At 65.3% G+C, this 53,551-nt stretch carries 67 protein-coding genes (2 of these 67 cut by a window edge); 11 read left to right on the top strand and 56 right to left on the bottom strand.

Annotated elements, in window-relative coordinates; translation table 11 throughout:
• From ACEN8G_RS04140 to bfr, 3 genes are all read left to right on the top strand, one after another.
• Nucleotides 1-879, top strand: the 3' portion of a protein-coding gene (locus tag ACEN8G_RS04140) for a DUF418 domain-containing protein (protein ID WP_413417583.1). It extends 375 nt beyond the left edge of the window; the window shows 879 of its 1,254 coding nt (coding positions 376-1,254); its start codon lies beyond the left edge, outside the window; it ends in the stop codon at nt 877-879.
• 56 nt (nt 880-935) lie between these two features.
• Entirely contained in the window at nt 936-1,106 is a 171-nt protein-coding gene (locus tag ACEN8G_RS04135) for a bacterioferritin-associated ferredoxin (RefSeq protein WP_183993866.1), read from the top strand.
• A gap of 110 nt (nt 1,107-1,216) precedes the next feature.
• On the top strand, nt 1,217-1,699 hold the full coding sequence (bfr, locus tag ACEN8G_RS04130; protein ID WP_413417585.1) for a bacterioferritin: 483 nt from the start codon (nt 1,217-1,219) through the stop codon (nt 1,697-1,699).
• Between the two features lie 115 nt (nt 1,700-1,814).
• On the opposite strand, the gene ACEN8G_RS04125 is transcribed toward bfr, so the two are convergent.
• The 5 genes from ACEN8G_RS04125 to panB form a co-directional block, all read right to left on the bottom strand.
• The gene (locus ACEN8G_RS04125) at nt 1,815-2,225 is read right to left on the bottom strand and encodes an Hpt domain-containing protein (protein ID WP_413417587.1); all 411 of its coding nucleotides are present in this window, start codon (nt 2,223-2,225) and stop codon (nt 1,815-1,817) included.
• Between the two features lie 142 nt (nt 2,226-2,367).
• Nucleotides 2,368-3,741: a ribosome biogenesis GTPase Der gene (gene der / locus ACEN8G_RS04120; protein WP_413417589.1), complete on the bottom strand. Its 1,374-nt coding sequence runs from the start codon at nt 3,739-3,741 to the stop codon at nt 2,368-2,370.
• 105 nt (nt 3,742-3,846) lie between these two features.
• Nucleotides 3,847-5,169 (bottom strand): PQQ-binding-like beta-propeller repeat protein, encoded by a 1,323-nt coding sequence (locus tag ACEN8G_RS04115; RefSeq protein WP_413417591.1) that lies wholly within the window; start codon nt 5,167-5,169, stop codon nt 3,847-3,849.
• The gene (locus ACEN8G_RS04110; protein WP_413417593.1) at nt 5,166-5,876 is read right to left on the bottom strand and encodes a tetratricopeptide repeat protein; all 711 of its coding nucleotides are present in this window, start codon (nt 5,874-5,876) and stop codon (nt 5,166-5,168) included. Before ACEN8G_RS04110 ends, ACEN8G_RS04115 begins: the two co-directional genes overlap by 4 nt.
• A gap of 77 nt (nt 5,877-5,953) precedes the next feature.
• Nucleotides 5,954-6,811: a 3-methyl-2-oxobutanoate hydroxymethyltransferase gene (gene panB / locus ACEN8G_RS04105; protein WP_413417595.1), complete on the bottom strand. Its 858-nt coding sequence runs from the start codon at nt 6,809-6,811 to the stop codon at nt 5,954-5,956.
• A 409-nt stretch (nt 6,812-7,220) separates the two neighbouring features.
• On the opposite strand from panB, the gene ACEN8G_RS04100 reads away from it, so the two are divergent.
• The 4 genes from ACEN8G_RS04100 to ACEN8G_RS04085 all read left to right on the top strand — a co-directional run bounded on the left by ACEN8G_RS04100 (nt 7,221) and on the right by ACEN8G_RS04085 (nt 8,791).
• Nucleotides 7,221-7,643 (top strand): hypothetical protein, encoded by a 423-nt coding sequence (locus tag ACEN8G_RS04100; protein ID WP_307118167.1) that lies wholly within the window; start codon nt 7,221-7,223, stop codon nt 7,641-7,643.
• Between the two features lie 2 nt (nt 7,644-7,645).
• On the top strand, nt 7,646-8,065 hold the full coding sequence (locus tag ACEN8G_RS04095; RefSeq protein WP_413419371.1) for a hypothetical protein: 420 nt from the start codon (nt 7,646-7,648) through the stop codon (nt 8,063-8,065).
• Nucleotides 8,058-8,270 (top strand): helix-turn-helix transcriptional regulator, encoded by a 213-nt coding sequence (locus ACEN8G_RS04090; protein WP_413419373.1) that lies wholly within the window; start codon nt 8,058-8,060, stop codon nt 8,268-8,270. Before ACEN8G_RS04095 ends, ACEN8G_RS04090 begins: the two co-directional genes overlap by 8 nt.
• Nucleotides 8,271-8,344: 74 nt before the next feature.
• Nucleotides 8,345-8,791 (top strand): surface-adhesin E family protein, encoded by a 447-nt coding sequence (locus tag ACEN8G_RS04085; protein ID WP_413419377.1) that lies wholly within the window; start codon nt 8,345-8,347, stop codon nt 8,789-8,791.
• A 200-nt stretch (nt 8,792-8,991) separates the two neighbouring features.
• Here the strand turns inward: ACEN8G_RS04085 and ACEN8G_RS04080 are convergent, their stop codons facing one another.
• Nucleotides 8,992-9,708 carry a hypothetical protein gene (locus ACEN8G_RS04080; RefSeq protein ID WP_413416051.1) on the bottom strand — a complete coding sequence of 239 codons (717 nt, stop codon included), beginning with the start codon at nt 9,706-9,708 and terminating at the stop codon, nt 8,992-8,994.
• Between the two features lie 132 nt (nt 9,709-9,840).
• A complete protein-coding gene (locus tag ACEN8G_RS04075) occupies nt 9,841-10,188 on the bottom strand; it encodes an ArsC family reductase (RefSeq protein ID WP_413416052.1) in 348 nt (115 codons plus the stop codon).
• 97 nt (nt 10,189-10,285) lie between these two features.
• Here ACEN8G_RS04075 and ACEN8G_RS04070 point away from each other — a divergent pair, with 97 nt between their 5' ends.
• Together ACEN8G_RS04070 and ACEN8G_RS04065 are read left to right on the top strand one after the other, a co-directional pair.
• On the top strand, nt 10,286-10,741 hold the full coding sequence (locus ACEN8G_RS04070; protein ID WP_413416053.1) for a hypothetical protein: 456 nt from the start codon (nt 10,286-10,288) through the stop codon (nt 10,739-10,741).
• Entirely contained in the window at nt 10,738-11,148 is a 411-nt protein-coding gene (locus tag ACEN8G_RS04065) for a DUF1801 domain-containing protein (protein ID WP_413416054.1), read from the top strand. The genes ACEN8G_RS04070 and ACEN8G_RS04065 overlap by 4 nt, the downstream gene beginning before the upstream one ends.
• A gap of 232 nt (nt 11,149-11,380) precedes the next feature.
• Here ACEN8G_RS04065 and ACEN8G_RS04060 read toward each other — a convergent pair whose 3' ends face one another.
• The 15 genes from ACEN8G_RS04060 to rplQ all read right to left on the bottom strand — a co-directional run bounded on the left by ACEN8G_RS04060 (nt 11,381) and on the right by rplQ (nt 27,709).
• Complete coding sequence (locus tag ACEN8G_RS04060) at nt 11,381-11,797, bottom strand: GNAT family acetyltransferase (protein WP_413416055.1); 417 nt, start codon at nt 11,795-11,797, stop codon at nt 11,381-11,383.
• Nucleotides 11,794-12,075: a CBU_0592 family membrane protein gene (locus ACEN8G_RS04055; protein WP_413416056.1), complete on the bottom strand. Its 282-nt coding sequence runs from the start codon at nt 12,073-12,075 to the stop codon at nt 11,794-11,796. The genes ACEN8G_RS04060 and ACEN8G_RS04055 overlap by 4 nt, the downstream gene beginning before the upstream one ends.
• Nucleotides 12,045-12,674, bottom strand: a complete 630-nt coding sequence (locus tag ACEN8G_RS04050) for a hypothetical protein (RefSeq protein ID WP_413416057.1) — start codon at nt 12,672-12,674, stop codon at nt 12,045-12,047. Before ACEN8G_RS04050 ends, ACEN8G_RS04055 begins: the two co-directional genes overlap by 31 nt.
• Nucleotides 12,675-12,739: 65 nt before the next feature.
• The gene (locus tag ACEN8G_RS04045; protein ID WP_413416058.1) at nt 12,740-13,312 is read right to left on the bottom strand and encodes a DNA-3-methyladenine glycosylase I; all 573 of its coding nucleotides are present in this window, start codon (nt 13,310-13,312) and stop codon (nt 12,740-12,742) included.
• Complete coding sequence (locus ACEN8G_RS04040) at nt 13,309-14,487, bottom strand: winged helix-turn-helix domain-containing protein (protein ID WP_413416060.1); 1,179 nt, start codon at nt 14,485-14,487, stop codon at nt 13,309-13,311. Before ACEN8G_RS04040 ends, ACEN8G_RS04045 begins: the two co-directional genes overlap by 4 nt.
• Before the next feature lie 66 nt (nt 14,488-14,553).
• Entirely contained in the window at nt 14,554-15,042 is a 489-nt protein-coding gene (locus tag ACEN8G_RS04035) for a hypothetical protein (RefSeq protein ID WP_413416061.1), read from the bottom strand.
• 8 nt (nt 15,043-15,050) lie between these two features.
• Nucleotides 15,051-19,298 carry an RHS repeat domain-containing protein gene (locus ACEN8G_RS04030; RefSeq protein ID WP_413416062.1) on the bottom strand — a complete coding sequence of 1,416 codons (4,248 nt, stop codon included), beginning with the start codon at nt 19,296-19,298 and terminating at the stop codon, nt 15,051-15,053.
• A gap of 50 nt (nt 19,299-19,348) precedes the next feature.
• Entirely contained in the window at nt 19,349-19,531 is a 183-nt protein-coding gene (locus tag ACEN8G_RS04025; protein WP_413416063.1) for a hypothetical protein, read from the bottom strand.
• 398 nt (nt 19,532-19,929) lie between these two features.
• Nucleotides 19,930-21,486 (bottom strand): glutamine-hydrolyzing GMP synthase, encoded by a 1,557-nt coding sequence (guaA, locus tag ACEN8G_RS04020; protein WP_413416064.1) that lies wholly within the window; start codon nt 21,484-21,486, stop codon nt 19,930-19,932.
• A gap of 51 nt (nt 21,487-21,537) precedes the next feature.
• Nucleotides 21,538-22,584 (bottom strand): serine hydrolase domain-containing protein, encoded by a 1,047-nt coding sequence (locus ACEN8G_RS04015; protein ID WP_413416065.1) that lies wholly within the window; start codon nt 22,582-22,584, stop codon nt 21,538-21,540.
• A 12-nt stretch (nt 22,585-22,596) separates the two neighbouring features.
• Nucleotides 22,597-23,184 carry a hypothetical protein gene (locus ACEN8G_RS04010; RefSeq protein WP_413416066.1) on the bottom strand — a complete coding sequence of 196 codons (588 nt, stop codon included), beginning with the start codon at nt 23,182-23,184 and terminating at the stop codon, nt 22,597-22,599.
• 11 nt (nt 23,185-23,195) lie between these two features.
• On the bottom strand, nt 23,196-23,999 hold the full coding sequence (locus ACEN8G_RS04005) for a hypothetical protein (RefSeq protein WP_413416067.1): 804 nt from the start codon (nt 23,997-23,999) through the stop codon (nt 23,196-23,198).
• 69 nt (nt 24,000-24,068) lie between these two features.
• Entirely contained in the window at nt 24,069-26,207 is a 2,139-nt protein-coding gene (locus ACEN8G_RS04000; protein ID WP_413416068.1) for a prolyl oligopeptidase family serine peptidase, read from the bottom strand.
• A gap of 241 nt (nt 26,208-26,448) precedes the next feature.
• Nucleotides 26,449-27,165 carry a hypothetical protein gene (locus ACEN8G_RS03995; RefSeq protein ID WP_413416070.1) on the bottom strand — a complete coding sequence of 239 codons (717 nt, stop codon included), beginning with the start codon at nt 27,163-27,165 and terminating at the stop codon, nt 26,449-26,451.
• Nucleotides 27,166-27,286: 121 nt separating this feature from the next.
• A complete protein-coding gene (rplQ, locus tag ACEN8G_RS03990; RefSeq protein WP_413416072.1) occupies nt 27,287-27,709 on the bottom strand; it encodes a 50S ribosomal protein L17 in 423 nt (140 codons plus the stop codon).
• 288 nt (nt 27,710-27,997) lie between these two features.
• On the opposite strand from rplQ, the gene ACEN8G_RS03985 reads away from it, so the two are divergent.
• Nucleotides 27,998-28,630 (top strand): hypothetical protein, encoded by a 633-nt coding sequence (locus tag ACEN8G_RS03985; RefSeq protein WP_413416073.1) that lies wholly within the window; start codon nt 27,998-28,000, stop codon nt 28,628-28,630.
• A gap of 64 nt (nt 28,631-28,694) precedes the next feature.
• Here the strand turns inward: ACEN8G_RS03985 and ACEN8G_RS03980 are convergent, their stop codons facing one another.
• The 9 genes from ACEN8G_RS03980 to rplO form a co-directional block, all read right to left on the bottom strand.
• A complete protein-coding gene (locus ACEN8G_RS03980; protein ID WP_307118137.1) occupies nt 28,695-29,762 on the bottom strand; it encodes a DNA-directed RNA polymerase subunit alpha in 1,068 nt (355 codons plus the stop codon).
• Between the two features lie 101 nt (nt 29,763-29,863).
• Nucleotides 29,864-30,253, bottom strand: coding sequence for a 30S ribosomal protein S11 (rpsK, locus tag ACEN8G_RS03975; RefSeq protein ID WP_010545745.1), 390 nt, complete (start codon nt 30,251-30,253; stop codon nt 29,864-29,866).
• A 15-nt stretch (nt 30,254-30,268) separates the two neighbouring features.
• A complete protein-coding gene (gene rpsM, locus ACEN8G_RS03970; protein ID WP_413416074.1) occupies nt 30,269-30,637 on the bottom strand; it encodes a 30S ribosomal protein S13 in 369 nt (122 codons plus the stop codon).
• Between the two features lie 510 nt (nt 30,638-31,147).
• Nucleotides 31,148-31,834, bottom strand: a complete 687-nt coding sequence (locus ACEN8G_RS03965; protein WP_413416075.1) for a response regulator transcription factor — start codon at nt 31,832-31,834, stop codon at nt 31,148-31,150.
• Between the two features lie 389 nt (nt 31,835-32,223).
• Complete coding sequence (locus ACEN8G_RS03960) at nt 32,224-32,739, bottom strand: SRPBCC family protein (protein ID WP_413416076.1); 516 nt, start codon at nt 32,737-32,739, stop codon at nt 32,224-32,226.
• A gap of 28 nt (nt 32,740-32,767) precedes the next feature.
• Entirely contained in the window at nt 32,768-33,787 is a 1,020-nt protein-coding gene (locus ACEN8G_RS03955) for a polysaccharide deacetylase family protein (RefSeq protein ID WP_413416077.1), read from the bottom strand.
• Nucleotides 33,788-34,083: 296 nt separating this feature from the next.
• Nucleotides 34,084-34,737: an adenylate kinase gene (locus ACEN8G_RS03950; RefSeq protein ID WP_307118132.1), complete on the bottom strand. Its 654-nt coding sequence runs from the start codon at nt 34,735-34,737 to the stop codon at nt 34,084-34,086.
• A 33-nt stretch (nt 34,738-34,770) separates the two neighbouring features.
• On the bottom strand, nt 34,771-36,132 hold the full coding sequence (secY, locus tag ACEN8G_RS03945; RefSeq protein WP_413417274.1) for a preprotein translocase subunit SecY: 1,362 nt from the start codon (nt 36,130-36,132) through the stop codon (nt 34,771-34,773).
• Between the two features lie 165 nt (nt 36,133-36,297).
• Nucleotides 36,298-36,849, bottom strand: a complete 552-nt coding sequence (rplO, locus tag ACEN8G_RS03940) for a 50S ribosomal protein L15 (RefSeq protein ID WP_413417276.1) — start codon at nt 36,847-36,849, stop codon at nt 36,298-36,300.
• A gap of 187 nt (nt 36,850-37,036) precedes the next feature.
• Between rplO and ACEN8G_RS03935 the strand changes: the two genes are divergently transcribed.
• Nucleotides 37,037-38,734 (top strand): ATP-binding protein, encoded by a 1,698-nt coding sequence (locus ACEN8G_RS03935; protein ID WP_413417278.1) that lies wholly within the window; start codon nt 37,037-37,039, stop codon nt 38,732-38,734.
• A gap of 260 nt (nt 38,735-38,994) precedes the next feature.
• Here the strand turns inward: ACEN8G_RS03935 and rpmD are convergent, their stop codons facing one another.
• From rpmD to rpsL, 25 genes are all read right to left on the bottom strand, one after another.
• Nucleotides 38,995-39,174, bottom strand: coding sequence for a 50S ribosomal protein L30 (gene rpmD, locus ACEN8G_RS03930; protein WP_044333362.1), 180 nt, complete (start codon nt 39,172-39,174; stop codon nt 38,995-38,997).
• Nucleotides 39,175-39,180: 6 nt separating this feature from the next.
• The gene (gene rpsE, locus ACEN8G_RS03925; protein ID WP_413417280.1) at nt 39,181-39,912 is read right to left on the bottom strand and encodes a 30S ribosomal protein S5; all 732 of its coding nucleotides are present in this window, start codon (nt 39,910-39,912) and stop codon (nt 39,181-39,183) included.
• A gap of 2 nt (nt 39,913-39,914) precedes the next feature.
• Nucleotides 39,915-40,274 (bottom strand): 50S ribosomal protein L18, encoded by a 360-nt coding sequence (gene rplR, locus ACEN8G_RS03920; protein ID WP_184170695.1) that lies wholly within the window; start codon nt 40,272-40,274, stop codon nt 39,915-39,917.
• Entirely contained in the window at nt 40,274-40,807 is a 534-nt protein-coding gene (gene rplF / locus ACEN8G_RS03915) for a 50S ribosomal protein L6 (RefSeq protein WP_307118127.1), read from the bottom strand. The genes rplR and rplF overlap by 1 nt, the downstream gene beginning before the upstream one ends.
• On the bottom strand, nt 40,807-41,202 hold the full coding sequence (rpsH, locus tag ACEN8G_RS03910) for a 30S ribosomal protein S8 (protein WP_086128654.1): 396 nt from the start codon (nt 41,200-41,202) through the stop codon (nt 40,807-40,809). Before rpsH ends, rplF begins: the two co-directional genes overlap by 1 nt.
• Before the next feature lie 11 nt (nt 41,203-41,213).
• Nucleotides 41,214-41,519, bottom strand: a complete 306-nt coding sequence (gene rpsN, locus ACEN8G_RS03905) for a 30S ribosomal protein S14 (RefSeq protein ID WP_137861460.1) — start codon at nt 41,517-41,519, stop codon at nt 41,214-41,216.
• 19 nt (nt 41,520-41,538) lie between these two features.
• Nucleotides 41,539-42,120, bottom strand: a complete 582-nt coding sequence (gene rplE, locus ACEN8G_RS03900; protein ID WP_277768561.1) for a 50S ribosomal protein L5 — start codon at nt 42,118-42,120, stop codon at nt 41,539-41,541.
• Nucleotides 42,113-42,430 carry a 50S ribosomal protein L24 gene (rplX, locus tag ACEN8G_RS03895; RefSeq protein ID WP_307118126.1) on the bottom strand — a complete coding sequence of 106 codons (318 nt, stop codon included), beginning with the start codon at nt 42,428-42,430 and terminating at the stop codon, nt 42,113-42,115. Before rplX ends, rplE begins: the two co-directional genes overlap by 8 nt.
• The gene (gene rplN, locus ACEN8G_RS03890; RefSeq protein ID WP_086128650.1) at nt 42,430-42,798 is read right to left on the bottom strand and encodes a 50S ribosomal protein L14; all 369 of its coding nucleotides are present in this window, start codon (nt 42,796-42,798) and stop codon (nt 42,430-42,432) included. Before rplN ends, rplX begins: the two co-directional genes overlap by 1 nt.
• A gap of 60 nt (nt 42,799-42,858) precedes the next feature.
• Nucleotides 42,859-43,131 carry a 30S ribosomal protein S17 gene (gene rpsQ, locus ACEN8G_RS03885; RefSeq protein WP_307118125.1) on the bottom strand — a complete coding sequence of 91 codons (273 nt, stop codon included), beginning with the start codon at nt 43,129-43,131 and terminating at the stop codon, nt 42,859-42,861.
• Between the two features lie 11 nt (nt 43,132-43,142).
• Complete coding sequence (rpmC, locus tag ACEN8G_RS03880; protein ID WP_307118124.1) at nt 43,143-43,346, bottom strand: 50S ribosomal protein L29; 204 nt, start codon at nt 43,344-43,346, stop codon at nt 43,143-43,145.
• Between the two features lie 4 nt (nt 43,347-43,350).
• On the bottom strand, nt 43,351-43,782 hold the full coding sequence (rplP, locus tag ACEN8G_RS03875; RefSeq protein WP_086128647.1) for a 50S ribosomal protein L16: 432 nt from the start codon (nt 43,780-43,782) through the stop codon (nt 43,351-43,353).
• A gap of 16 nt (nt 43,783-43,798) precedes the next feature.
• Nucleotides 43,799-44,509 (bottom strand): 30S ribosomal protein S3, encoded by a 711-nt coding sequence (gene rpsC, locus ACEN8G_RS03870; protein ID WP_413417285.1) that lies wholly within the window; start codon nt 44,507-44,509, stop codon nt 43,799-43,801.
• Nucleotides 44,509-44,886, bottom strand: coding sequence for a 50S ribosomal protein L22 (rplV, locus tag ACEN8G_RS03865; RefSeq protein WP_116838638.1), 378 nt, complete (start codon nt 44,884-44,886; stop codon nt 44,509-44,511). The genes rpsC and rplV overlap by 1 nt, the downstream gene beginning before the upstream one ends.
• Complete coding sequence (gene rpsS, locus ACEN8G_RS03860) at nt 44,886-45,164, bottom strand: 30S ribosomal protein S19 (protein ID WP_086128644.1); 279 nt, start codon at nt 45,162-45,164, stop codon at nt 44,886-44,888. The genes rplV and rpsS overlap by 1 nt, the downstream gene beginning before the upstream one ends.
• A 3-nt stretch (nt 45,165-45,167) precedes the next feature.
• Nucleotides 45,168-46,019, bottom strand: a complete 852-nt coding sequence (rplB, locus tag ACEN8G_RS03855) for a 50S ribosomal protein L2 (RefSeq protein WP_269574424.1) — start codon at nt 46,017-46,019, stop codon at nt 45,168-45,170.
• A complete protein-coding gene (locus ACEN8G_RS03850; protein ID WP_307118122.1) occupies nt 46,019-46,339 on the bottom strand; it encodes a 50S ribosomal protein L23 in 321 nt (106 codons plus the stop codon). The genes rplB and ACEN8G_RS03850 overlap by 1 nt, the downstream gene beginning before the upstream one ends.
• Nucleotides 46,332-46,946, bottom strand: a complete 615-nt coding sequence (gene rplD / locus ACEN8G_RS03845) for a 50S ribosomal protein L4 (RefSeq protein WP_413417288.1) — start codon at nt 46,944-46,946, stop codon at nt 46,332-46,334. The genes ACEN8G_RS03850 and rplD overlap by 8 nt, the downstream gene beginning before the upstream one ends.
• Entirely contained in the window at nt 46,947-47,705 is a 759-nt protein-coding gene (gene rplC / locus ACEN8G_RS03840) for a 50S ribosomal protein L3 (protein ID WP_086128640.1), read from the bottom strand.
• Nucleotides 47,706-48,092: 387 nt separating this feature from the next.
• On the bottom strand, nt 48,093-48,404 hold the full coding sequence (gene rpsJ, locus ACEN8G_RS03835; RefSeq protein WP_029936463.1) for a 30S ribosomal protein S10: 312 nt from the start codon (nt 48,402-48,404) through the stop codon (nt 48,093-48,095).
• 173 nt (nt 48,405-48,577) lie between these two features.
• A complete protein-coding gene (locus ACEN8G_RS03830) occupies nt 48,578-48,868 on the bottom strand; it encodes a GIY-YIG nuclease family protein (protein WP_413418822.1) in 291 nt (96 codons plus the stop codon).
• A gap of 483 nt (nt 48,869-49,351) precedes the next feature.
• A complete protein-coding gene (tuf, locus tag ACEN8G_RS03825) occupies nt 49,352-50,548 on the bottom strand; it encodes an elongation factor Tu (RefSeq protein ID WP_413418824.1) in 1,197 nt (398 codons plus the stop codon).
• A gap of 106 nt (nt 50,549-50,654) precedes the next feature.
• Nucleotides 50,655-52,748, bottom strand: a complete 2,094-nt coding sequence (gene fusA / locus ACEN8G_RS03820) for an elongation factor G (protein WP_413418826.1) — start codon at nt 52,746-52,748, stop codon at nt 50,655-50,657.
• A gap of 101 nt (nt 52,749-52,849) precedes the next feature.
• Nucleotides 52,850-53,320 (bottom strand): 30S ribosomal protein S7, encoded by a 471-nt coding sequence (gene rpsG, locus ACEN8G_RS03815; protein ID WP_116838647.1) that lies wholly within the window; start codon nt 53,318-53,320, stop codon nt 52,850-52,852.
• A gap of 63 nt (nt 53,321-53,383) precedes the next feature.
• Nucleotides 53,384-53,551, bottom strand: partial view of a 30S ribosomal protein S12 gene (gene rpsL, locus ACEN8G_RS03810; protein ID WP_029936467.1) — the 3' portion only. 204 nt of this gene lie beyond the right edge of the window; 168 of the gene's 372 nt are visible here — the last part of the coding sequence; its start codon lies off the right edge, out of view — the gene reads right to left on this strand; its stop codon occupies nt 53,384-53,386.

The raw sequence follows: 53,551 nt of genomic DNA, 5'->3' as shown, positions 1-53,551 counted from the left end.
TATGCGCTGGTCGGCATGATCGCCTATGCGATGCGCGAGATGCCGGTCCCGCGGCTGCTGGTGCTCGGCACGATGCTGGCGCTGGCCAGCGCGCTGCTGTGCGCCGCCATTCCGCTGAACATCATCCAGCTCCAGGCCGAAAACCCCGGCTCCGCAGCGCTGCAGGGCTATGCCCAGTCGTTCGGCGTCCCCCTGCCCGGCGACCTCGTCAAGGACCTCGCTTTGCACCGCGGCGGTTATGGCCCGCTCCTCGCCGACCGCTCGCGCGATGCCGGCGGCACGCTGTTCGGCCTTTCGCTGTTCTTCGGCCCCGAGACGCTCGGCTATATGCTGTTCGGCATGGCGGCGCTGCGCAGCGGCATGCTGCGGGGCGAATGGGCGCCTGCCCGCTATCGCCGCTGGCTGCTCGTCTGCTGGAGCGTCGCCCTGCCCGCCTATGCCGTCCTGGCCTGGTGGCAATGGTCCTCGGGCTTCGACATCCGGGTGATCGCCGCGATGATGCCGCTGACCGCGCTTTGCCGCCCGCCGATGATCGCCGGGTGGATCTGCCTGATCCTGCTCCTCGCCCGCCCCGGCGGCGCGCTGACCACCCTGCTGGCCGCCGCGGGCCGCATGGCCTTCACCAACTATCTCGCCACCAGCCTGATCTGCACCACGCTCTTCTACGGCTATGGGCTGGGCTGGTACGGCCATCTGAGCCGCTGGCAGCTCTACCCCGTGGTTTTCGCGATCTGGGCAGCGATCCTGATCTGGTCCAGGCTGTGGCTGGCCCATTTCCGATTTGGCCCGTTCGAATGGCTGTGGCGCAGCCTGGCGCGCGGCAGCTTCCAGCCGATCCGCGGCAGCGTACTAGGTAATAATGCGAGTGCCTCGCAATAGTCTTGCGAATCAGTGTCAATAGCCCTAACTCTGCTTCTGCGAGTTGCGAGGGTTCGATGGTCGTTTGCGTTTGCAATGCTCTACGGGAACGGGATGTGCGCGAAGCCGCGCGTGGCGGGGCGACCAGCGCCTGCCAGGCCTATCGCGCGCTCGGCTGCCAGGCGAAGTGCGGACAATGCGTGCCGTTCGCCCGTGAGATCATCGCCGAGGAACGTGCTGCTGCGTAACAGTCGCAACAGCCAGAAACCGCAGAAATCCGCCATTTTTTGACTGTCCAACGCGGCGTTCCGCGCCTATTCTGCTGCCCGAAATCCAATCATAAGAACAGGTGGCGGCAATGAAGGGCGATCCCAAGGTCCTCGACTATCTCAACGAGGCGCTCAAGAACGAGCTCACCGCGATCAACCAGTATTGGCTGCATTACCGGCTGCTCGACAATTGGGGCATCACCAAGCTCGCCGAGCTCGAACGCCACGAATCGATCGACGAGATGAAGCACGCCGACAAGCTGGCGGAGCGCATCCTGTTCCTCGACGGCCTGCCCAATTTCCAGCTGCTCGGGCGCCTGCGCATCGGTGAGACGGTGGAGGAGATCCTCAAGGCCGATCTCGCGGTGGAGATGGAGGCGATCCCCCTTCTCCGCGACGCGATCCAGCATTGCGAGAGCGTCCGCGACTATGTCTCGCGCGACCTGTTCGCCGACATCCTCGAGAGCGAGGAAGAGCATGTCGACACGCTGGAGAAGCAGTTCGACATGATCGCCCGCATGGGCCTGGAGAACTACATCCAGCTCAACAGCGAGGCCGTGGAGGCGAGCTAGGTTTTACCGCCAGCCCGTCAATTCATGTGCTCCTGCGAAAGCAGGAGCCCAGGGCCGCAAAGTACATGATTACCCTGGGCTCCTGCTTTCGCAGGAGCACGGGATTTCTGGTCGCTCACCCAGCCAGCGAACGCCGCCCGAACACCGGCCGCCGCTCCACCAGCGGGTTCGATTCGCGCTCCAGCAGCGCCAGCGTCTCCTCGAACAGCGGGCGCAGCGCCACGACATATTCGAGGACGTCGGTCGGGGTATCCTGACGCTCCATGCAGGCGCGGGCGGCCATCTCGATCGTCTCGGCCAGGTCGGCCAGCGGATCTGCGCCGAACTGGCGCGATTCGCCCTTCAGCGTGTGCGCGGGGATGACCATCGAGGCGGCATTGTTCGCGCGCATGGCTTCCTCGATCCGCGCGACCGACTTGACGCCGTCCTCGCGGAAATAGCCGAGAATACGCACGAAATTGGCGCCGAGCTCGGCCCGCGCCCGCGAGAAGCTGTCCCAGTTCACCAGCGGCACATTGCCGGTCATCGCATCATTCCCCTACTCCGCACCCCCAGAGCATGGGCGAATCCTAGAGCCCGTGTGTAAACACAGGGTTGATATCTGATCAGGGTCGTTACGGAAGCGTCTGGATTCTCGTCCCTTATCGCGCCTCAGTCCTTCTCGCGCCTCAATCCTTCTCGCGGTCGAACGGGTTCTTCGGCGCGCGCAGATTGAGGCGCACCGGCACCGCGCCGAAATCGAATTCCTTGCGCAAGCCGTTGATCAGATAGCGCTGGTAGCTGGTCGGCAGCAGGTCGACGCGGGTGCCGAACAGCACGAACGTCGGCGGGCGCGTCTTGTTCTGGGTGACGTAGCGCGGCTTGATCCGCTTGCCGCCCGGCGCGGGCGGCGGGTTCGCCTCGATCGCGCGCTCGAACCAGCGGTTGAGCTGGCCGGTCGAGACGCGGCGCGACCAGGCGTCGCGCGTCTTGAAGGCGACGTCGATCATCGTGTCGAGCCCCTTGCCGGTCACCGCCGAGACGGTGAGCAGCGGCACGCCCTTCACCTGCGCCAGCCCCTCGTCGAGCGCGCGCTTCACCCCGTTGAACAGGCTGGAGGCATTCTCGGCCACGTCCCACTTGTTGAGCACGATGATCAGCGCGCGGCCTTCCTGGAGCACGCGGTCGGCGATCTTGAGGTCCTGCACCTCCAGCCCGCGCGTCGCATCCAGCAGCAGCACCACCACCTCGGCGAAGTCGATCGCGCGCAGCGTGTCCATCACCGAGAGCTTCTCGAGCTTCTCCTCGACCTTCGCCTTCTTGCGCATGCCGGCGGTGTCGATCAGGCGGACCGGGCGCTTGTTGCCGTCGAAATCCTCCCATTCCCAGTCGACCGAGATCGAATCGCGGGTGATCCCCGCCTCGGGCCCGGTGATCATCCGGTCCTCGCCGAGCAGCCGGTTGACCAGGGTCGACTTGCCCGCGTTCGGGCGGCCGACGATCGCCAGCTTGAGCGGGGCGTTGGGGTTGTCGGGATCCTCTTCCTCGACATCCTCCTCGTCCTCGCGCTCGACATGGGGCAGCAGCGCGCCGAACAGGTCGGCCATGCCCTCGCCATGCTCCGCGGAGAGCTGGATCGGCTCGCCGAAGCCGAGTGCCATCGCCTCGATTACCCCGGTCTCGCCCGCACGACCCTCGGCCTTGTTGGCGACCAGTACGATTGGCCGGTCGGTCGAGCGCAGCCAGCGGGCGATCTCCTCGTCGAGCGGCGTCACGCCGGCACGCGCATCGACCAGGAACAGCGCGACATCGGCGTCGTGCACCGCCGCCTCGGTCTGCTGGCGCATCCGGCCGGGCAGGGTCGCGGCGTCCTCGTCCTCGTAACCAGCGGTGTCGAAGATGCGGAATTCGAGCCCGAGTAGGTTCGCCTCGCCCTCGCGGCGGTCGCGGGTCACGCCCGGCTGGTCGTCGACCAGCGCGAGCCGCTTGCCGACGAGCCGGTTGAACAGCGTCGATTTGCCGACATTGGGTCGGCCGATGATCGCGACGGTGGGCAGTGGCATAAATGAAACTCTTCTCGGGGGAATGCCCGGCAGAACGGCATGTAACACAAAAAGCAACGGGCGAGGCCTTTCGGCCCCGCCCGCCTGCCATGGCCGGGAACTAGGTTATTTGAACGCGGTCAGGCGTCCCTTGTCGTCCAGAATGTAGAGGATGTTGTTCGCCACCACCGGCTGGAGCGAGATCGGGTCCTTCAGCTCGATCGTCGAGCTGATGCTGCCGTCCGCCGGCGAGACGAAGACCAGTTCGCCGCGCGTATTGCCGAGGATCAGCTTGCCGCCCGCCAGGACGGGGCCGACCCAGCCATAGGGGTTCTTCGGCTTCTTGTCGTTCTTGTAGCGCTTGAGCTGCGCGATCCAGCGCACCTTGCCGCTGGTGCGCGACAGGCACAGCAGCCGGGCGTCGTCGGTCACCACGAAGATCCACTCGCCGGCCACCCAGGGGGTGGAGATGCCGGCGATGTTCTGCTCCCACATGCGGTTGCCGGTGGCGATGTCCATCGCGACCATGCGGCCGCCCTGGCCCACGGCATAGACACGGCCCTGGTCGATCACCGGCTCGGCATCGATGTCCGACAGCGACGAGACCGAGGTGCTCATGCTGCTGCGCGACAGCACGTCGCTCCACAGCTGGCGGCCATTCTCGTAGCGATAGGCGTTGAGCTCGCCCGACGAGAAGCCGGCGATCACCGTGCCCTGCGCCGAAGCCGGCGCCGCGACGCCGAACACGCCCTGCGATTCGAGGCTTGCCGAAGCGGTCCAGCTGACCTCGCCGGTCTCCTGGCTCATGACGAAGAGCTGGTTGTCCTGGGTGACGACATAGGCATTGCCATTGGCCAGCGTCGGGGCACCGCGCAGCGGGCCGCCCGGGCGCTTGCGCCACACTTCGCTGCCGTCCGCCACCTTGAGCGCGACCACGTCGCCCAGGCCGTTGGCGGCATAGAGATGCTCGCCCGAGACGCTGACGCCGCCGCCGAAGCGCGCGGTCTTGTTGCCGTCCGCCTTCACGGTCGGCGCGGTCCACAGCGTGCTGCCGGTCGCGGCGTCCATCGCATGGACCTGACCGTCGGTGTCCATCACGTACAGCTTGCCGCCCGCGACCACCGGCGAAGCGCCGAGGCGCTCCTTCTTCGAGGTCTTGGTGACCTGCTTGTCCCACAGGCGCGACGGCGTGGCCGACAGCGCGAGCGAACCCATCGACTTGGCGGCATTGCCGCCCGGCTGGGTCCAGTCCTCGTTCACTGCCGCCTCGGGCACGATCACGTCGACATTCGCCAGCGACTTCTCGCTGGTGATGTCGTTTTCGGACATCAGGATGGGAACGCGCTCGCCGAGCACGGGCGTCTTCTTGCCCTGCCCCTTGAATACTCCGCAGCCGCTAACCAGCGCGAGTGCCGCAAGGGCCCCAGCCACCCTCAGCTTGTTGTTCATTTAACCTGCTTTTCCTTCGACTGATCGAGGACGTCGATCCCCAATACGCTCGCCAGCTGAACCGCGCGTTGCCGCGTCGTATCCGGCACATTCTCGCCGCCCTGGGCGATCTGCTGGAGAAGCTTGCCTGCCTCGGCGCGCTTGCCGAGCTTGATCTGCGCGGTCGCCACCAGCTCGCCGGCGCTACCGAACCAGGCCGAATCCGGCTTGGCGAGGCCCTGGAGGCGCGACACCACCACTTCGGGCTTCAGCGTGTCATATTCCACCGAGGTCTGGCGGAGCAGCGCATAGTCGCGCAGCGGCTTGGCAAAGCTGCTGTTGCCCGCGACCGCGGCGTACTTGGCGGCGGCGCCCTTCAGGTCCTTCTTCTGGACCAGCAGGTTGCCCTCGATGATCGACGACATCGCCGCATAGCCGTTGTTGCCGCTGGCGGCGAGCTTGGCGAGCTCCGGCGAGGCCTTGTCGCCCTGGTTCTGCTCGATCTCGCGCAGCGCGGCATCATATTGCTCGCCCTTGGCGCCCGCGGCGGAGTCTGTCTGGTGCTGCCAGAACAGGAAACCGGCGAGCGCGACGAACGCGAGCACCACGGCGCCGATGATCAGCCGCCCATATTTCTGCCAGACGCCCAGCATCTGCGAGCGGCGATATTCCTCGTCGACTTCGCGCAGGAAGGCTTCGTCTGTCGTGCCGGAGGGGGGAAGCGCCAAAATCTACTCCATGCGTCTCTTGCGGGCGCGAACCTTAGTCGCACCTTGCGGGAATCAACAGAGCGCTCGGTAGCCCGTCAATCCCGCGGCGCATAGACCTGATCGGGTCCCGGAAAGGCCCGGGCCCGGACATCGGCGGCATAGGTTTCAACCGCGGCGGAAATACGGCCAGCCAGATCGTCATATTTCTTCACGAACCGCGCGGTCCGCTCGAACATGCCGAGCATGTCGTCGATCACCAGCACCTGGCCGTCACACTCGGCCGAGGCGCCGATGCCGATCACCGGGCAGGAAACCGCGGCGGTGATCTCCTTGGCCAGCGTCTCGACCACGCCCTCGACCACCAGCCCGAACGCGCCGGCGGCGGCGATCGCCCGGGCATCGTCGAGGATCTGGGCATGCTCGACATTGCTGCGCCCGCGCGCGCCATAGCCGCCCAGCGCGTTCACCGCCTGGGGGGTCAGGCCGACATGGCCGACCACCGGAATGCCGCGCTTCGTCAGGAACTCCACCGTCGGGGCCAGCGTCTCGCCGCCCTCCATCTTGACGCCCGCCGCGCCCGTCTCGGCAAGCACCCGCGCCGCCGAGGCGAATGCCTGTTCGGGGCTCTGCTCATAGCTGCCGAACGGCATGTCGACCACGACCAGCGAATGCCAGCTGCCCCGCACCACCGCGGCGCCGTGCGCGATCATCATGTCGAGCGTCACCGGCAGCGTCGAGGGCAGCCCGTAGATCACCTGGGCCAAGCTGTCCCCGACCAGCAGCACGTCGCAATGCGGATCGAGCAGCTGTGCCATCCGCGTCGTGTAGGCGGTGAGCATCACGATCGGATCCTTGCCCTTGCGGTCGCGGATCGCGGGAACGGTGAGCCGCTTCATCGGAGCGGGAGTCGGGTTAGCGCGGCTCGTGGCCGTATCCATGGTGACGTGCGACATGGCCGCGGGTCTAGCGGGTTGCGGCGACGCTCGCCAGTGCGCCGGCAAAGCCACCCCACGACGCACCGCCGTTCAGCGAGCGCCATCCCCCAGCTGTACCCCGGCGAAAGCCGGGGCCCAGGGTCACAAGCGAGACGGCAGAGAAACCCTGCGCCCCGGCTTTCGCCGGGGTACGGGAACTGGAAGCCCAAAGCTCTCCCGCCTCCTCTTCCATCGTCCCCTCCCACTCCCCGTCATCCCCGCGAAGGCGGGGATCCAGAGTCACGAAGGACCATGCCCTGCCACCCTGGATCCCCGCCTTCGCGGGGATGACGGATGATAGGTACATTTACCACCACGTTCGAATCACTTGACGCAATGTTAGAAATACATAACATGGCGTCATCAATTGCACACACAGGGAGGCCAAATGTCCTTTCGAGAGAAAATCGCCTGGGCTGCGTTCATCACGACGCTGCTGGCCTGGGGCAGCTATTTCGCCGTCGTGATCACCCGTGCGGCCGCCGGCGACACGCACGACCCGATGCTCTTCTACCTGTTCCTCGCCGCGACGATCGGCCAGGCGGTGATGATGACCGCGGTCACCGCGCTGATGGCGATCCTGACGCCCAGCGAGGCCAATGCCCCGCGCGACGAGCGCGACCGCTCGATCGGCCGCCGGGCCAATGGCGCAGCCTATCTCTCGGTGCTGCTCGCCATCGTTGCGGTCATCTTCGCGATGCATGTCGGGCTGCACGGCACCGACGTGATCTTCGCCCTGATCGGCGTGTTCATCCTTGGCGAGGCGGTGCGGTTCGGCACCCAGGCCATCGGCTACCGGGTCGGAGGCTGACCATGTCCTATCGCGAAAAGACCGCCTGGCTCACTCTGGCCTGCATGGCCGTGGCCTATGGCATCTACTTCCCGCTGATGGCGCTGCGGCAGACCCCGCCCACCCTGTTCGACATATTGTGGAACTTCGGCATCATCGCCGGAACCCAGGCGGTGGCGGTGATCATCGGCTATGTCGTCCTCGCCCTCCAGGCCGGACCCGAGGGACGCCGCGCGGACGAGCGCGACCGGGCAATCGCCCGGCGCGGCGCCTCGGCGGGCTATTACACGCTGATGGCGGGCACCATCCTGGTCGGCGTGGCGATGCCCTTCACCGAGCCCGCGCCCAAGATCGTCAACAGCGCGCTGCTCGCCATCGTGATCGCCGAGACGGTGAACCAGGTCCTGGTCCTGCTCAGCTATCGGAGGGGCTGGCATGGCTAAGGGGCGCGTCGTCAACGACATCCGCACGCTGCGCTTCCTGGCCAGCGAGATGACCCAGGCCGAGCTGGGCGACCGGATCGGCCTCACCCGCCAGACGGTGGCGGCGATCGAACAGGGCAAATATTCGCCGTCGCTCGAAGCCGCCTTCCGCATCGCCATGGTGTTCGGCAAGCCACTCGAGGAAGTATTCCGCTGGGAGGAATGAGCCTTCTTGCTTCAGCTACTTGCACGGAAATGGATCGACGTTAGCGTGGTTGGCGCCAGATTGGGGGAATCAGGATGCGTCTCACCTTGCTCGCGCTTGCCGCGCTCGTCGTTCCGCACACGGCCTCGGCCCAGAACTGGCGCCTCGCCGCCTATTCGAACCAGGCGCCGCAAATGGCCTATTTCGTCGATGTGGATTCGGTCCGCCGCAACGGCAACGTGGTGACGTTCAAGCAGCAGACCATCTACGAGACGACCAGCCCGACCCGCGACTTCGACCGCTCGATGCTCACCCGCCAGGCCGATTGCGCGGCGATGACTTCGTTCATGCGCGACAGCAGCTTCTATGTCCGCGGCACCTATCTCGATACCGAGGCAGGCCCCAGCGACCCGACCCTGGCCAAGCCCGGCACGGTGCTGCTGACCATGCTGGAGACGGTATGCGGCCGCGGAAACTATTTCTCGCCGGTCGTCACCAATCCGGAGATCTGGGTCCTGGAGAAGTTCCGCAAGGGGTTCTGAGGGACGCGTCGCCCCACCCGCCCCGTCACCCCGGCCTCGTGCCGGGGTCCACCGGGAGGCAGGTGCCGGACAGGAGGCTCCTGCGTCAGACCGAGAAGCTTGGCGGTCCCCGGCACAAGCCTGCCCTGAGCTACGCCGAAGGGGCCGGGGTGACGACCAGGCCTTAGCCTCATAAAGCCGGTCTGTCGGCAAACGCCCCATTAGCGGTCGTTCGCGTCACGCCCTCTAATTGCTTCAACCACGGTTTTGCTGACCAGAATGCGGCTCCCGATAGGCACATCGTCCGTCTGGAGATCGGGGAACGTCGGAACAATACGCCAGCGGTTTTCCAACGGCGCTGACGGATCGGGGATATTGAAGTGAGCTGTGTAGAGGTTGAGGCGAGACACCAACGAGCTGCCATCAGGCCGCTGGATCGTGGCCATCTCACCTCCGCCGTGCCACTCGGAAGCTGTTGACGAGAAATCAGGAACGACCACGAGCCCTTGGCCGGAAATCTGGAAACTGTCGCTCACAACGAGCAGTTCTGCCTGATCCATCCATCCCTCGCTCGCGCCGCCGCTAGCAAGCCCGTAGCAGATATTATCTGCCCTGCGTCGCGGCTGCCTTCTCGATGATTTTTCGGGTGAGATATTCGTAAATTCCGCGCTGACGGGTATCGTTTTCGACAATAGCAGCGGCTTCAACGATATAGTCCGCGTTGAGCGCAGTATTGGCATCAACGAGCCCGCTTCAATTGCTAAGGCGATCTCTTCCACGGACAGACCACCATTATGATGACACGCGCCGATGGGCGGGAGAACTGAGACGACAAACGAGCGCAATGTGCCCCGGCCAATCTTCAAACGGAGCATGTTGTGCGTAGGGCCAGTCACATGCTGGGCGGTGAAGGTATCGCCATTCTGTGAAATATGCATCGCCCTCCCCCGAACATCCTGGCACGCAGATGACCGCAATCCACCCATGGTCGGTCATTCGAACCCCACTTCTGAAAGTGGCCATTATGGGTTCACGGCCCAGGCTCAATGCGCCCGCCCGCAGCGACAGGCCTACAACAACGCCCGCGCATAGATATCCGGCTTGAACCCCACCAGCACGCCGCCGGGATACTCCAGCACCGGCCGCTTGATCATCGAAGGCTGGGCCAGCATCAGCGCCGTCGCCTTGGCCGCGTCGATCCCTTCGCGATCCGCCTCGGGCAGCTTGCGGAAGGTGGTGCCGGCCCGGTTGAGCAGCACTTCCCACCCGGTGATCCCGCTCCACCGCGCCAGCCGCGCGGCATCGATGCCCTGCGTCTTGTAGTCGTGGAACGCATAGGCGACGCCATGCTCGTCCAGCCAGGTCCGCGCCTTCTTGATCGTGTCGCAATTCTTGATGCCGTACATGGTGATGGTCACGCTGCGTCCTCGCCTGCTCGCGGTTTCCACCCGCGATAGCGCGCTTCGCAGCGGAATACAGGCGGCTTTCGATCTGGCGGCACATGGTCTAGCCTGAATGGAGCATCCCTGGTCGAAGGGCATCGCGATGAACCGGTTCGACAAAGTCGCCCTGTGCGCGGTGATCGGCGTCACCCTGTTCCCCGGGGTCCACGCCCTCATGATCAGCAATCTCTACCTGCGGGACGCCTCGGCGACCCAGGCGGTGCTCTGGTTCACGGGCCAGATCCTGCTCACCTATGGCCCGATCGCCGCGGGGGTGCTGTGCTGGCGCTGGTCGAAGCACACGCGCCTTGGCTGGCTGCTGCACGTCCTGTTCTTCCCCTCTGCCGTGCTGCTGTTCCGGATGGGGGCAGCGCTCATGCTGAGGGCGAGCGATCATATGAGCTTCGACGACACCATCGGCACGCCGATCATGGCGGGCATGCTCCTGTTCGTCATCGCGGTCGGCACCTATGCCGCCGCGCTCCTGTCCCGCATCGTCGCGGCGGCATCGAGGGAACCGGCGGCATGACCGAACCCAAACTCCTCTCCGGCGGCAATCCCCAGATCCCCAAGGGCGATGGCGACGCCCCGGTCGCCGCCTATCTCGCCGCGATGCCGGGCTGGAAGCAGCGCATCGGCCGCGCGGTCGACGCGCTCGTCGTCCGCACCCTGCCCGGCGTGCGCAAGGCGGTGAAGTGGAACTCGCCCTTCTATGGCGCACCCGACGGGGAGGGCTGGTTCCTCTCGTTCCACTGCTTCGACAAGTACGTGAAGCTCACCTTCTTCCGCGGCACGTCGCTCGATCCCGTGCCGCCCGGCACTTCGAAGCAGCAGAAGGTCCGCTATCTCGACATCCGCGAGGACGACCCCATCGACGAAGCGCAGCTGGCGGACTGGATCCGCCAGGCAAGCGCGCTGCCGGGCGAGAAGCTCTAGCGCTTGCAATGTAGGATTCCGTCTGATTGGCTTTCGCAGCCGGGCCTTCGGCCTGGCCGCTCTTTGAACCGGTCAGTAAAATAGGATCACGCGCACGCAACAATATTGCGAGATGCGGCGTGTTCCCAGAAAGTGTGTCAATTTATGCGCGGCGAAAAGCGCTCCGGAGCATGAACTTTGTGAACTTTGGCGAGTCGGCGCGGGAGTTGGCGTAGGCGGATATCCACTCCGCCTAGTCGTTCAGGAACCGCCCGAGCGTGACGACGCCCTGCCGCTCGAGGCCCAGCATCTCGTAGAAACCAACCGCCGCTTCATTGTCCGCGCGAACCATCAGCTGGACCTTCGGGCAGCCCCGCGCCCGCAGCCAGTCCTCTGCGGCGGTCATCAGCGCCCGGCCCAGCCCGGTGCGGCGCGCGGCCGGCGCCACCGCGAGATAATAGACCCAGCCGCGATGCCCGTCGTCGCCGACCATCGCGCTGCCGGGGATCTCGCCATTCTCGCCTTCCGCCACCAGGATCGTCGAACTCTCGCCCTCCAGCGCCCGGGCAAAGTCCTGGACGGGATCGTTCCACGGCCGGGTCAGCCCGCAGAGATACCACAGCCCGATCACCGCCCCGGCCTCGCCGGCATGCGCCGGCCGGATCGTCATTCCGGCCGCCGGGCGATGCGCCACAGGGTCACGGCGCCGATCAGCAGCCAGACGACGTTGAGCGTCGCCGAGGGGATCGCGCCGTTCCAGCCGCTATTGATCACGAAGCAGCCGGCGCCGACCACGTTCATCCACTGGTAGAGGCGCGACTGGCCGGTCAGCCTTCCCGAGGAGAGCAGCAGATAGGCCGCGAGGATCAGCGCGGCGCCAGTCCAGCCGGCGATCTCGATCAGAAGCAGCTCGACGCTCATCGCGCGATGCAGGTCACGCCGGCCCACAAATTGGTCACCTTGCCGTCGGGCGCCGGCGAACTGAGCAGACCGGAGAGATTGCCCGCCATGAACTCGTTGCCGATCGAGGTCTCGCCGACATCGATGCTGCCGGCCGCGGCTTCCAGCGCCTTGCGGGTCATGCCGATCGCGATGCCGTTTCCGGTCGCGAACTTGCCGTTCTCGCGCCCGTCCAGGTCCCAGCCGGCGAACTTGCCGTCCTGGAAATAGAGCGACAGCCCGTCGCGGAACGCCGCATAGCCGAGGGGCCCGGCGCCGCATTCCTGGTTCTCGGCCTGCTCGACCGGATGGCCGAGCGCGGTGCCGAGCATCTGCACCGCGTCCGCCTTGGCGATCCCGAAGCGGACATGGCGGGACGAACCATTGGGCAACACGAGCGTCAGTTCGTCCGGCGCCAGGTTGACGCCGACGCCCGGCGCCTCGTCGCCGGCGTTCGCGGCATTGGCCTCGAGACTCGCCTCGGGCGGGACGATGATCTCCGACTCGTTGGCGCGGGCCTTGTCCTTGACTGGCTGCTTCGGCTCGGGCGAGCAGGCGGCGAGCATGCCCAGCGCCGCAAATACGCACGGCAACAGCTTGAGCGTCATCTTCGAAATCCCCCTTGCCCGGTCCGCCGCGATTCTCTCACCAACGCGGGGCGGGCGCAATCATTTCAGGCGAGCGCGGCGACCGGCTCGCGGCGGAAGCAGCCGAGCTGGTGGTCGTTGACCAGCCCCACCGCCTGCATCCAGGCATGGACGATCGTCGGCCCGACGAACTTGAAGCCGCGGCGCTTCAGCTCCTTCGAGATCGTCTCCGAAAGTGGCGTGGTGGCGACGAAGCCGTGCCCGGGGCGCTGGATCGCCCGGCCATCGACGAACGCCCAGCAGAATTCGGCGAAGTCCTCGCCCCGATCGCGCATCTCGCACCAGATCTGCGCGCCGCGGATCGTCGCCTCGATCTTGGCGCGGGCGCGGACGATGCCGGGATTGGCCATCAGCCGCTCGACATCCTCGGGCCCGAAGGCGGCGACCTTGACCGGATCGAACCCGGCAAAGGCCTCGCGGAATGCCTCGCGCTTGCGCAGGATGACGATCCAAGCGAGCCCGGCCTGGAAGCCCTCGAGCATCAGCGTCTCCCACAATTCCCGGCTGTCGCGCACCGGCACGCCCCATTCGGCATCGTGATAGGTGCGGTTGAGCGGGTCGCTCACCGCCCAGCTGCAGCGCTGCAAATCGTCGGTCATCGCTCTCCCCTGATCGTCTCGCCGATATGCACCTCGCCCAGGCCCAGCCAGTCCGCCATCCGCGCCAGCTCGATGCTCAGCCGTTCCTGGGTATCCCCCGGCGCGCCCGGCTCCAGCGTGATCCGATGCGCGAGCAGCCGGCCGTTCTGGCGATCGGCCTTGAGGTCGACCCGCGCGGTCAGCGCCTCGTCCATCAGGAAGGGCAGCACGAAATAGCCGTGCGTGCGCTTGTCCGCCGGCACATAGATCTCGATCCGGTAGCGGAAGCTGAACAGCCGCTCGGTGCGGCTCCGCTCCCACACCAGAGGATCGAAGGGCGCGACCAGCGCGTCGCCGCTCACCTTGCGCGGCACCCTGGCATCGCGGTGCAGCCAGGCCTTCTGGCTCCAGCCCTGCACCGCCACCGGCACCAGCACGCCCTCCTCCTCCAGTTCGGGAATGGCGTGGTTCGCCTCCTCGGGCTTCAGCCGGAAATAGTCGCGCAGGTCCGCCGCGGTGGCGACGCCGAGCGCCCGGGCGCTCCGCTCGATCAGCGCGCGCTGGGCGATCGCGGCGTCGGGCGTCGGGATGTCGAGCACCGCCTGCGGGATCACCCGCTCGGTCAGGTCGTAGATCCGCTCGAAGCTGCCTCGCCGTGTCGCCGTGGTGATCCGGCCCGACCAGAACAGCCATTCGAGCGCGAGCTTGGTCTCGCTCCACTCCCACCAGCCGCTCTTGCTGCCGCCATTCTCGAAGTCGGACGCCGCCAGCGGCCCCTCGCCGGCGATGCGGTCGAGCACCGCCTTGGCCTCGCCATGCCGCTCGCGGGCGAAGGACCGCAGCCCCTTCCAGCCGATCTCCCCACGCTCGGCCCGTGCCATGCGCCAGCGGAAATAGGGATGAAGATCGATCGGCAGCAGCGAGGCTTCATGCGCCCAATATTCGAAGAGCCTGCGGCTGCGCTTCGCCCCCCAGGCATCGCGCTCGAGCAGCCCGCGATCATAGCAGCCGAGCCGGGAGAAGGCGGGTAGATAGTGCATCCGCGCCAGCACGTTGACGCTGTCGATCTGGTGCAGCCCCAGCCGCTCGACGGTTCGGCGAAGATGCGGCGCGCCCACCACTGCCGGATGCCGCACCCCGAATCCCTGCGCCGCGAGGAAGATGCGACGCGCCTGCTTCAGCGATAGGCGCGTCACTATTTTCCCTCCAGGCACCCGCGGAACATAACGAGTACCTTAGCGGGTTTTCATTCCCATGCAATTTTAGATCGAGATATCCCACAGGCGGTTCAATTTCGAGCAGCCCGCCCTGCGGGACATATCTTCAGTCCTGATCAGGGCAACGCTGTTCGATCTCCAGCGCGTAAACAAGAAGCTTATTTCCTCCAGCCGGATTCTGCATCCCGGGATCGATTTGGAGTAACGCATTACTTTTCCGTAGAATTTCTGGATATCCATCGGATTCCCGGATCTGGATTGGTAAAAGGCTATGGAATAGACCTGTCCGCTCCCGTCCCCGTAATTATGAACGATACGGCTCCCGTCACTGGAAACGCCGATTAAAGAGGGAGTCTTTGCGGAAATCCGGAAGGTGCCATGCGGCGTCGTGATGAGGACGCTCTCCTTGCCGTCAAATGATGCTTTAATACCCCCTCGGAGCCATTTGAGCTTGATCGGCTCGCCATCGACCAGGTCAATCTGGGAAGCTGGTCGCGCTCCGTGCTGGCCGTCACCCGAGATGGCAAGCAGCAACGGTAGGATCAGTGGGGGCATGCCGCACCTACATTGTTGGCGGGGATCGTCACCACCAACGGGACTTGTCTCGTCGATGCCAATGCCTGGTTTTGATCCTTGTAGCGATACAGGTCGATATGAACGCCTGGCTGATTTCGGGCGCTGGCCGGGCCAATCACATCGATCGGGGTATAGGGGCCTCTCGAGGGAAGCCCCGACGGGATGGCGGGCGCGCCATTTGGCGGCCGGAGCGCCGACCCCCATTGCGGCTCGATCGAAATGCCTCCCAACACCGTGCCATTCGAACCCTGGGCGTTCGGCAACCCAAAATCGCTTGGGTCCACCGCAACCCCGCCATTCTGAATCTGGTTGCCGGGCGTATGAGAGATTGCGGTCTTTTGGGGGCCATTTGCCTGGTTGGGGCCGACGCCGGTTACCTTGGCGCTTGCCACATAGCAGCGAGTAACCTGCCCCTTCGGCAGGGGCGCGGAACTGGGGCCACCACCCGGCCCCCAGGTGAAGCTACCTCCAAACGGAACCTGGGGGCCAATCTCAACGCAGCGCTCCACCGAAGCTTCCTGAGTCAAATGCCCCCCGCTGGCGTCCTCGGTCCAGGTAGTGCCCCCACCGACGGTCCAGCAAAATCGATCCAGTCCGGAGGGATCGGTAAAATTGATCGGATCGCTTCCGACATAGCTATAGAGATTCATGTTGTCGCTGTAGCCGATAGGATCGACCTGCATGAATCGCCCAAGCGTCGGCGAATACATCCGAGCCTTGTAGTAATATAGGCCCAACTCCGAGATCCATGCCTGACCGGTATATTGAAACCGCCCGGCATTGCCTGCCCCCGGGATGCCGTACTCATCATAGGAGTTGACCGCGGTTCGACTACCCCCGCAATCTGCCTGCGCAATGATCGAACCGCGCTCGTCATTGTGCAAGAACTTGCTGCCCGAGCAGTTCATGCCACCGGCATCTTCCAGGATCGGCTCGTCCTGGCTGGCGAACATGAAGCGCCGGGTCATCGTGCCCGAGCCATTATACTCGCCCGCCAGCTGGTCGCCGTCGTACAGGAACTGCGTCGTTCCGCTTCCCGAAGCGATCGAATAGAGGCGACCATAGGGATCATAGCCCAGCGTTACGCTGCCGCCGTCCTTCGACTTGAGCCGGTTCTCGGCATCATAGCCGAAGCTGCTGACACCATCGCCGGTCAGGTTGCCCCGCACGTCGTAGCTGAGGCTCGCCGGTCCCGAGACCACGACCTGGTTGAGCCCGTTGGCCGTGTAGGATCTGTCGACATTATAGTGCCCGACAAAGGCGAACGCGTCATTGTCCCGGGACTGGGTGGCGACCTGCCCGGCCGGATTGTAGCCGAAAGTCTGGTTCAAATTCCCGACGCTGCCGGCAAATCGCTGATTTTGAGACGTCAGCCGCGACACGGCATCATAGCCATAGCCGGTATAGCTCGAGGCACGATTGACGTCGGCACGCCGCCCCAGTTGATCATAGGTGATGGTCAGGAACGGGACGAGACCGCTCCCCGCTGACCACCAGTTGGACTGCACGAGCCGTCCGAGCGTATCGCGACCATAATCGAAATAGACACCATCCGGTTGCGTGATGCGCGTGCGGTTGCCAGCGAGGTCGTACGCGTAGCTCAGCGCCCGCGCGCTGCCGCTCATGTTTGTGCTGGTCGATGTGAGCCGATCAAGCGCGTCAAATGCATTGGTAATGCCGGCGCCGCTCGTCGAACTGAAGCGGGCATAGGTCTGGCGGCCGAGCAGATCATAGCCATAATAGACATCGGCGACTGATCCATCGGCGACATGCTTCAACGAAAGCCTGCCGAGGTTATCATAGGTGAAGTCGATTCGGCTGTTGCTGTTCCCGCTGTAGCCGCGCAGATGCTGGCTGGTGACGGCGCTCGTCGCATCATAGACGAACTCCTCATAGTCCGAGGTCGAGCTCACGCCCGATCCGGTCGTCGCCACCGGGTATCTCGTCTTGGACAGGCGATCGAAGCCGTCATATTCATAGGTCGTCTTGTTGCCCTCGCCGTCGGTCACGCTCGCGATCTGGCCATTGTTGGTATAGGCGGTCGTGATTTCGTCGGACTGGTCGGCAGTACCATAAGCAGTCTGCACCTTGGTGACCTGGCCAGCGGCATCGTAGGTGCTCTTGACCACCCGGTCGGGACCGTTAGGCCCGTTCGTCTGCAGCGGCGCGCAGCTGCTGGCCTGCGGCCCCCATTGGGCCGGATCCATATAGGTGATCGAGCAGGCCGGCCGGCTGGCCGCGTCATATACGAAGTCCTGCACCCCATAATCGACGCCATTCGACCACAGGGTCTGGCGGATTACCCGCCCGCCAGCATCGTAGAGGCTGAACGTGTGCGATGCCTCGGCAAAGCCCGGCCAGTCGGCGTCACTCTGGCTGTTCACCGTGCCCATGGCATCGGTGTAGACCCGTCCGCGCGCATCATACAGCAGCCGCCGGGCCTTCGGCTTCAGCGCGCCGCCGCCATCCGGATCCGGCCCAACCACGCCGACCAGCTGCCGCGCCGCGTCGAAGCGGTAACGGGTGGTGTCGGCGGCGCCCGGCAACGGGCCGTCAACCGTCTTGACGTTGCCTACATCGTCATAGGTGAGGTTGGTCGTCGCCGTCAGCGAGCCGTCGCCCGCCCCCTTGCTCACCACATTGGGAAGGCCATTGGCGTCATAGGAGATGCTGGTCTTCACCTCGTCGGCGGTACCGACACAGGATGCGCTCGTTTGACAGGTCGAGATGCCGCTGACCTGCTGGACTCCGTTGACCGTCGTATAGCTGTAGGTCGTGGTCGGGCGCGTGCCGCCGCTCGTGGCCGCCGGCAGGGTAAGCGTCACCAGATCGCCGGTGCCGCTATTGTAGCTGTAGTCGGTCTGGTTGCCTTTCGGATCCTGAGTCCAGTTTGGCTGGTTGCACTTGGCCGCAGCGGTGCAGGTCGCATCGAAATTCGCGGTCGTCACGATATCGCTGAGCCCGGAACCCGATTTTGCGACGTCGCGCGTCTCGGTCACATTGCCGCGCCCGTCATACGTATATTGCGAGTAGTTGCCGTCTGGAGCCGTGACCCGGGTCACGCGTCCGTTCGTGTCATAGTCCCATTGGGTCGTTTTGCTGATCGGCGCGGGTGTCGTCACCGACTTCATCCGCTGAAGCGCAATGTCGAAGGTATAGATTGTTGCCTGACCAAGGGGGTTCGTCACCGTCGTCGTGCGGACATTCCCCAGGTCAGAATAGGCATAGTTGGTGGTGCCGACAGGTGTCGTGACCGAGCTCACGCGCCCGACTGAATAAGTGATCTGCACGTCTTCCGTGCTGCTGCCCGGCCGCTTGATACCGACCAGCCCGGTATTGTCCCGGCGGTAGGTCGTGGCCTGCCCAATTGGGTCGGTGACAGTCATGTAGAGGTAAGGCGCGACAGCGCTGAAGCTGGTAGCCTGGTATCGACTGGACGCGCCCGATACCGCCGTGTTCGTCAATGATGCGCCATAGGTGGTACCCCAGGCCGCCCAGTCGGTGCTGAAAATGTCGGAAGGATCGGCGAACTGGGCCGCATTGTCATAGGTCAGCTTGTATCCCGAGTTGCTCTGCACGGACGACACGCGATAGGCATAGGAATGGCCGGTGCAGATCTGCCCGTCGGCTCCCTCCTTTGATTGCGAGCAATAATACATGCTCTCGAACGTGTAGGTCAGCTTCTCGCCGGAAGGTTTGGTGACATCGGTAACGACCCCGGTGATGGTCTGAAACATCGCCGCGCCGACATAGGCCTTGTTGAAATGGATAACGGTGCCGTCATCCAGGACATAGGTATAGACGTTACCACTCAGCGACAGGCTCGACCCATTCGCCTCGGTCGGCGTGTAGCTGCTGCCCGAGATGGTGAAGCGGTCGGCCTTGCCGGCATAGGCAACGTAGACGGTCCCGGAAGCCACGGACAACGTGGCCACCAGATTGTCACCCCAGGTTTGATTGCCGCGGGCAAGCTGGTACCAGCTCAATCCCGCACCACCTTGCCCCGCCGACAGCACCGGTCCGTCAGCATTCATGGTACCGAGGAACAGATCGACCCCGTTGCCGTCGATTGATTCCCGCACGGGCACGACGGCAGCCACCTGAGCCCGTGCCCCTGATGCGAACAACGAGGCAGCGGTCAGCATCGAGCAAGCGAGCAATTTGGCGACGGCGCGTCGGCCGCCCGGGCGCGCAGCCCCGACGTGGTTCAGCATGGTTTTCGCCTCAATCTGGAATGGAAAGAGCGCCGGAATGCGCCCGTCGATCAGGGCGCCGGATTTGGAGATCCGGTGACCTTCAGCGTCTTGCGGTTGTTCGCCTTGTCATGAGTATATTGCGCTTTGACGCCATTGTTGACGCCTCCAGAACGCTCGACCTTCACCAGCCGCCCTTTTGCGTCATAGGTATAGGTGATCGTCTCGCCGGCCTGCACTGCGGTAGGGATCAACGCATATGCGGCCAATGCGATGAAGACTCTCATAAGCGCCCCCCCTGAAACCGCGGGACGCCATGAAGCGCCCCGGACAATTCAATATTGTTCACATTCAGAGCTCGCACCAAGCGAAGAATGCGCCAGAATGAATTGATCCATTACGGACAGTATTGCGCCCTCAATTGGAAGAATCCGACCGTCGCCAGCATGCTGCAGTTGCAGGCAACTAAGCCGCCGCCAACCTAATAATAACCTGCACATTGCCCCACGCCAGAAGGACAAAGGTCATTTCGGCGAAGAACAACGGCCCATTTCCAGGACACGTTAACCATTCAGAGGAATTCGAACGAATTACCTCAACACCACTTGCCACAAGTTAGTATCTCTCGGTGCCGCCACTGCCGGACGCGGGATCACTCCCACTCGATCGTGCCGGGCGGCTTCGATGTGTAATCATACGTCACCCGGTTCACGCCGCGCACTTCGTTGACGATGCGGGTCGAGACGCGCGGCAGGAAGCCCGCCGGGAACTCGAACGCCTCTGCGGTCATCCCGTCGATCGAGGTCACCGCGCGCAGCGCCAGCACCGAATCATAGGTGCGGCCATCGCCCATCACGCCGACCGAGCGCACCGGCGTCAGCACCGCGAAGGCCTGCCAGATCGTGTCGTAGAGCCCGGCACCCCGGATCTCCTCAAGATAGATCGCATCGGCCTTGCGCAGGATGTCGCAACGCTCCTTGGTGACTTCGCCCGGGATGCGGATCGCCAGGCCCGGCCCCGGGAAGGGATGCCGGCCGACGAACGCCTGGGGCAGGCCCAGCTCGCGGCCGAGCGCGCGGACCTCGTCCTTGAACAGCTCGCGCAGCGGCTCGACGAGCTGCATGTTCATCCGCTCGGGCAGGCCGCCGACATTGTGGTGGCTCTTGATCGTCACCGACGGCCCGCCAGTGAAGCTGACGCTCTCGATCACGTCGGGATAGAGCGTGCCCTGCGCCAGGAAATCGGCGCCGCCGATCTTCTTGGCCTCTTCCTCGAACACGTCGATGAAGGTCTTGCCGATGAACTTGCGCTTGGCCTCGGGATCGGTGACCCCGGCCAGGCCGCCCAGGAACAGCGCCTCGGCGTCCACATGGACCAGCGGGATATTGTAGCTGTTGCGGAACAGGCTGACGACCTGCTCGGCTTCGCCCGAGCGCATCAGGCCGTGATCGACAAACACGCAGGTCAGCTGGTCGCCGATCGCCTCATGGATCAGCACCGCGGCAACCGCACTGTCGACGCCGCCCGACAGCCCGCAGATCACCTTGCCGGTGCCGACCTGGGCGCGGATCTCGGCGATCTTGGTCTGGCGGAACTCGGCCATCGTCCAGTCGCCGGTCAGGCCGCAGACATGGCGGACGAAATTGGCGAGCAGCTTCGCGCCGTCCGGCGTGTGGACCACCTCGGGGTGGAACTGCATCGCGTAATAGCGGCGGTCGTCATCGGCGATCACTGCGAAAGGCGCGCCCGAGCTGTGGGCGACCGGACGGAAGCCCGGGGCGAGGTTGGTCACCTTGTCGCCATGGCTCATCCACACCTGGTGGGTCTCGCCTTCGTGCCACATGCCGTCGAACAGCACGCAGCCATCGTCGATGTCGATGAAGGCCCGGCCGAACTCGCCGCTGTCGCCCAGCTGCACCGTGCCGCCGAGCTGGTGCATCATCACCTGCTGGCCATAGCAGATGCCGAGCACCGGCAGGCCGGAGTCGAAGATCTCCTGGGGAACGCGGGGCGACCCCTCTTCGAGCACCGATGCGGGCGAGCCGGAGAGGATGACTCCCTTGGGCTTCATCCGGGCGAATGCCTCGGCGGCGGTGGTGAAGGGAGCGATCTCGCTATAGACCCCGGCCTCGCGCACGCGGCGCGCGATCAGCTGGGTTACCTGGCTGCCGAAATCGACGATGAGGATGGAATCTGCATGTTGGTCCATGCCCAGCGCGCTTAACCAGAAGAGCCCCCAGGGGGCAAGGGCGGCGGGAGATTATTCTGGGGGAAGCGCTGCGATGCGGCCGGCAATCTCGCTCAGCCGCCCCTGCGCGGTGTCGCTGGCCTTGTTGGCGAGCAGGATCACGCCGAGCTTCTTCTCGGGCCAGACCATCATCGCGCTGGCGAACCCCCAGGTGCCGCCCGAGGTGCGTAGCACCCTGCCGCCCTCCGGAAGCTGCGAGACGATCCAGGTGAGACCGACCCAGGTCTGCTTGTCGAGCGTGAACCAGCTTCCCTTGTGGCTCAGCGCCACCGCGGGATCGCCTTCGTCGAGCTGGAGCGCGGCGTAGCGCAGCATGTCGGCGGCGGAATAGCGATAGCCGAACTGGGCACGCGGCAGCACCGCGGTTGCCCGCCCTTCCCCGTCATAGCCGCTCGCCTCGCCCTTCGCCGCGAAGCCGAGCGGCCGCTCGATCTCCTGCGTGAGGATCCGGTCATAGGGCATGCCGTAGATTCGCTCGAGCGCGACGATCAGCAGCTGCGCCGCGACATTGGAATGGGCGACATTCTCCCCCGGCTTGCTGCCCGGCTTGACCGCGCGCAGATCGGCGAGGAACTGCGCCTTGCCATAGGCCTCAAGCGCCTCGGCATGCTTGAACCGGCCGGGATCGGGATCGAGCTTCGACAGGTCGGGCAGATTGTCGGGCAGGCCCGCGGTCATGTTGGCGAGATGGAGCAGCCGCACCGGCTCGCCTTCGAAGGCGAGCCCGGGATAGTCGCCATCCAGATAGGTGCGGACATCGTCTTCCAGCCGCGCCTTGCCCGCCAGCACCGCGCGGGCGAGCAGCAGGCCAGTCATCGTCTTGGAGATCGAGCCGATCTCATAGGCGGTATCCGCGGTCGGCCGGGCACCGCTCTTCACCGCTTCCCCGAAACTGTAGAAATGCGTCTTGCCGTCGCGCAGCACGCCGATGATCAGCCCGACACCCTTCTCCTCCGCGAGGAACTTCTCGCCCTCCGCGCGGACGGCGGCATCGAAGCCCTGCGCCGACGCCGCGACCGGCGCCAGCGCGAGCATCATCCCGATCAGGGTGCGCAGCACGGCGCCACCTGCCTATGACGCCTGCAGATCGTCGATCGTGACGACGGGCTCGCTGCCCCGCCGCAGCGAGCAGCGGAAGCCGTGGCTCTGCTTGTTGGTGTCGCGATAGCTGTTGGCCAGCTCGATCTGGCCCTTGATCACCCAGCTCTTGCCGTTCCACACGGTGCTGGTGACGTTCGAGACCCGCGCCAGCCGGGCATGGCGCTCGCCCAGCGTCTCGGTCTCCATCGCACAGCGGTCCGCGGCGGCGTCTTCGTCATAGAGCCCGTCGAAGCGCGCCGAATCGGGCGCTGGCGTCTCGGCAATCGGGCCGCTGCCCGGCTGGGCGGGCTCGCCATAGCGGCTTTCCTCGACCGGGCCGGTGTCGATCGGCACGCGCTCCTCGGCGGGGGCCACGTCGTGCCCCTTCTTCTTGCCGCTGGAGATCAGCGCCAGCACGCCGCCGACAACCAGGCCGCCGACGATCGCATCGCCCAGGTCGAACTTGTCCTTCTTCACTTCGCGCGACGGGCGCCAGCGCTCCTGCGCCTGCGCCGGCACTGCCAGCCCGGCCATCGCCACCGCGCCGGCCGCGACGCCCACAAGCTTCAGAACCGTCATGCCGCCCTCCGTTACTTTCGTGGAAGGAGAATTATGCCCGCGAGTCTGTCTTGCGGCTGAATGGCATTCAAATGGGGGCGGGTATGCCACAGGACGATCGACTGATCGACGTCCACCGACATCAGCCTGCCCATCGGCAGCGTCTCTCCCCCCGCCCGCTTGTAGCTGTCGGGATCGTCGACGATCGTCACACGAACCTGGAGATCGCCTGAGCCGAAGATGCTGTAACAGGCCAGTCCGGCCACCGCCGGGCAGGATTCGATCGAGGAGATCGGCGCTGTGGCGAATTCTCCCAGCACCTCGGCGCAGGGCCGTTTCTCGATCTGCGACAGATTGCAGCGGATCTTCGCTTCGCCTGCCTGCGCCACCCGTACGGCGCGGAGCAACGCGCGATAGCCTCCCATGGCCAGCTTCTCGTCGTCCGCCCGGAAGAAACGCTCGTCGTAGCGGTCGAGCCTGGAGCAGGCGCCGTGCCACATGTCCCGGCGCTTCCCGGGGGCATCCTCCTCCTCGGGCGCCTCTTCCGCCGGAAGCGCGAGGAAGAGGAAACGCTTCTCGCTGTCCAGGCCATAGGCCCGCATCGGCGTGTCGGCGTCGGGTTCGACTTCCCGCGGATCAGCCGGCGCCAGCCGCATCGTCACCTGGTCCGAACGGCAGAGATTCGGCACTTTGGTGGGATAGGCGGGCGTGTCGAGCCACACGTCCTCGAGCGGGCGCGCCGGCGTCTTGCGGGTGCGCCGGTCCTCCTTGTGGAACATGCCCCAGAGCTGGTTGCGCAGCTGCGCGTCGGTGACCGAGGGCTTCTGGCTGCGCACCTCCCGTCTGCTGCGCCGCGGCCGGAGCCGCGGCGCACAGCGCGCCCGTCAGGGCGAGCGCGCGGACGATCACCTGGTCTTCACCGTCAGGCCGGTCCACTTCGCCGTGAAGGCCCAGAGGTCCGCCGCCTCGTCGATGATCTTGTCAGTCGGCTTGCCCGAGCCATGCCCGGCACGCGTCTCGATGCGGACGAGGTGCGGCTTGTCGCCGATATCGGCATGCTGGATCGCCGCGGTGTACTTGAAGGTATGCCCCGGCACGACGCGGTCGTCGGTGTCCGCCGTGGTCGCCAGGATCGCCGGATAGGCCACGCCCGACTTGACGTTATGGTACGGCGAATAGGCGTAGAGCGTCTTGAAATCGGCCTCCTTCGACGGATAGCCGTAATCGTCGACCCAGTAGCGGCCCGCGGTGAACCGGTCGAAGCGCAGCATGTCCATCACGCCCACCGCCGGCAGCGCCGCGGCGAACAGGTCGGGGCGCTGGTTGACCACCGCGCCCACGAGTAGCCCGCCGTTCGAGCCGCCCTGGATCGCCAGCTGGTTCCTGCCGGTGACGCCTTCCTTGATCAGATACTCGCCCGCCCCGATGAAGTCGTCGAACACATTCTGCTTGTTCGCCAGCCGCCCGCCGTCATGCCACGCCTTGCCATATTCGCCGCCGCCGCGGATGTTGGCGAGGACGAACACGCCGCCCTGCTCCAGCCATGCCAGGCGCGAGGACGAGAAGCTCGGGCCGTAGGAGACGTTGAAGCCGCCATAGCCCCAGAGCAGGGTCGGCGCCGGGCCGGTGGTGGTCGCCTTGCGGACGATGAACAGCGGCACCTTGGTCCCGTCCTTCGACGCGAAGAAGCGCTGCTCGACCTTGTAGTCCTCCGGCTTGAAGTCGAGCTTCGGCCGCGCCCAGGGCGTGCTGACCCCGCTCGCCATGTCGTAGCGGTAGATCGTCGTCGGCTCGTTGAAGCTGGTATAGGAATAGAAGGTCTCGGCATCGTCCGGCTCGCCGCCGAAGCCCGAGGCGCTGCCCACGCCCGGCAGCTTGACCGGGGCGAGCGCGCTGCCGTCGAGCTTGTAGCGGCGCACCTCGGTCTTGGCGTCGACCAGATAGCTGGCGACCAGCGTGCCGCCGACGATCGCGGCGCCTTCCAGCGTCGCCTTGTCCTCGGGCACCAGCTCGGCCGTCGCCAGGTCCGCCGAGGCGACGTCCATCGTCACGATCTTGTGCTTCGGCGCGCCCTTGTTGGTCACCCAGTAGAATTTGCTGCCGACATTGCCGGCCAGGCCCCAGCTGTTCTCCAGCGCCGGGATGATCACCCGGGGCTTCATCGCCGGGTCCTTCAGGTCGATCAGCGAGATCCGGTAGCGGTCGTCGGTGCCCTCGCTGGTGGTGATCACCATCCAGCGCCCGTCATCGGTGATCTGGGCATAGTGGCTCCAGCTCGGATGATCCGGCGTCTCGTAGACCAGCCTGTCGGCGCTGTCGGGCGTGCCGAGCTTGTGGAAGTAGATCTTGTGGTTCTCGTTCAGCGCCTGGAACTTGGCGTCCGCCGCGACGTCCGGGTAGCGCGAATAGAAGAAGCCGCTACCGTCCTTGGCCCATACCGCCGCCAGGGTGAACTTCATGCCGTGGACGCTGTCGCCGGTCTCCTTGCCGGTGGCGACGTCGAGCACCTTTCCGATGCGCCAGTCGGTGCCGCCGTCCTGGATCGCGTAGAGCAGGTACTTGCCATCCTCCGACGGCGCCCATTCGGAAAGCGCGGTGGCGCCGTCCTTCGACCAGCCATTGGGATCGATCAGCACCCGGCCCTCGCCATCGAGCTTGTCGCGGACGAACAGCACCGCCTGGTTCTGCAGGCCGCTATTGTGCATGTAGAAATAGCGGCCGCCCTTCTTCTGCGGCACGCCGAAGCGCTCGTAATCGAACAGCTGCTTGATCCGCGCCTTGAACCAGTCACGGCCCGGCAGCGTGGCGAGATAGGTGTTGGTCACCTGGTTCTCGGCATCGACCCAGGCGGCGACTTCCTTGTCGTTCCGCACGTCGTTCTCGAGCCAGCGATAGGGGTCCGCCACCTTCACCCCGAACTGCTCCTCCACCACGTCGACGCGGCGGGTTTCGGGATAGGCAAGCTTGGTCACTTTGGTCTCCGGCTGGGTCTGGGCGAATGCAGGGGTCGCAAGAAGCAGGGAAAGGATGAAAGAGCGGCGCATGGGGCCTCCGAATGGCGAATGCCCCTAGGCTAGCGCCCCCTCGCCGCCGCTCAAGCGAAACCGAGCACCGATGTCTCCGAAACGGCCCAGGCCAGGGCGCCGAGGACGGGAGCGAGCGCCACGCCGGCCGAAAGCCAGGCGCCGACATTGGAATGGGAATGGTTCCTGTTCATGCAGCAGATGTGGGGAGCCGAACCCGGCGCCGGGAGGGAAGGAAAAACTTTCCGTCCGCGAAACGAAGCTAGAGGCGGATCGCCTGCAGCGCCGCGATCTGGCGGCGGACATCGGCGAGCAGGTCGTCGCGCAGCCGGTCCGGCGAAACGCGCGAGGGCGCCACGCATTCAACCAGAGTCATCGATTGCTCGAGATCCACGTCGGCTCTGACGATCGCATAATGGTGGCGATAGGCGGTGCCCGGCAGGCTCGCCTGGAACCGGCGGACCGCGTCGAGCGCGGGAGCGAGTATCCCGGCGTCCGCAGCTGTGCCGGAGAGCGGGCATTGCGGCTGCACTGCGGTGACCAGCTTGCGGACGAGCGCGCGATACTCCGCACTTCGGGCAGGGATCGGCTCCTGCACCGGCACCTGGTCGAGGCGCGGCAGCAGCTTCCAGAGCTCGGCCAGGTGGCCCGCGACCTTCTCGCGGATATCGCCGTCGCTCCGGCAGCTCGGTTGAAAGCGGGCGTCCGCCCGCGCCACCGCGAGCTGGAAGGCGGCGCCGGTGGTTCCCAGCCGGTCTTCGAATGCCTTGACCGCCGCGCGCTCGGGTGCAAGCCGCTCAGGGCGGTCGATACCGCACGCGGGCGCGTCGAGCGCGGCATAGAGCTCCCGCGCGGCCAGGCGGAACCGGGCACTCTCCTCGGTCTCCACCACCGTCCTGGCGATTGCCGGGGCTTGCTGCCGCTCGGCCGCCCTGTTGCCCGGCATGGGCGCATCGCACCCCGCCAGCAGGGCGAGCATCATTGTAGCCAGGATCGCTCTCACGCCCGGTCTCTATCCCCACGCGTCGAAGGCCACCAACGGAAAAGGGCGGCCGCACCGTGGTGCGACCGCCCTTCCCTATCTCGATGATCGAGGCCGATCAGGCGACGGCGTCGAAATCCTCGTCGGCCAGCACCGGGCCCGAATCCTGGCCCTTGGCCGAGACGTCGCGATCGACGAACTCGATGATCGCCATCGGCGAGGCGTCCGAAGCGCGCGGGCCGGTCTTGATGATGCGGGTATAGCCGCCGTTGCGGTCGGCATAGCGCGTCGCCAGCACGTCGAACAGCTTCACCAGCTGCGCATCGTCGAGCAGGCGGGCATGGGCCAGACGGCGGTTCGACAGGCCACCCTTCTTGGCGAGCGTGATCAGCTTCTCGACGTAGGGACGCAGCTCCTTCGCCTTGGCGACGGTGGTGGTGATCTGCTCGTGCTTGATCAGGGCGGCGCTCAGATTGCGGAACAGCGCAATACGGTGAGCCGAGGTACGTTGCAGCTTACGGCCGCCAACGCGATGACGCATGGTAACTTCCTTCCGTTCGTTCGGGGGCCGTATCAGGTACCCCGGACCAGGCAGCGATAAGGGCCGCTGCCCAAAACCCTGTGCGAATTTCGCGAAGGCGCGCCCAAAGCGGATTCGGCGGCCGGAGTCAAGCAAATCAGCACTTCCGGTCGCCAATGGCAGGGCCCATCGCTGCGACGGAACCCGGACAATGCTGCGACCAACCCGGCCCGGGCCCGGTTAGCGGCGCCCTCCCGCGGTGTATGATTGCAGCGCCACACCCGGCATGCAATCAAAGGAGTATCGGAAATGCGTAACCCCGTCCGCGGCGGACTGACCGTCGCGCTCGGCGCCGGCCTGCTGGCCTTCTCCCCCGGCGCTTCGGCCCAGAGCCTTGGCGACCTGGCCGGCGCGATCAAGCGCAATGTCGGCCGCAATGCCGGCGGGGAGGCCAGGTCGGCCCAGCCGCGCACCCCGGCCCGCACCGCTCAGGCCCCTGCCGCTACCACCACCGGCCCGGAGCCCTGGCCGGTCAATGTCGGCTCGCGTTCAATCGCGACGCCCTATGACTTCGAATTCTCGCCCGAGCTTGAAGCCAAGGGGAAGGCCTATCTCGAGTTCAGCAGGGTCGCCTGCACCGGCTGCGAGGGCGGCCGCAGCTACGACGCCTGGGCCAATCTGATCCTGGGCCTGAAGCTCGATGCCTGGCACAAGCAGATCGGCGAGACTGCGGTGGGCGGGACGCTGAGCTGGCGCGGCCAGATCAGCGACGGCAAGGTCACCGTGCTGAGCGACGCGCAGGTCGGCCCCTATCCCTGCAAGCAGGTGCGCTACACCCTTGTACGACGGAGCGACAAGGCCAGCGCCGAGCGGCCGGGGCTGTTCTGCTTCGGCAAGGCCAGCTCGTTCGCCGGCAGCCCCTCCTGGGTCGAGGCCCTCTGAACAAGCAGGAAGGGGCCGCCTCTCGGCGACCCCTTCCCTTTTTCCTTCGCGGTGATCGCAGGCCTTAGCCCATGATCTCCTGCTCGAGCTTCTTGGCCATCTCTTCGATGTTCTCAGGCGGCCAGCCCGGGATTTCCATGCCGAGGCGGAGACCCATCGACGACAGGACTTCCTTGATCTCGTTGAGCGACTTGCGGCCGAAGTTCGGCGTGCGCAGCATCTCGGCTTCGGTCTTCTGGACCAGGTCGCCGATATAGATGATGTTGTCGTTCTTGAGGCAGTTCGCCGAGCGGACCGAAAGCTCCAGCTCGTCGACCTTCTTCAGCAGGTAGCGGTTGATCTGCGACGCGTCGCCCGAGCCGCCCTCGGCCGGAGCAGCCGCAGCCGCCATGCCGATCGGAGCCGAACGGGTAACCGCCGAATCGTCGAAGTGGACGAACAGCGCCAGCTGGTCCTGGAGGATGCGCGCGGCGTACGCCACGGCGTCTTCCGGGGTGATCGTGCCATCGGTCTCGATCGACAGCGTGAGCTTGTCGTAGTCGAGCTCCTGGCCGACGCGGGTGTTCTCGACCTTGTACGAGACCTGGCGGACCGGGCTGTACAGGGCATCGACCGGGATCAGGCCGATCGGGGCGTCCGCCGGACGGTTCGACGCGGCGGGGACATAGCCCTTGCCGGTGTCGGCGGTCAGCTCCATGTTGAGCGTCGCGCCATCGTCGAGGTGGCAGATGACGAGATCGGGGTTCATCACCTCGATATCGCCCGACACGGCGATGTCGCCGGCCTTCACCTCAGCCGGGCCGGTGGCCGACAGCTGGAGGCGCTTCGGGCCTTCGCCCTGCATCTTGAGCGCGATCTGCTTGACGTTGAGGACGATGTCCGTGACGTCCTCGCGAACCCCTGCCAACGAGCTGAACTCGTGGAGGACGTTCTCGATCTTGATCGAAGTGACCGCGGCACCCTGGAGCGACGAAAGCAGCACGCGGCGCAGCGCGTTGCCGAGCGTCAGGCCGAAACCACGCTCCAGCGGCTCGGCTACGAAGGTCGACTTGCGCTTGGGATCGCCACCGGGCTTCTTCTCGAGGCCGTTGGGCTTCTTGAGTTCCTGCCAGTTCTTAGCGTTGACCGACACGGGCTTTCCTCATGTTGGGCGGGACGAGAGGCATATCCCACCAGGTATTTACTGCAAGACCGCGGACCCGCCTCTGGGCCCGCGGCAACAAGCAGGAATGATCAGACGCGACGACGCTTGGACGGACGGACGCCGTTGTGCGGGATCGGGGTCACGTCGCGGATCGACGTGATCTGGAAGCCGACCGCCTGCAGCGCGCGCAGCGCCGACTCACGGCCCGAACCCGGGCCCTTCACTTCCACCTCAAGGGTGCGCACGCCATGCTCGGCGGCCTTGCGGCCCGCGTCCTCGGCGGCGACCTGGGCGGCGTACGGGGTCGACTTGCGCGAGCCCTTGAAGCCCATCATGCCGGCCGACGACCACGAGATGGCGTTGCCCTGCGCGTCGGTGATGGTGATCATCGTGTTGTTGAAGCTGGCGTTCACATGGGCGACGCCGGCGGTGATGTTCTTGCGTTCGCGACGGCGAATGCGCTGCGGTTCACGTGCCATTGTTCGAGCCCTCCCTTACTTCTTCTTGCCGGCGATCGGCTTGGCCTTGCCCTTGCGGGTGCGCGCATTGGTGTGCGTGCGCTGGCCACGGACCGGGAGGCCCTTGCGATGACGGAGGCCGCGATAGCAGGCCAGGTCCATCAGGCGCTTGATGTTCATCGCGGTCTGGCGACGCAGGTCGCCTTCCACGGTGTAGCTGGCGTCGATCGCCTCGCGGATCTGCAGGACTTCCTGGTCCGAGAGATCCTGAACCCGGCGCTCGGCCGCGATGTTCAGCTTCTCGGTGATCTCCTTGGCCTTGGCCGGGCCAATGCCGTGGATGTACTGCAGCGCGATGACGACGCGCTTGTTGGTCGGGATGTTGACACCCGCAATACGAGCCATGAAATTTGTTCTCCCAGCTCCACGGGGTGCCGCATGGCAGCTCGCACCCCATCTCGTAGCGTTGACTTCCGAAATGCAGTGGCACGACGAACACGCCAAGGCGCCGCCGTGAAACCGATCTTTCGGAAGATGCGCGACATATGCGTCCGCCAACGCTGAGTCAAGCGCTGCGGGAGAGGCTTTCGCCGGAAAGGGACTCATACACCATCCCGCCTCCGCCGCCAAGCAGCCCGCTGGCGCACCGTCCCGGCATGCGACGCTCAGCCGAAGGATCGAGCGATTCATTGAATCTCTTGATACTCCTGCGTGTGCGCGAGGAGAGCCGGCGCCATGCCTTCAGAGAGCAGGCGAAGTCCTATTTTGCAATGTCTCGTCTACTCCCCTCCCTGCAAGGGAGGGGTCGAGGGTGGGTGGATGCACGCGATACGTCACCCGCTTCGCCTGGCATCACAGTATAGCCAGCCGCCGACCCACCCCTAACCCCTCCCTTCCAGGGAGGGGAGCTATTAGTCAGTCCACCGCCAGCCGATACCCCGCGCCGCGCACGGTGTGGAGGATCGGACGCTCGCCTTCCTCCAGCTTGCGGCGGAGGCGACCGATATGGACGTCGACCACATTGGAACCCGGATCGAAGCGGCAGTTCCAGACATGCTCGAGCATCATCGTCCGGGTGACGACCTCGCCGGCATGGCGGGCGAGATATTCGAGCAGGTGGAATTCGCGGGCGACCAGCGGCACCGCGCGCCCGGAACGTGCGACCGTGCGGGAAAGCAGGTCGATCTCGAGATCACCCACCACGATGCGGGTGGCCTGGGCCTCGCTCTCTGCCCGATCGACGCGGCGCAGCAGCGCAGCGACGCGCGCGCGCAGCTCGGCGAAGGAGAAGGGCTTGGCGAGATAGTCATCGGCACCGGCGGCGAGGCCGCCGACTTTGTCGTCCACCGTGCCGAGCGCGGAGAGCATGATCGCCGGGGTCCGCCGTCCCTGCTCGCGCAACAGGCCGAGCAGCGACAGCCCGTCCATGCCGGGAAGCATGCGATCGAAGATCCACAGGTCGAAATTGCCTGCCTCGGCCCGGGCCAAGCCGGTGCGGCCGTCTTCGCAGGCCTCGACCGCAAAGCCGGCATCGGCCAGCCCGCGCGTCACGAAGTCCGCCGCGGCGGCATCATCCTCAACGATCAGGATCCGGTGATTCATCCGTCGCTCCAGCGCGTCCGTCCGCTCCAAGAGAGGGTTGGCCGGCGAACAAGGGGGTGTCCGCCGGCCATTGCGTCGATGCCAGGGCAGCATCGGCGACTTCAGGGGGCGTGCGGCCGGTCCTGCGCTTCGGGCGACACCCGCCCCGCCGGGGCAGTGGCGGGGCGGGCACCCGGACAACGATCGCGGGGGCGGCGATCGGTCCTGAGCCGAAAAGCGCGGAGAGGCGGACCGCATGCTGAAGACCTCTGCGTGTGCCCGACGATCCCGCCGGCCACGGACTTCAGATACGATTGCCCCCTGCCCCGGGCGGTGACCGGCGCATGACAAAAAGGTAATGTTGATTCTGAATTCCTCCCCGAGTTCGCCTCAGGGAGGAATTTGCGTTCCTAACGCTCCGCCGCGGCCTTCAGCCTGGCGAGCTGGCCTGCGATCATGCCGTCGGCCGGCGCGGCGATCTTGCCCAGCCCCGGTCCGCCGGCCACCGCATAGGTGACGGTCAGCTCGGTCGACCTGCCGTCGGCGCCCGGCTTGAGCGCGAAGGTCATCACGCCGCTGGCCGGCATCGCCTGGATCGGCCCCAGCCCGCCGCCAAGGCGCAGCAGCTTGTTCGGCTGGACGAAGAGCACCCGCAGATGCTCGACGCTGCCGCCCTCGGCCAGCTTCTCGCAGAAGCAGCCGCCGGCCCGCGCATCCATCGAGAAGTTCGCGGCATCGCCCGACCAGCTATGTTCGGGGTTCCACCAGCTCGCAGGCGCGACCAGCGTCGCCCAGAGCCTGGCCGGCGATGCGGAGACCGCCAGCTTCTGCGTGACGGTGAAGCTGGTGTCGGTCGACGCAGTGACTTCGGCCGCGGCGGGCGATGCGGCGATCAGCGCCAGGGCGATCAGCGAACGGGTCCTCATATTCCCCTCCCCTCATGAAGCGGGAGGATCATAGCGCGCAGAGCAGCATTCCAGAAGCGGCGGCGACACGGCGCGGCACTTCGATCTCGATCCGCTCGGCCGCCTTGCGGGCGAGCGACAGGTAATGGAGCGTGCCGTCGAGATAGGCCTGGAACGCGCTGGCCGCGACATGCTGTCCATCGACGAAGCGGCGCAGCGCATAGGGGTTCGCCGCGGGTGGGTTGAGGCCTTCGCTTACCAGGGTGGCGGAGCGCACGCCGCTTGCGGCGAGCAGCGCCGGCGCGGACGGATGGAAGGTGCCGCTCGGGTAGCAGAAATGCTCCGGTGCCGCGCCGCCGGTCGCCGCCAGGATCGCGGCGCGGTTGGCCTCGATCTCGGGCACCAGCTGGCCGATACGGCCGGCGACGTCGATGTGGCGGTGTGTGTGGAGCTGGATGTCGAGCCCGCGCCTATGGGCGTCGGCGATCTCGTCGGGGCGCATCAAATGGAACTGGCGCTGCTCAAGCCATTGCTCGCCCACGCCCAGGGTGCGGCCATAGTTGCGCAGCGCCGCGAGCCGCTCCCCTTCCGGCAACGCCTCGATCCGGCGGATGACGGCACTGCGATCCTCCCCTGCCCGCCCAGATGCCGCGATGAGATAATCGATTGCGACATTGATCACCGGCAGGTCGCGGCCGGCATACCAGGTGGTGGCATAGAGCGTCGCGGGCAGGCGATGCGCTTCCAGCACCGGCAGCATGTGGCTGTGGGTCGAGGCCCAGCCATCGTCGATCGTGATCACCACCGCGGCGCGCGGCAGCCCGTCCACGGCGAGCCGCTCGACTGCCTCGCCGAGCGGCAGCACCGGCAGGCCCGTGCGGGCGAGCCGCGCCATGCGGGCGGCGAACATGCCGGGCGTCATGAACAGGCAGCTGCCGAACGGCGCGCCGGGGCCGAGCCAGAGGCCGTGATAGCAGAGGATGCGCAGCTGGCTGCCCGTCGCACGGCGGGCGAGCGCGGACAGGCCGGTGAGCCCGGCAGCTCTCAGCAATGCGCGCTTGGGCAGCATCCAGTGAAATCCCCCGCCCGGCCCTGGCTGGCCAGACTGGGGGATCGTCACACTCCGTGCTTAAGCAGGAGTTAGAGCAACAATATATTACAAAGGCTTAGGCATTGTCGGGAGTGGCCGTTCAGCTCCCCGGCGAAGGCCGGGGCCCAGTTGCAATGCCGGTCGAGAGGTTCGCGCGCGTCACCAGCTGCGCCGAGACTGGGCCCCGGCCTTCGCCGGGGAACGAGTAGAACAGAAAGGGCCGAGCATCGTGCCCGGCCTTTCCCAACTTCCAGCCCCCTACGAGGAGGGGTATCTCAGGCCTTGCCGTCGAGGATCGCGTCGATCTGCGCGCCGACCTCGGCGATGTCGGCCATGCCGTCGACCTTCCGCACCAGGCCCTTGGCCTCGTAGAAGGGCAGGATCGGCGCGGTCTTGGCGCGATACTCGGCCATGCGCGTGCGCACGGTCTCGGCATTGTCGTCCGGACGGCGCTTGAACTCGTGATGGCCGCACACGTCGCAAGTGCCCTCGACCTTGGGCAGCTTGAACTTGTCGTGATAGCCCTCACCGCAATTCGCGCAGGTGAAGCGGCCCTCGACACGCTCGACCAGCGCATCCTCGTTCACTTCGAGCTCGATCACGAAATCGAGCTGGCGGCCGCGCTCGCTCAGCAGCGTGTCGAGCGATTCGGCCTGGGCGGCGGTGCGCGGATAGCCGTCGAAGATCGCGCCCTTCAGCGTGTCTTCCATGTCCAGCCGCTCACCGATGATCCCCGAGACGATCGCGTCCGAGACCAGCTCGCCGGCATCCATCACGGCCTTGGCCTGGATGCCCGTGGGCGTGCCCGCCTTCACAGCGGCGCGCAACATGTCGCCCGTCGAGAGCTGGACCATGCCCCGCTCTTGCTCGAGACGCTTGGCCTGGGTGCCCTTGCCGGCTCCCGGCGGGCCCAACAGGATGATGTTCACTAAGCCTGTCCCCTCTTAGGCTCTGGGCCGCGCTTAACGCGCGCGACCCTTCAGCTTCGCCTTCTTGATCAGATCGCCATACTGGTGCGCCAGCAGGTGCGACTGGATCTGCGTCACCGTGTCCATCGTCACGTTGACGACGATGAGCAGGCTGGTGCCGCCCATCAGGAACGGAATGCTCATCGACGAGAACACCGCTTCGGGAACGAGGCAAATGACCGTCAGATAGGCAGCGCCGATCACGGTGATGCGGGTGAGCACGTAGTCGAAGTACAGCTCGGTGTTCTTGCCGGGGCGGATGCCCGGGATGAACCCGCCATAGCGCTTGAGGTTCTCGGCGGTCTCCTCCGGATTGAACACCACGGCGGTGTAGAAGAAGGAGAAGAAGATGATGCCGAAGCCGTAGAGCGCCATGTAGATCGGCGAACCGTGGCGCAGCCACGTGTTCAGGTTGATGATCAGGTCGCTCCACCAGCTCTCGCCCGCGGTCATGTTGCCGGCGAACTGGGTGACCGTCAGCGGCAGCAGCAGCAGCGACGAAGCGAAGATCGGCGGGATCACGCCGGCGGTGTTGAGCTTGAGCGGCAGGTGGCTGCGCTCGGCCTGGACGCCGCGGGCGGTCTGGCGCTTCGGATACTGGATCAGGATGCGCCGCTGGGCACGCTCCATGAAGCAGATGAACAGCACCAGCGCGGCCACGCCGACGATGATGATGATCAGGCGCAGCGGATCGATCGAGCCGGTGCGGCCGCTCTCGAACAGCTGGACGAGCGTGGTGGGCAGGCGGGCGACGATGCCGGCCATGATGATCAGCGAGATGCCGTTGCCGATGCCGCGATTGGTGATCTGCTCACCGATCCACATCAGGAACATGGTGCCGCCGATCAGCGAGATCACCGCGCCGATGCGGAAGATCATGCCGGGCTCCACCACGGGCTGCAGGCCCTGGCTGGCGCCGAAGGTCTCGAGGCCGACGGCGATGAAGTAACCCTGCACCGCGGTCAGCGCCACCGTGCCGTAGCGGGTGTACTGGTTGAGGCGCTTGCGGCCGCTCTCGCCTTCCTTCTTGATCGCATTCAGCGTCGGCGACAGCGAGGTCGCCAGCTGCACCACGATCGAGGCGGTGATGTAGGGCATCACGCCGAGCGCGACGATCGACATGCGGTTGAGCGCACCGCCGGTGAAGTTGTTGAAGAAATCGAGCACGCCGCCCTGGGTCTGCTGCGCGAGCAGGTTCAGCTGGGTGGGGTCGACGCCCGGAAGCGGCACGTAGCTCAGCATGCGGAAGACGATCAGCGCGCCGAGGGTGAACCACAGGCGCTTCTTGAGATCGGTAGCCTTGGCGAACTTCGCCAGGTTGATGCTGGAAGCAAGTTGATCGGAGGCGGAGGCCATGTCGTATTAGGTCCCGGAAACAGAAACGGCGGATGAGCGTCTCCGCCCCCCGCCGTTCATATAGGGTGTCCAACCCCTAGGGCAATCTGTCCCCGGCGAGACGCTGGGGACAAGTCGCCGAACGGCGTCATGCTTGCCCCGGCGCGAGGCCGGGGACCGGCATGGTTACGCCTTGGCGGCGGCCTTCTTGGCTTCCTTGTCGGCCGCACGCGCCTTCTGGACGACGCGGTGCTTGGCCTTGGCCTTCTCGGCAGCCGGCACGATCTCGGGGATCGTCACGCTGCCACCGGCCTTCTCGATCGCCTCGCGGGCGGTCTTCGACACGCCGGCGACGGTGAAGTTCAGCTTGGCCGAGAACTCGCCCTTGGCGAGCACGCGCACGCCGTCCTTGCCGCCGCGGGTCAGGCCCGCCGCGTTCAGCTCGGCCTGGGTGATGTCGGTCGCGGTCAGCTTGCCCGAATCGACTGCCTTCTGGATCGCGCCCAGGTTCACCTCGGCATAGTCCTTGGCGAAGATGTTGTTGAAGCCGCGCTTCGGGATGCGCATGTGGAGCGGCATCTGGCCGCCCTCGAAGCCCTTGATCGAGACGCCTTCGCGGCTCTTCTGACCCTTCTGGCCGCGGCCGGCGGTCTTGCCGACGCCCGAACCGATACCACGGCCGACACGGACGCGGCTCTTGCGGGCACCATTGTTATCGCGGAGATCGTTGAGCTTCATAATATGCACTCGCTTTCGCTTTTGACGCGCTGATGGAAAAGGAAGCGGGGCCCATAGCGGCGCAGGCAGGCTTTGTCACCCCCGTTTTCACTGCCGCCGCGGCGGCGCGCGGGTACCAACGCCCGCGCCGCCATTCGTAGAAGATCGAACTTGTCGCCCTTCCCCCGGCGAAGGCACAATGGCGGCGATGAAGAATCTCCTGGCCATCCTGCGTCTGCCATCGGCACGGATCGTCGTATCCGGAGCGCTGCTCTTCGTCATCATCTCCTGGGTCGCGGTGATCTGGCAAATCCGCGAAGACCACAATCTGGCCGTGCAATCGGCATCGCGGGAGAATCGCGACCGCGTGGTCGCCTTCGAGCAATATGTGCGCCGCACGCTCGAGGTGGCAGACCTCGCCACGCAGTATCTCGGCGAGCGCTATGGCGCGCTTGTCGACAAGGGAGACCACCGCAAGCCGCAGCTGATAACCCTGCCCAGCTATTTCGGCCCGATGATCACCGGCGCCGAGATCGCCGACCGCGATGGCCACATCCTCTTCACCACCAAGCAGCGCGGCCCGGTCAATGTCCGCGAAAAGCGCGTGTTCCGCGAACTGCAAGACGCCCCCGGGATCGCCCGGGCGATCTCCAATCCCAGCGAACCGGAGGGCTCGAAGGAAGCCGTGCTGCTGATCGCGCGATCCTGGCGCGATGCCCGCGGCGATTTCGCCGGCGCGGTGGCGGTCGATATCCCGACGGGTCGATTCGTCGATTTCAACGCCGGCCTGCATTACCGGCCCCAAGACCTGATCTCGATCATCTCGCTGCGCGGCATGACGCTGGCCCGGCGCGAAGGGCAGACGGTGAGCTGGGGACAGGACCTCAAGGATACGCTGGTGATGCAGCGCCAGAGGGCCGATCCCAATGGCGAATATTGGGGGCCGAGCGCGATCGACGGCAAGCGCCGCCTGTTCAGCCACCAGCGGCTGGACAGCTATCCGATCTTCGTCACCTCCGGCATCGGCGAGAGCGACATATTGGGGCCGGCACGGCAGCGGGCGCGCTGGTTCCTCGTGCTGGCCTCCACGCTGACCCTGATGGTGGTTGCCCTGCTCGCCCTCTATTTCCGCCATGTCGACAAGCAACAGCAGGCACAGCACCGCTTCGACGTGATCCGCGACGAGTTCGCCCATAGCGCACGCGTGTCGTCGCTCAGCGAGATGGCCGGCGGCCTGGCGCATGAGCTCAACCAGCCCCTGGCAGCCGCCTCGAACTTCCTCTCGGTCAGCGAACTCATGCTTAAGCGCGACGGCGATGGCGACCGGGAGGCCGTGCAATTGCAGATCCGCCAGGCACGCGGCCAGATCTCGCGCGCCGGCGACATCATCCGGCGGATCCGCGACTATCTGGCGAAGGGCGACGCCGACCTGCGCATCGAGCCGATCGACGATGTCATCCACGACGCGATCGAGCTGGCGCGCGGCGCCAAGGTCGCCCCTTCCGCGCGGATCACCTATTCCGGCATGCAGCCGCCCGCCCATGCGCTGATCGACCGGATCCAGATCCAGCAGGTGCTGGTCAACCTGATCCGCAACGCCGAGGACGCGATGGCCGCGCTTCCTCCCGAGCGGCGCGCGATCCGGATCAGCTGCTCGGCCGCGTCGGAGGATTTCCTGCGCATCAGCGTCGAGGACACGGGTCCCGGCATTCCCGATGCGGTGTTCGACAAGTTCAACATGCCGTTCATCTCGACCAAGGCCGCGCAGGGCCTGGGCATCGGGCTGTCGATCTGCCGCAGCATCATCGACGTGCATGGCGGCGAGCTGAAAGCGGAGAACCTTTCCCGCGGCGCGATGGTGAGCTTCACCGTGCCCCGCGATCCCACGTTGCGCGCGGCGGCGTGAGGCTTGTGCTGGCGGGTGCCCTGCTGCTCGGCATGAGCTGGCATCGTCCGCACGCCGCCACCACACCCACCGTTCATCCTGAGTAGGGGCTGAGCCTGTCGAAGCCCCGTATCGAAGGACGTCCTTCGATACGCCATCTCGACGAGCTCAATAGCTACTCAGGATAGCCGGTTCCAGGTTGATCCGTCCGCGTCCGCCCAAACGAAAAGGGGCGACAGTCGCCTGCCGCCCCTTCTCAATCTTGCCGGGTGGCGAAGGCCTTAGCCCTCGAGCACCTTCACCATGTGCGGCAGCTTGCGGATCATGCCACGGACTTCCGGGCTATCCTCGAGCTCGCTGACCTTGTGCATCTTGTTGAGGCCCAGGCCGATCAGCGTCGCGCGCTGATCCTTAGTGCGGCGGATCGGCGAACCGATCTGCTGGATCTTGATCTTCGCCATGATCGATTACTCCGCGATAGCCGCAGCGTCCGCCTCGGCGGTCTGCGAACCACCGCGGCCGAGCAGGTCGGCGATCTTCTTGCCGCGCCGCTGGGCAACCGACTTCGGCGAAGTCTGCTCCACCAGCGCCTCGAAGGTGGCGCGGATCATGTTGTAGGGATTCGAAGTGCCGACCGACTTGGTCACCACATCGGCAACACCCAGCGATTCGAAGATGGCGCGCATCGGGCCACCCGCGATGATGCCGGTGCCCTGCGGCGCCGAACGCAGCGTCACGCGACCGGCACCGAAGTGGCCGTTGCCGTCGTGATGCAGGGTGCGGCCTTCCTTGAGCGGAACGCGGACCATCGTCTTCTTGGCAGCGGCAGTCGCCTTCGAGATGGCTTCCGGCACTTCGCGCGCCTTGCCATGACCGAAGCCGACCCGGCCCTTGCCGTCGCCCACGACGACCAGCGCCGCGAAGCCGAAGCGCTTGCCGCCCTTCACGGTCTTCGAGACGCGGTTGATGTGGACCAGCTTCTCGATCAGCTCCTCGCCACCGTCCTCGGCGTTCTGGCCACGACGGTCGTCGCGACGACCGCGGTTGCCGTCACGGCCGCCGCGGCCACGATCGCCACCGCCGCCCGGGCCGCCACGGCCACGGCCACGGCCACGACCCTGCTGCTCCTGGGGAGCACCGGCGTCCTGGGCTTCGAAGCCCGCGCCCTCTGCGGGCGCCTGGTTGTTTTCGTCAGCCATTCTCAGAACTCCAGCCCGCTCTCACGAGCGGCATCGGCCAGCGCCTTGACGCGGCCATGATAGAGGAAGCCACCGCGGTCGAACACGACCTGGGTGATGCCGGCGGCCTTGGCGGCCTCGGCAACACGCTTGCCGACGTCCTGGGCGGCCTCGATGGTCGCACCGGTCTTGCCGCGCACGTCCTTGTCGAGGGTGGAAGCCGCGGCAACGGTCTTGCCGGCGGCATCGTCGATCACCTGGGCATAGATGTGCTTGCCCGAGCGATGGATCGAAAGACGCGGACGACCACCGGCACGCGCACGAAGCGCAGTACGGTTGCGGCGACGACGCTTCGCGAAAAGCGAGAGACCCTTGGTGCTGATCACTTCTTCTTCCCTTCCTTACGGAAGATGAACTCGCCGTCGTACTTGATGCCCTTGCCCTTGTACGGCTCGGGCTTGCGCCAGCGGCGAATCTCGGCCGCAATCTGGCCGACCTTCTGCTTGTCGATCCCGGAGATCTCGACCGTGGTCTGATCCGGGGTCTTGATCTCGATGCCTTCCGGCACGTCGATGTTGACGTCGTGCGAATAGCCGAGCTGGAGCTTGAGCACCTTGCCCTGCGCAGCCGCACGGTAGCCGACGCCGGTGATCAGCAGCTTCTTCGAGAAGCCGGTGGTCACGCCGGTCACCAGGTTCTGCACCAGGGTACGCTGCATGCCCCAGAAGGCACGGGCGCGCTTGGTGTCGTTCGCCGGCTGCACCGAGATGCCGCCTTCGACGAGCTCGTAGCTGATCAGATCGGCCTTCGGGATCGAGAGGGTGCCCTTCGGGCCCTTCACCGAAACCTGATCGCCGTCGACAGTCGCGGTCACGCCCGCAGGGACGAGAACCGGCTTCTTACCGATGCGGCTCATCAGAACACCTCCGCCAGCACTTCGCCACCGACATTCTGCTCGCGCGCTTCCGCGTCCGAGAGAACGCCACGCGGCGTCGAGACGATCGTGATGCCGAGGCCGTTACGCACGCGGGGAAGCTCCTGGCTGCCCGAGTAGACGCGGCGGCCCGGCTTCGAGATGCGCGCGACGTGCTTGATCGCCGGCTGGCCCTCGAAATACTTCAGCTCGATGCGGATGCCCGCGGCGGGGCCCATCTGCTCTTCGCTGTAGCCACGGATGTAGCCTTCGCGCTGGAGCACATCGAGAACGCGCGCACGCAGCTTGCTCGCCGGCGTAAGGACGGAGTCCTTGCGGGCGCGCTGGCCGTTGCGGATGCGGGTGAGCATATCACCCAGGGGATCGGTCACTGCCATCTTCGTGATCCTTACCAGCTCGACTTGGTGACGCCGGGGATGAGGCCCTTGTTGGCCAGATCACGCAGCATCACACGAGCGAGACGGAACTTGCGGTAGTAACCGCGGGGGCGGCCGGTGAGCTCGCACCGGTTGCGAATGCGGGTCGGGTTGCCGTTGCGCGGCAGCTCGGCCATCTTGAGACGCGCGATGAGACGCTCGGTCTCATCGAGGCTCTCGTCATTCGCGATCGCCTTGAGCTTCGCATACTTGCCGGCGTACTTCTTCACCAGCAGCTTGCGACGCTCGTTCTTGTTCACGGAACTCAGTTTCGCCATGACTTAAGTTCTCTTTCCTTTACGCGGCCTTGGCTTCGCCGTCCGCATCCTGCGGGAACGGGAAACCGAAGAGACGGAGAAGCTCGCGAGCTTCCTCGTCGGTCTTCGCGGTGGTGGTCACGATCACGTCCATGCCGCGGATCTTGTCGACCTTATCGTAGCTGATTTCCGGGAAGATCAGCTGCTCCTTGAGACCGCAGGCATAGTTGCCACGGCCGTCGAACGACTTCGGGTTGAGGCCACGGAAGTCGCGAACGCGCGGCAGCGCGATCGTGATGAAGCGGTCGAGGAACTCGTACATGCGCTCGCGGCGAAGGGTGACCTTCGCGCCGATCGGCATGCCCTCGCGCAGCTTGAACTGCGCGATCGACTTCTTCGCCTTGGTGATCACCGGCTTCTGGCCCGCGATCAGCTCCATTTCAGAAGCGGCCTGCTCGACCTTCTTCTTGTCCTGGGTGGCTTCGCCGACGCCCATGTTGAGCACGATCTTCTCGATCTTCGGCACTTCCATGACGTTCTTGTAACCGAACTTCTCGGTCATCGCCTTGGCGATGGTCTCGTCATAGAGCTTGCGCATGCGCGGCGTGTAGGAATCAGCCATTGATGACCTCCCCGGTCTTGACGGCGACACGGACCTTCTTGCCGTCGCGCTCCTCGAAGCGGACGCGGGTCGGCTTGCCGTCCTTGGTCACGTGCGCGACCTTGGAGATCGCCAGCGGCGCTTCCGAACGCTCCAGGCCACCCTGCGGGTTGGTCTGGCTCGGCTTGCGGTGACGCACGGCGACGTTGATGCCCGAAACGACGACCTTGCCGTCCTTGGGCAGCGACTTGACGACTTCACCGGTCCGGCCCTTGTCCTTGCCGGACAGGACGATGACCTGGTCGCCCTTCTTGATCTTGGCAGCAGCCATCACAGCACCTCGGGGGCGAGCGAAATGATCTTCATGAAGCCCTTCGAGCGCAGCTCGCGGACCACCGGGCCAAAGATACGGGTGCCGATCGGCTCCTCGTTCTTGTTGACCAGGACGGCAGCATTGCCGTCGAAGCGAATGACCGAGCCATCGGCGCGGCGGACGTCCTTGGCGGTGCGGACGATGACGGCACGGTGCACGTCACCCTTCTTCACCTTGCCGCGGGGAGCAGCTTCCTTGATGCTGACGACGATGACGTCGCCCACGGAGGCGAAGCGACGCTTCGATCCGCCCAGCACCTTGATGCACTGCACCCGCTTCGCGCCGCTGTTGTCAGCGACGTCGAGATTGGACTGCATCTGGATCATTGATCCGGTTCCTTCTCGTTTGGCCTTCCGGGACCTGCCCGGGGGTTCCAGTTAAAAAGATTAGGCGGCGGCGTCCGACTTGGCCGGGGTCGCGTGGGTGTTCACCCGCTCGATCACCTTCCAGGTCTTGAGCTTGGAGATCGGCGCAGTCTCTTCGATGCGCACGGTCTCGCCGGCCTTGTACTCGTTCGCCTCGTCATGGGCGTGATACTTCTTCGAGCGGCGGATGATCTTGCCGTAGAGCGGGTGCTTCACCTTGCGCTCCACCAGCACGACCACGGTCTTGTCGCCCTTGTCGGAAACCACGTTCCCGGTCAGCACGCGCTTCGGCATGGTTTCGTCCTTTACTTGGCAGTCGAGCGCGAGCGCTCGTTCTGCAGCGTCTTGATGCGGGCGATGTCGCGACGGACTTCGCGGACCCGGCTCGGCTTCTCGAGCTGGCTGGTCGCGGCCTGGAAGCGAAGGTTGAATGCCTCGCGCTTCAGGTTGCCGAGCTCGTCGCTCAGCTGGTCCTCGGTCTTCGCACGAAGATCGGTAGCCTTGGTCATTCTATCAACCCTCCAGGTGCGAGGTATCGCCGAGGCGAGCCACGACCTTGACCTTGATCGGCAGCTTCATCGCCGCACGCTCGAAAGCTTCAGCAGCGAGCGGGCCCGGCACGCCGTCCAGCTCGAACAGGATGCGGCCCGGCTTGACGCGGGCGACCCAGAATTCCGGCGAGCCCTTGCCCGAGCCCATGCGGACTTCAGCAGGCTTCGACGAAACCGGCACGTCCGGGAAGATGCGGATCCAGAGACGGCCCTGGCGCTTGATGTGACGGGTGATCGCGCGGCGGGCCGCTTCGATCTGACGGGCGGTGATCCGCTCCGGCTCCATCGCCTTCAGGCCATACGACCCGAAGTTCAGCGCAGTGCCACCCTTGGCGTCGCCGTGGATGCGGCCCTTGAAGGCCTTGCGGAACTTGGTGCGCTTCGGTTGCAGCATTTCTCTGTCCTAACCCTTAGCGGCGGTGGTCGTCGCGCGCCGGGCGAACGCCCGTCGTCTGCGACTCCAGGTTGAGGCGATCGGTCGCCATCGGATCATGGCCGAGGATCTCGCCCTTGAAGATCCAGACCTTCACGCCGCAGACGCCATAGGCGGTGTGCGCTTCGGCCGTGGCGTGGTCGATGTTCGCGCGCAGCGTGTGCAGCGGAACGCGGCCTTCGCGATACCATTCCGAGCGGGCGATCTCGGCGCCGCCGAGACGGCCGCCGCAGTTGATCCGGATGCCCTCGGCGCCGAGGCGCATCGCCGACTGCACCGCGCGCTTCATGGCGCGGCGGAAGGCGATACGGCGCTCGAGCTGGTCGGCGATGCCCTGGGCGACGAGCTTGGCGTCGACTTCCGGCTTGCGGATCTCGACGATGTTCAGGCTCACGTCGCTCGAGGTCATCGAGGACAGCGTCTTGCGCAGCTTCTCGATGTCCGAGCCCTTCTTGCCGATGATGACACCGGGACGGGCAGCGTAGATCGAAACGCGGCACAGCTTGGCCGGACGCTCGATCACCACCTTCGAGATCGCGGCCTGGGGCAGCGTCTCGACGATGTACTTGCGGATCTTGAGGTCCTCCATGAGGAGCCGGCCATAGTCGGCGCCCTCGGCGAACCAGCGGCTGTCCCAGGTACGGTTGACCTGGAGACGCAGGCCGATCGGGTTGCTCTTGTGACCCATTATGCTTCTTCCTGCTCGCGGACGACGATGCGAAGACGGCTGAACGGCTTCAGGATGCGGGTGGACTTGCCACGGCCGCGGGTCGCGAAGCGCTTCATCGTGATCGACTTGCCGACCGAAGCCTCGGCGACGACGAGCGCGTCGACGTCGAGGTTATGGTTGTTTTCCGCATTGGCGATCGCCGAGGCGAGAACCTTGCGAGCATCGACGGCCATGGCCTTGGTCGAGAACTGAAGGATGTTCAGCGCGTCGCCGGCCTTCTTGCCGCGGATCAGGCCCGCGACGAGGTTCAGCTTCTGGGCCGAACCACGGATCTGCGTGGCGACGGCAAGGGCTTCCTTGTCGCCAACCTTGCGGGGGGCTGCCTGCTTAGACATTAGCGCTTACCCTTCTTGTCGGCTGCGTGGCCGGGGAAGAAGCGGGTCGGCGCGAACTCGCCGAGCTTCATGCCAACCATGTCCTCGTTGACCGAGACCGGCACGAACTTGCGGCCATTGTAGACGCTGAACGTCAGGCCGACGAAATCCGGCAGGATCGTCGAGCGGCGCGACCAGGTCTTGATCGGACCGGCGCGGGTGCCCTGCTCCTGCGCGGTCTGCGCCTTCTTGAGCAGGTGGAGGTCCACGAACGGACCCTTCCAAACGGAGCGAGCCATGGGTTAGCCCTTCTTCTTCGCGTGACGGCTGCGGATGATCATCTTGTCCGTCGCCTTGTTGTGGCGGGTGCGCGCACCCTTGGTCGGCTTGCCCCACGGGGTGACCGGGTGACGGCCGCCCGAGGTACGGCCTTCACCACCGCCGTGCGGGTGGTCGACCGGGTTCTTCGCGACACCGCGGGTCAGCGGGCGGATGCCCTTCCAGCGGTTGCGGCCGGCCTTGCCGAGGTTGGTGTTCTGGTTGTCCGGGTTGGACACCGCACCGACCGTCGCCATGCAGTTGCCGTGGATGTAGCGCTGCTCGCCCGAGTTCAGGCGGACGATGACCATGCCGCGGTCACGACCGACGACCTGGACATAGGTGCCTGCCGAACGGGCGATCTGACCGCCCTTGCCCGGCTTCATCTCCACATTGTGGACGATGGTGCCGACCGGCATCTGGCCCAGCTCCATGGCGTTGCCCGGCTTCACGTCGGTCTTCTTGCCGGCGATCACCTTGTCGCCGACGGCGAGGCGCTGCGGCGCGATGATGTAGGCGACGCGATCCTTGCCGGCTTCGTCGGCGCCGTAGTTCACGAGCGCGATGAAGGCGGTGCGGTTCGGGTCATACTCGATCCGCTCGACGGTGCCCTCGACGTCCCACAGGCGGCGCTTGAAATCGATGATACGATAGCGCTGCTTGTGGCCGCCGGCGATGCCGCGCGAGGTCACATGGCCCTTGTTGTTGCGGCCGCCGGTCTTGGTCTTGCCCTCGGTCAGAGCCTTGACCGGACGACCCTTGTACAGGGCCGAACGGTCGATCAGGATCAGGCCGCGGACGCCAGGCGACGTCGGATTGTAATTCTTGAGTGCCATTACGAATTGACCCCCGAGGTCACGTCGATCTGCTCACCGTCGGCGAGGGTCACGATAGCCTTCTTCACGTCAGAGCGCTTGTAGGGGGCGCCCTTCCACTTCTTGGTCTTGCCCTTCTGGACGATCGTGTTGACGCCAGTCACCTTGACCTTCCAGATCGCCTCGACGGCGGCCTTGATCTCGGGCTTGGTGGCGTCGCCAGCGACCCGGAACACAACCGCGTTGTGCTCGGAGACGAGCGTCGACTTCTCGGTGATGTGCGGCGCGACAATCACGTCATAGTGACGGTTGTCGATCGCGGCTGCCTGCTTCTTAGCCATTGAAGCGCGCCTCCAGCTTCTCGACGGCAGCGCGGGTCAGGACCAGCGTGTCGTGCTTCAGGATGTCATAGACGTTGGCGCCCACCGCGGGGAGGACGTTCACGCCGATCAGGTTGCGCGCAGCCAGGAAGCCGTTGCCGGCCTCGCCGTCGATCACCAGGGCAGTCTTGCCGGTGCCAAGCTTGGCGAACTGGGTCTTCAGCTCCGCGGTCTTGGCGGTGCCGAACGCGTCGAGGACGATCAGCGAGCCGGCCTTGGCGTGGCTGCTGAGGGCCATCTTCAGGCCGAGCGCGCGGATCTTCTTGTTCAGGCCGGGGTTGAAGTCACGGACGCGGGCGCCGTGAGCCTTACCACCACCGATGAACACCGGAGCGCGGCGATCGCCGTGACGGGCGGTACCGCCGCCCTTCTGGCGACCGAACTTCTTGCCCGAGCGGGCGACGTCGGCACGCTCGCGAGTGCCGCGCGCGGTGGCGCGACGCTTCTCGAGCTGCCAGGTGACGACGCGGTGCAGGATGTCGGCGCGCGGCTCGACACCGAAGACGGTGTCGTTGAGCTCGATGTCGCCCGAAGCCTTGGCGTCGAGGGTTTGAACCTTGACCTTCACTTAGCCCTCCTGGCCTTCGGTCGCCTCGGGAGCCTCGGTCACTTCGGCCGGAGTCTCCGCGGGAGCGGTGTCGTTGTTGTTGGCGACCGACTTGATGCCGGCCGGGAACGGCGCGGCGTCGGGACGGGCGACCTTGACGGCGTCCTTGACGAACAGCCAGCCACCCTTCGAGCCAGGGACCGAGCCCTTGACGAAGATCAGGCCGCGCTCGACGTCGGTGCCGACGATCTCGAGATTCTGCTGGGTGCGGAACTTGTCACCCATGTGGCCGGCCATCTTCTTGTTCTTGAAGACCTTGCCCGGATCCTGACGCTGACCGGTCGAACCCAGCGAGCGGTGCGAAACCGAGACGCCGTGGGTCGCGCGCAGACCGCCGAAGCCCCAACGCTTCATGCCGCCCGCAAAGCCCTTGCCCTGGGTCTTGCCCTGGATGTCGACGAACTGGCCGGCGACATAGTGGTCGGCCGAGATCTCGGCGCCCACTTCGAGCAGGCCGTCCGCATCGACGCGGAACTCATGGACGACAGCCTTGGGCTCGACTTCGGCCTTGCCGAAGTGGCCGCGCTGCGGCTTGGCGACATTCTTGCTCTTCGCCGTGCCGGCGCCGAGCTGGACGGCGGTATAGCCGTCACGATCCTTTTCGCGGACGGAGACGACCTGCACGCCTTCGAGAGCCAGGACGGTGACGGGCACGTGGCGGCCGTCGTCCTGGAACAGGCGGGTCATCCCCAACTTCTTCGCGATCACGCCAGTGCGCATGACCAGTTGCTCCTATGCATAGGCACCCGAGGGGGAATTCCCACGGGTGCGTGCTTCAGCCCGAAAATATGATGCGAGCCCCCGTCCGGGCTGAACCCCTTCCCGAAGGAAGAGGCGACGGGGGACGCAGTCCCGGTTCTCCGAAGAGGCCGGCGGTATCCCTATCGCGATGCGAGTGCGCCCGTGGCGCCCTCCCGTTCCTTGCGTTGGATCGGGATCGATCCGGTGGAGGAACCTGGCGAATCCCCCATAAGGGAATCGCGAATCTCGTGTGGAGGCGCGCCTTTACGTCAGCAGCGCTTCCCTGTCCACCCCCACACCTGCATTCCTGCGAAGTATGCGGCAGGACGAGAAAGACCCCCGCTTTCGCAGGGGCCTTCAACCGGCTCAGGCCAGCTTGATCTCGACGTCGACGCCAGCGGCGAGGTCGAGCTTCATCAGCGCGTCCACGGTCTGCGGGGTCGGCTGCACGATGTCGAGCATGCGCTTGTAGGTGCGCACCTCGAACTGCTCGCGCGACTTCTTGTCGATGTGCGGGCCACGGTTGACCGTGAACTTCTCGATCTTCGTCGGAAGCGGAATCGGGCCACGGATGAGAGCGCCGGTACGGCGGGCAGTGTCGGCGATGTCGCCGGTCGCCTGGTCGAGCACTCGATGATCGAACGCCTTCAGGCGAATACGGATATTCTGCGTTTCCATGTCCCTACCAATGCGAAAGAGCGGAGCCCGTTGCCGGGCTTCTATGCTGTGTTTGAACCGAAGGGGCGGCCCATACAGAGAGATATGATTCGGATCAAGGGGCGATGCGATGGAATCTGCCGCCCTTCCCCGTCGCCCCGGCCTTGCGCGGGGGCCCCGCTTCTTTCCGCCCCTCAAAAAAGCGTATCGGACAGATCACGCCATTCCGGGTTCCCGCGCTCGATCTGCTCGAACTTCCATTCCCGGCGCCAGCGCTTCACGCGTTTCTCATGCGCGATGGCATCGCTGATGTTCGGCGCATGCTCGGCCCAAACGAGCCTGTTCAGCCCATAGCGACGGCAAAAATCCGAGCCACCCTCCGTGCGATGCTGGTGAACCCGTGCCGCAAGGTTCGCCGTCACGCCTACGTAGATCGTGCCGCGGTACCGGTCTGCCATGATGTAAACCCAGCCACCTCGCTCCATTCGAATAGGACAGAAGAAGCGGGACCCCGGGTCAAGCCCGGGGTGACGAACGCCGGGCTATTACCCCCAAATCCGACACGATCGCTGATCTCGCGGAGTATCAAGGGCGTAAGCAAACTATCTATGGGAGAATAGCTATGTGGTGGGTACTCGGCATATTAGCAGCGGCTGCCTTCTTCTTTGTAGGCCAGCCTGATCGCCCAACCGCAACAGGCGGAGGTGCTACCGCAGGCCTGATAGTCGGCGTCATTCTCGCCCTAATCTACGGCAATTGGTGGCTAGTAAGTCGAAGCATAACCGTCGGGATCCTGCTCGGGCTACTCTTCGAGATTTTGCCGCGCTTGGCACGCCATCGCTGAAACTTGGCTAGGTCCGAGCCGCAGCGCCCACGCCTTAACTCGTGGCGATCCCCTTGAAGCCGAAAAGGCCCGGCCTCCTTGGCAGGAGACCGGGCCCTTCGAACTCTACCCTAAAGGGTGAAGCTTACTTCTGGATCTCGGCGACGACGCCGGCACCCACGGTGCGGCCGCCTTCGCGGATCGTGAAGCGCTGGCCGACGTCCATGGCGATCGGCGCGATCAGCTTGATGCCGAGAGCGACGTTGTCGCCCGGCATCACCATCTCGGTGCCGGCCGGCAGCTCGATGGTGCCGGTGACGTCGGTGGTGCGGAAGTAGAACTGCGGACGATAGTTCGCGAAGAACGGCGTGTGACGGCCGCCCTCGTCCTTCGACAGGACGTACACTTCCGACTGGAAGTCGGTGTGCGGCTTGATCGAACCCGGCTTGGCCAGAACCTGGCCACGCTCGACTTCGTCACGGCCGACGCCACGGATCAGCGCGCCGATGTTGTCGCCGGCTTCACCCTGGTCGAGCAGCTTGCGGAACATTTCGACGCCGGTCACGACGGTCTTGCGGACGGTCTCCTGGATGCCGACGATCTCGACTTCCTCGCCAACCTTGACCACGCCGGTCTCGACGCGGCCGGTCACCACGGTGCCGCGGCCCGAGATCGAGAACACGTCTTCGATCGGCATCATGAACGGCTTGTCGAGCGGACGCTCCGGCTGCGGGATCGACTCGTCGACAGCGGCCATGAGAGCCAGGATGGCGTCCTTGCCGAGCTTTTCGTCCGAACCCGAGAGGGCGGCGGTCGCCGAACCACGGATGATCGGAATGTTGTCGCCGTCGAACTCACGACGCGACAGCTCTTCGCGGATTTCCATCTCGACGAGCTCGAGGATTTCCTCGTCGTCGACCAGGTCGACCTTGTTGAGGAACACGACCATCGTCGGCACGCCGACCTGGCGAGCGAGCAGGATGTGCTCCTTGGTCTGCGGCATCGGGCCGTCGGTGGCGGCGACCACGAGGATCGCGCCGTCCATCTGGGCAGCACCGGTGATCATGTTCTTCACATAGTCGGCGTGGCCCGGGCAATCGACGTGCGCATAGTGACGCTTGTCGGTCTCGTACTCGACGTGCGCGGTCGAGATGGTGATGCCGCGCTCGCGCTCTTCCGGAGCCTTGTCGATGTTGGCGAAGTCGACGGCGGCGTTACCCGCAACGTTCTCTGCCAGAATCTTGGTGATAGCGGCCGTCAGCGAGGTCTTGCCGTGGTCGACGTGACCGATGGTGCCGATGTTGAGGTGCGGCTTGTTCCGCTCAAACTTTGCCTTCGCCATTGTTTTCCTACCTTCTGATCTCTGATTCCGCGCCGCCAGGGGATTCGCCGGAAGGCGGCCCCATAGCGGCTGTTTTCAAGTTATGCCAGCCCAAGCGCTACGCGCGTCAGGCGAGCTTCGCCTTCACTTCGTCTGCCACGTTCGGCGGCACTTCGTCATAGTGCGAGAACTGCATCGAGTACTGCGCACGACCCTGCGTGAACGAGCGGAGCGAGTTCACGTAACCGAACATGTTCGCCAGCGGCACCATGGCCTCGACCGTCTGCGCGTTGCCGCGGCTGTCGGTGCCCTGGATCTGACCACGGCGGCTGTTGATGTCGCCGATGACGTCGCCGAGATAATCCTCGGGGGTCACGACTTCCACCTTCATCACCGGCTCGAGCAGCTTGATGCCCGACTTCTGGGCCGCTTCGCGCATTGCGGCGCGGGCAGTGATTTCGAACGCCAGCGCCGACGAGTCGACGTCGTGGTACGCACCGTCATAGAGCAGCACTTCGAAGTCGATGATCGGGAAGCCGACCAGCGAACCCGTCAGCGCGGTCTCGCGGAAGCCCTTCTCAATCGCCGGGATATATTCCTTCGGAATGTTGCCGCCCTTGACTTCGTCCTTGAAGACGAAGCCCGAACCGCGCTCGCCCGGGGTCAGCTTGACCTTCACGCGGCCGAACTGGCCGGTGCCGCCCGACTGCTTCTTGTGCGTGTAGTCGATGTCCACCGGCTTCGCGAGATACTCGCGATACGCCACCTGCGGCGCACCGACGTTCGCCTCGACCTTGAACTCGCGCTTCATGCGGTCGACCAGGATCTCGAGATGGAGCTCGCCCATGCCCTTGATGATGGTCTGGCCCGACTCGTGGTCGGTCGAAACGCGGAACGAGGGATCCTCGGCGGCCAGACGATTGAGCGCGATGCCCATCTTTTCCTGGTCGGCCTTGGTCTTCGGCTCCACCGACAGCTCGATAACCGGCTCCGGGAACTCCATGCGCTCCAGGATGATCGGGTTCGCGGTGTCGCACAGCGTATCGCCGGTCGTGGTCTCCTTGAGGCCCGCGATCGCGACGATGTCGCCAGCGCGTGCTTCTTCGATGTCTTCACGCGAGTTCGCGTGCATCAGGAGCATACGGCCGATCTTCTCCTTCTTGTCCTTCACCGAGTTCAGATACTGACCCTTGGTGAGGGTGCCCGAATAGATGCGGGCGAAGGTGAGCGAGCCGACGAACGGATCGTTCATGATCTTGAACGCCAGCAGCGAGAGCGGCGCGTTGTCGTCGGCCGGACGCGAATCCGGGGTTTCGCCGTCGAGCTTCACGCCCTGCACGTCCGGAATGTCCAGCGGCGAAGGCAGATAGTCGACAACGGCGTCGAGCAGCGGCTGCACGCCCTTGTTCTTGAACGCCGAACCGCAAAGGATCGGAACGAACGCCATGGCGAGCGTGCCCTTGCGGATCAGCTTCTTCAGGTCGGCGGTCGAGGGCTCATTGCCTTCGAGATACGCTTCCATCAGCGCGTCGTCCTGCTCGACGGCCATCTCGATCAGGTCGCTGCGATACTTCGCGGCCTTTTCCTTCAGGTCGTCGGGGATCTCGGCATATTCGAACTTCGCGCCCAGGCTCTCCTCGAGCCAGATGATCGCGCGGTTCTCGACCAGGTCGACCAGGCCCTTGAAGCCGCCTTCCTCGCCGATCGGCAGATACAGCACGGCCGGACGCGCGCCGAGGCGGTCGACGATCGTATCCACACAGAAATAGAAGTTCGCACCGGTGCGGTCGAGCTTGTTGACGAAGCACATCCGCGGCACGCCGTACTTGTCGGCCTGGCGCCACACGGTCTCCGACTGCGGCTCCACGCCGGCAACGCCGTCGAAGCAGGCAACCGCACCGTCGAGCACGCGCAGCGAACGCTCGACTTCGATCGTGAAGTCGACGTGGCCGGGGGTGTCGATGATGTTGATCAGGTGCTCTTCACCCTTGCCCTCGTTCGCCTTCCACTTGCAGGTGGTGGCAGCCGAGGTGATGGTGATGCCACGCTCCTGCTCCTGCTCCATCCAGTCCATCGTCGCCGTGCCTTCGTGCACTTCGCCGATCTTGTAGGACTTGCCGGTGTAGTAGAGGATGCGCTCGGTCGTCGTCGTCTTGCCGGCGTCGATGTGCGCCATGATGCCGATATTGCGATAACGCTCGAGCGGATGGCTGCGGGCCATGACCTGGTTTCCTTAAGGATGTGGGGAGCCGGACGATCCAGCTCCCCGATATGTAGGAACGAAAATTTCCAGCGCCAGCCGGGCCGGCGCTGGAGAAAGACTTACCAGCGGTAGTGGCTGAAGGCGCGGTTCGCTTCAGCCATACGGTGGGTGTCTTCACGCTTCTTCACGGCGTTGCCGCGGTTGTTCGAAGCGTCGAGCAGCTCGCCCGAGAGGCGCGCCGACATGGTGTTCTCGCTGCGGTTGCGCGCAGACGTGATCAGCCAGCGGATCGCGAGCGCCTGGGCACGCTCCGGACGGACTTCGACCGGAACCTGGTAGGTCGCACCGCCGACGCGGCGGCTGCGGACCTCGATGCCCGGCTTGATGTTGTTCAGCGCGTCATGGAACACGCCGATCGGATCGCGCTTGGCGCGCGCTTCGACGGTTTCCATGGCCGAATAGACGATGCCCTCGGCAACGGACTTCTTACCGTCCAGCATGACCGAGTTCATGAACTTCGAAAGGACGATATCACCGAACTTGGGATCCGGCAGGATTTCGCGCTTTTCTGGGCGACGACGACGAGCCATCTTGAATTTCCTTCTAAACCTTCAGCGTGTCCGGAACCCGTCCGGGGCTTACTATGGCTGTGATTACTTCGGACGCTTGGCGCCGTACTTCGAACGCGACTGGCGACGATCCTTGACGCCCTGCGTATCGAGCACGCCGCGCAGGACGTGGTAGCGAACGCCGGGAAGATCGCGGACACGGCCGCCGCGGATCAGAACAACCGAGTGCTCCTGAAGGTTGTGACCTTCGCC

The organism is Sphingomonas sp. Sphisp66 (assembly GCF_047324325.1).
Classification (GTDB): Bacteria; Pseudomonadota; Alphaproteobacteria; order Sphingomonadales; family Sphingomonadaceae; genus Sphingomonas.
The sequence above is the reverse complement of the archived record's forward strand: the minus strand, read 5'-3'. Positions and strand labels throughout refer to the sequence as shown.

What these genes read in the sequence shown, in the direction of transcription:
- rpsC (WP_413417285.1), bottom strand. Translation starts at nt 44,509, where the DNA reads ATGGGTCACAAGAGCAACCCGATCGGCCTGCGTCTCCAGGTCAACCGT.
- rpsS (WP_086128644.1), bottom strand. Translation starts at nt 45,164, where the DNA reads ATGGCTCGCTCCGTTTGGAAGGGTCCGTTCGTGGACCTCCACCTGCTC.
- rpsE (WP_413417280.1), bottom strand. Translation starts at nt 39,912, where the DNA reads ATGGCTGACGAAAACAACCAGGCGCCCGCAGAGGGCGCGGGCTTCGAA.
- ACEN8G_RS03955 (WP_413416077.1), bottom strand. Translation starts at nt 33,787, where the DNA reads ATGCTGCCCAAGCGCGCATTGCTGAGAGCTGCCGGGCTCACCGGCCTG.
- ACEN8G_RS04060 (WP_413416055.1), bottom strand. Translation starts at nt 11,797, where the DNA reads ATGACGATCCGGCCGGCGCATGCCGGCGAGGCCGGGGCGGTGATCGGG.
- rplV (WP_116838638.1), bottom strand. Translation starts at nt 44,886, where the DNA reads ATGTCTAAGCAGGCAGCCCCCCGCAAGGTTGGCGACAAGGAAGCCCTT.
- rplQ (WP_413416072.1), bottom strand. Translation starts at nt 27,709, where the DNA reads ATGCGTCATCGCGTTGGCGGCCGTAAGCTGCAACGTACCTCGGCTCAC.
- rpsQ (WP_307118125.1), bottom strand. Translation starts at nt 43,131, where the DNA reads ATGCCGAAGCGCGTGCTGACCGGGAACGTGGTTTCCGACAAGGGCGAC.
- ACEN8G_RS03995 (WP_413416070.1), bottom strand. Translation starts at nt 27,165, where the DNA reads ATGCTCGCCCTGCTGGCGGGGTGCGATGCGCCCATGCCGGGCAACAGG.
- rplN (WP_086128650.1), bottom strand. Translation starts at nt 42,798, where the DNA reads ATGATCCAGATGCAGTCCAATCTCGACGTCGCTGACAACAGCGGCGCG.
- rpsN (WP_137861460.1), bottom strand. Translation starts at nt 41,519, where the DNA reads ATGGCGAAACTGAGTTCCGTGAACAAGAACGAGCGTCGCAAGCTGCTG.
- ACEN8G_RS04085 (WP_413419377.1), top strand. Translation starts at nt 8,345, where the DNA reads ATGCGTCTCACCTTGCTCGCGCTTGCCGCGCTCGTCGTTCCGCACACG.
- rpsM (WP_413416074.1), bottom strand. Translation starts at nt 30,637, where the DNA reads ATGGCTCGTATTGCGGGTGTCAACATCCCGACCAACAAGCGCGTCGTC.
- ACEN8G_RS04135 (WP_183993866.1), top strand. Translation starts at nt 936, where the DNA reads ATGGTCGTTTGCGTTTGCAATGCTCTACGGGAACGGGATGTGCGCGAA.
- rpsK (WP_010545745.1), bottom strand. Translation starts at nt 30,253, where the DNA reads ATGGCACGTGAACCGCAGCGCATTCGCCGTCGCGAACGCAAGAACATC.
- rplB (WP_269574424.1), bottom strand. Translation starts at nt 46,019, where the DNA reads ATGGCACTCAAGAATTACAATCCGACGTCGCCTGGCGTCCGCGGCCTG.
- ACEN8G_RS03935 (WP_413417278.1), top strand. Translation starts at nt 37,037, where the DNA reads ATGAAGAATCTCCTGGCCATCCTGCGTCTGCCATCGGCACGGATCGTC.
- ACEN8G_RS03985 (WP_413416073.1), top strand. Translation starts at nt 27,998, where the DNA reads ATGCGTAACCCCGTCCGCGGCGGACTGACCGTCGCGCTCGGCGCCGGC.
- ACEN8G_RS04050 (WP_413416057.1), bottom strand. Translation starts at nt 12,674, where the DNA reads ATGACGCTCAAGCTGTTGCCGTGCGTATTTGCGGCGCTGGGCATGCTC.
- fusA (WP_413418826.1), bottom strand. Translation starts at nt 52,748, where the DNA reads ATGGCCCGCAGCCATCCGCTCGAGCGTTATCGCAATATCGGCATCATG.
- ACEN8G_RS04115 (WP_413417591.1), bottom strand. Translation starts at nt 5,169, where the DNA reads ATGAACAACAAGCTGAGGGTGGCTGGGGCCCTTGCGGCACTCGCGCTG.
- bfr (WP_413417585.1), top strand. Translation starts at nt 1,217, where the DNA reads ATGAAGGGCGATCCCAAGGTCCTCGACTATCTCAACGAGGCGCTCAAG.
- rplF (WP_307118127.1), bottom strand. Translation starts at nt 40,807, where the DNA reads ATGAGCCGCATCGGTAAGAAGCCGGTTCTCGTCCCTGCGGGCGTGACC.
- rplC (WP_086128640.1), bottom strand. Translation starts at nt 47,705, where the DNA reads ATGCGCACTGGCGTGATCGCGAAGAAGTTGGGGATGACCCGCCTGTTC.
- ACEN8G_RS04065 (WP_413416054.1), top strand. Translation starts at nt 10,738, where the DNA reads ATGACCGAACCCAAACTCCTCTCCGGCGGCAATCCCCAGATCCCCAAG.
- secY (WP_413417274.1), bottom strand. Translation starts at nt 36,132, where the DNA reads ATGGCCTCCGCCTCCGATCAACTTGCTTCCAGCATCAACCTGGCGAAG.
- ACEN8G_RS04090 (WP_413419373.1), top strand. Translation starts at nt 8,058, where the DNA reads ATGGCTAAGGGGCGCGTCGTCAACGACATCCGCACGCTGCGCTTCCTG.
- ACEN8G_RS03965 (WP_413416075.1), bottom strand. Translation starts at nt 31,834, where the DNA reads ATGAATCACCGGATCCTGATCGTTGAGGATGATGCCGCCGCGGCGGAC.
- panB (WP_413417595.1), bottom strand. Translation starts at nt 6,811, where the DNA reads ATGTCGCACGTCACCATGGATACGGCCACGAGCCGCGCTAACCCGACT.
- rplP (WP_086128647.1), bottom strand. Translation starts at nt 43,782, where the DNA reads ATGCTGCAACCGAAGCGCACCAAGTTCCGCAAGGCCTTCAAGGGCCGC.
- ACEN8G_RS03830 (WP_413418822.1), bottom strand. Translation starts at nt 48,868, where the DNA reads ATGGAGCGAGGTGGCTGGGTTTACATCATGGCAGACCGGTACCGCGGC.
- ACEN8G_RS04030 (WP_413416062.1), bottom strand. Translation starts at nt 19,298, where the DNA reads ATGCTGAACCACGTCGGGGCTGCGCGCCCGGGCGGCCGACGCGCCGTC.
- ACEN8G_RS04070 (WP_413416053.1), top strand. Translation starts at nt 10,286, where the DNA reads ATGGAGCATCCCTGGTCGAAGGGCATCGCGATGAACCGGTTCGACAAA.
- ACEN8G_RS03850 (WP_307118122.1), bottom strand. Translation starts at nt 46,339, where the DNA reads ATGGCTAAGAAGCAGGCAGCCGCGATCGACAACCGTCACTATGACGTG.
- der (WP_413417589.1), bottom strand. Translation starts at nt 3,741, where the DNA reads ATGCCACTGCCCACCGTCGCGATCATCGGCCGACCCAATGTCGGCAAA.
- ACEN8G_RS04000 (WP_413416068.1), bottom strand. Translation starts at nt 26,207, where the DNA reads ATGCGCCGCTCTTTCATCCTTTCCCTGCTTCTTGCGACCCCTGCATTC.
- ACEN8G_RS04010 (WP_413416066.1), bottom strand. Translation starts at nt 23,184, where the DNA reads ATGACGGTTCTGAAGCTTGTGGGCGTCGCGGCCGGCGCGGTGGCGATG.
- rpsJ (WP_029936463.1), bottom strand. Translation starts at nt 48,404, where the DNA reads ATGGAAACGCAGAATATCCGTATTCGCCTGAAGGCGTTCGATCATCGA.
- rpmD (WP_044333362.1), bottom strand. Translation starts at nt 39,174, where the DNA reads ATGGCGAAGATCAAGATCCAGCAGATCGGTTCGCCGATCCGCCGCACT.
- guaA (WP_413416064.1), bottom strand. Translation starts at nt 21,486, where the DNA reads ATGGACCAACATGCAGATTCCATCCTCATCGTCGATTTCGGCAGCCAG.
- rplO (WP_413417276.1), bottom strand. Translation starts at nt 36,849, where the DNA reads ATGAAGCTCAACGATCTCCGCGATAACAATGGTGCCCGCAAGAGCCGC.
- rpmC (WP_307118124.1), bottom strand. Translation starts at nt 43,346, where the DNA reads ATGACCAAGGCTACCGATCTTCGTGCGAAGACCGAGGACCAGCTGAGC.
- ACEN8G_RS04095 (WP_413419371.1), top strand. Translation starts at nt 7,646, where the DNA reads ATGTCCTATCGCGAAAAGACCGCCTGGCTCACTCTGGCCTGCATGGCC.
- rpsG (WP_116838647.1), bottom strand. Translation starts at nt 53,320, where the DNA reads ATGGCTCGTCGTCGTCGCCCAGAAAAGCGCGAAATCCTGCCGGATCCC.
- rpsH (WP_086128654.1), bottom strand. Translation starts at nt 41,202, where the DNA reads ATGGCAGTGACCGATCCCCTGGGTGATATGCTCACCCGCATCCGCAAC.
- ACEN8G_RS04100 (WP_307118167.1), top strand. Translation starts at nt 7,221, where the DNA reads ATGTCCTTTCGAGAGAAAATCGCCTGGGCTGCGTTCATCACGACGCTG.
- ACEN8G_RS04125 (WP_413417587.1), bottom strand. Translation starts at nt 2,225, where the DNA reads ATGACCGGCAATGTGCCGCTGGTGAACTGGGACAGCTTCTCGCGGGCG.
- ACEN8G_RS04045 (WP_413416058.1), bottom strand. Translation starts at nt 13,312, where the DNA reads ATGACCGACGATTTGCAGCGCTGCAGCTGGGCGGTGAGCGACCCGCTC.
- rplE (WP_277768561.1), bottom strand. Translation starts at nt 42,120, where the DNA reads ATGGCTGATTCCTACACGCCGCGCATGCGCAAGCTCTATGACGAGACC.
- tuf (WP_413418824.1), bottom strand. Translation starts at nt 50,548, where the DNA reads ATGGCGAAGGCAAAGTTTGAGCGGAACAAGCCGCACCTCAACATCGGC.
- rplX (WP_307118126.1), bottom strand. Translation starts at nt 42,430, where the DNA reads ATGGCTGCTGCCAAGATCAAGAAGGGCGACCAGGTCATCGTCCTGTCC.
- ACEN8G_RS03960 (WP_413416076.1), bottom strand. Translation starts at nt 32,739, where the DNA reads ATGAGGACCCGTTCGCTGATCGCCCTGGCGCTGATCGCCGCATCGCCC.
- ACEN8G_RS04080 (WP_413416051.1), bottom strand. Translation starts at nt 9,708, where the DNA reads ATGCATATTTCACAGAATGGCGATACCTTCACCGCCCAGCATGTGACT.